The sequence below is a fragment of the Pseudomonas protegens genome, from assembly GCF_013407925.2.
GTDB lineage: Bacteria > Pseudomonadota > Gammaproteobacteria > Pseudomonadales > Pseudomonadaceae > Aquipseudomonas > Aquipseudomonas fluorescens_AP.
This window is the reverse complement of the sequence record NZ_CP060201.1, coordinates 5,090,760-5,147,097: the sequence shown is the minus strand read 5'-3', so window position 1 is coordinate 5,147,097 and position 56,338 is coordinate 5,090,760. Positions and strand designations below refer to the sequence as shown.

Sequence of the window (56,338 nt, the reverse complement as noted above, 5' to 3'; positions counted from 1 at the left end):
CGCTGAGCTTGCGCTCGGCCGGCAGCTTGCTGCCGGGGGCCAACAGACCGTGGGCGATCTGCTCCTGCAGGACCTGGCCGATGGCTGTCACCGCTTTGGTTGCATCAATACGCATCAACGTTACCTATCTGGACTAGACCAGCACTGTTTCAGGGCAGCGCAGTGGTCGGGGCAGCGCTCTGCAGCCGTGTCCAAAGCCTAGGCAATGCATATGACTGAGAGATGACAAAGCCGCCGAGCGGGCCCCCGGCGAACCTGCAAATTGCCCGCCAGAACCTTGCAGAACGGGTGTTTGGCCATGGTCTACGCTTATTTCGCAGCGCCAGACCTGCGCCCGAATCCATGCGCCGACCGTTGGCACCGACATCAAAGTGTCATCCAACACGCCTAAATTGGCTCAGGTATTGCTGACCTAGACCAACCCACCGCAAGACCGTCGATAACAACGCAGCGTTGAACACGCCCAAAGGAGCTTCGGATGAAACAGCTTTTCCTGGCATCACTGTTAGGCTCGACCATTGCCCTGTGCACCGCCGCCATGGCTGCTGACAACGATTTGAAAACCCTGGAAGCCGCTGCGAAAGCAGAAGGCGCAGTCAACAGCGTCGGCATGCCCGATGACTGGGCCAACTGGAAAGGCACCTGGGAGGACCTGGCGAAAACCTACGGCCTCAAGCACATCGACACCGACATGAGCTCGGCCCAGGAGATCGCCAAGTTCGCCGCCGAGAAAGACAACGCCAGCGCCGACATCGGCGACGTTGGCGCAGCCTTCGGCCCGATCGCGGTCAAGCAGGGCGTGGCCCAGCCTTACAAACCAAGCACCTGGGCCCAGGTCCCGGATTGGGCCAAGGACAAGGACGGCAACTGGGCGCTGGCCTACACCGGCACCATCGCCTTCATCATCAACAAGAAGCTGCTGCACGGTTCCGAAGCCCCCAAGAGCTGGGCCGATCTGGAAAAGGGCAAGTACAAGGTGTCCATCGGTGACGTGAGCACCGCAGCCCAAGCCGCCAACGGCGTACTGGCCGCCGCCATCGCCAAGGGTGGCGACGAGAAGAACATCCAGCCGGCGCTGCTGATGTTCGCCGAGATCGCCAAGCAGGGTCGCCTGTCCCTGGCCAACCCGACCATCGCCACCATGGAAAAGGGTGAAGTGGAAGTCGGCGTGGTCTGGGACTTCAACGGCCTGAGCTACCGCAACAAGATGGTCAACAAGGACGACTACGAAGTGCTGATCCCGTCCGATGGCTCGGTGATTTCCGGCTACACCACCATCATCAACAAGTACGCCAAGCACCCCAACGCCGCCAAGCTGACCCGCGAATACATCTTCAGCGATGCCGGCCAGACCAACCTGGCTCGCGGCAACGCGCGGCCGATCCGCGCCGAGCACCTGACCCTGCCGGCGGACGTGCAGGCCAACCTGCTGCCCAACGAGCAGTACAAGCACGTGACTCCGATCAAGGACGCCGACGCCTGGGAGAAAACCTCCAAGGCCCTGCCGCAGAAGTGGCAGGAAGAAGTGATCATCAACATGCCGTAACGCTGCATCAGTCATAGGAGCCGGCTTGCCGGCGCAGGCCTGTACCAAGGTGCAGACGCCTTCGCCGGCAAACGCAGTGCCGCCCGGCCGCTCCTGCAGGATCCATGCGCTACCTGATCCCGGAGTTTCCCCGTTCATGAAGCACAACGTCATCCTTGTGGTGCTCGACGGCCTCAACCACGAAGTAGCCCGCCACGCCATGGGGCACTTGCAGGCCTACGTCGGCGCAGGCCGCGCCGCCCTGTACAAGTTGCAATGCGAGTTGCCAGCCCTGTCCCGGCCCCTGTACGAATGCATCCTCACCGGTGTGGCACCGATCGACAGCGGCATCGTGCACAACCAGGTGTCGCGCCTGTCCACCCAGCGCAGCCTGTTCCACTACGCCCGCGATGCTGGCCTGATCACCGCTGCCGCGGCCTATCACTGGGTCAGCGAGCTGTACAACCGCTCGCCGTTCAACGCTCCGCGGGACCGCCATACCGCCAACCCGGACCTGCCGATCCAGTACGGCCACTTCTACTGGAACGACCACTACCCCGACTCCCACCTGTTCGCCGATGCGGAGCACCTGCGGCTGCGCTACCAACCGAACCTGCTCCTGGTGCACCCGATGAACATCGACGATGCCGGGCACAAGCACGGCCTGGACAGTTCGCAGTACCGCAACAGCGCGCGCTCGGCGGACATCATCCTCGCCGACTACCTGCAAGGCTGGCTCGACGCCGGCTATCAGGTGCTGGTGACGGCTGACCACGGCATGAACAACGACCGCTCGCACAACGGCCTGCTGGCCGAGGAGCGGGAAGTCCCGCTGTTCGTGCTCGGCGATGCCTTCAGTCTCGATCCGGGTGCCATGCCGAAACAGACCGATCTGTGCGGCACGGTCTGCCAACTGCTGGGCGTGGCCCATGACAAACCTTTCTGCCGGGAGCTGTTGCAGTGAATTCAGTCACCCGCGGCAAATGGCTGGCGGCCCTGTGCCTGGTGCCCTTTGCCCTGTTTTTCATCGTGTTCCAGATCGCCCCGCTGGTGTGGGTGCTGATCAACAGCCTGCAGTCGGAAGAGTTCGGCTGGGGCCTGGCCAACTTCAGCAAGATCTTCAGTTCGAAGTTCTACCTGCAGGCCATTCAATACAGCCTGGAGATCAGTTTCTGGTCCAGCGTGTTCGGCATCATCATTGCGGTGCTGGGCAGTTACTCCTTGCGCCGGGTGGACTCCAAGCTGCGCAACTTCGTCAACGCCTTCGCCAACATGACCAGCAACTTCGCCGGCGTACCCCTGGCCTTTGCCTTCATCATCCTCCTGGGCTTCAACGGCACCATCACCATCATGCTCAAGCAGTCGGGGATCATTCAGGACTTCAACCTGTACTCCAAGACCGGGCTGATCATTCTCTACACCTACTTCCAGATTCCCCTGGGGGTGCTGTTGCTGTACCCGGCCTTCGATGCCCTGCGCGAAGACTGGCGTGAATCCGCCGCGCTGCTGGGAGCCAACGGCTGGCAGTTCTGGCGCCATATCGGCCTGCCGGTGCTGACCCCGGCATTGCTCGGCACCTTCGTCATCCTGCTGGCCAATGCCCTGGGCGCCTATGCCACGGTCTACGCCTTGACCACCGGCAACTTCAACGTGTTGCCGATCCGCATTGCCGCCATGGTTTCCGGGGACATCTCCCTTGACCCGAACATGGCCAGCGCCCTGGCCGTGGTGCTGGTGGCCCTGATGACCCTGGTGACCATCGTCCATCAGCTGCTGCTGAAGAGGAGCTACCATGTCTCGCGCTGAACCCGGCTCAGCCGCGCTCTACCACCGGGTGGTGGTCTACCTGTTGTTCGCCATCCTGCTGCTGCCGCTGCTGGGGACCTTTGTCTATTCCATCGCCAGCAGTTGGTCGGCCACCATCCTGCCCAGCGGCTTGACCTTCAAGTGGTACCTGCAGCTGTGGAGCGACCCGCGCTTTCTCAATGCCTTCGGCCAGTCGCTGCTGGTCTGCGTCGGCGCGCTGGTGCTGTCGGTGGTGCTGATCCTGCCGTTGCTGTTCGTGGTGCACTACCACTTCCCCAGGCTCGATGCGCTGATGAACATCCTGATCCTGCTGCCCTTCGCGGTGCCGCCGGTGGTGTCTTCGGTGGGCCTGCTGCAACTCTATGGCTCGGGCCCCTTGGCCATGGTCGGCACGCCCTGGATCCTCATCGGCTGCTACTTCACCGTGGCGCTGCCGTTCATGTACCGGGCCATCACCAACAATTTGCAGGCGATCAACCTGCGCGACCTGATGGACGCCGCCCAACTGCTCGGCGCCAGCACCTGGCAGGCGGCCTTCCTGGTGGTCCTGCCGAACCTGCGCAAGGGCCTGATGGTGGCGCTGTTGCTGTCGTTTTCGTTCCTGTTCGGCGAGTTCGTGTTCGCCAACATCCTGGTGGGCACCCGCTATGAAACCCTGCAGGTCTACCTGAACAACATGCGCAACAGCAGCGGCCACTTCACCAGCGCCCTGGTGATTTCCTACTTCTTCTTTGTGCTGGTTCTGACCTGGGCCGCCAACATCTTGAACAAGGACAAAAGCCAATGAGCTTCGTCAGCGTCCAACACCTGCAAAAGCACTACGCCGGCACCACGGTGTTCAGCGACATCAATTGCGAGATCCAGAAAGGTGAGTTCGTCACCCTGCTGGGCCCGTCCGGCTGCGGCAAGTCCACCCTGCTGCGCTGCATCGCCGGGCTGACCTCGGTGGACGGCGGCAAGATCCTCCTCGATGGCCAGGACATCGTGCCCCTGAGCCCGCAGAAACGCGGGATCGGCATGGTGTTCCAGAGCTATGCGCTGTTTCCCAATATGACGGTGGAACAGAACGTCGCCTTCGGCCTGCGCATGCAGAAGGTCAACGCCGACGACAGCCGCAAGCGCGTGCAGGAGGCCCTGCAATTGGTGGAGCTCAACGACTACGCCAGCCGCTACCCGCACCAGCTATCCGGCGGCCAGTGCCAGCGCGTGGCCCTGGCACGCTCCCTGGTGACCCGGCCGCGCCTGCTGTTGCTGGACGAACCGCTGTCGGCCCTGGATGCGCGGATCCGCAAGCACCTGCGCGAACAGATCCGCAATATCCAGCGGGAACTGGGCTTGACGACCATCTTCGTCACCCATGACCAGGAAGAAGCGCTGACCATGTCCGACCGGATCTTCCTGATGAACCAGGGCAAGATCGTCCAGAGCGGCGACGCCGAAACCCTCTACACCGCACCGGTGGATGCCTTCGCTGCGGGCTTTATCGGCAACTACAACCTGCTGTCCGCCGAGAGCGCCAGCAAGCTGCTGCAACGGCCGGTCAGCGGGCGCATCGCCATTCGTCCGGAAGCCATCGAGCTGCGCAAGGAGGGGCAACTGGAGGCCCTGGTACGCAGCCACAGCCTGTTGGGCAATGTGATCCGTTATCGGATCGAAGCCCGTGGCGTGGAACTGGTGGTGGATGTACTCAATCGTTCGGCCGATGACCTTCATGCAGACGGCCAGCGTCTGGCATTGAGCATCGATCCGACAGCCCTGTGTGAGGTAGCCTGATGGCATTCACGCAATTGATCCTCAAGAGAGAGCGGCACTGATGGCCTTGGCAATTTTTGATCTGGACGAAACCCTGATTCACGGCGACTGCGCCACCCTCTGGAGCGAACAGATGGGCCGCCTGGGCTGGGTCGACAGCGAGTCGTTCATGCGTCGCAACCATGAACTGATGGACGCCTATAGCCACGGCAAGCTGGCCATGGAGGAGTTCATGGACTTCAGCCTGGAGCCCATGACCGGACGTACCCCGGAAGAAGTCGCGCACCTGGTCGAGCCCTGGGTCGAAGAGGTGATCGAGCCGATCATCTTCAGTGATGCCTGCAAGGCCATTGCCGCCCATCGCCAGGCCGGCGACCGGATCCTGGTGATCTCGGCCTCGGGCACCCATCTGGTGAAACCGATTGCGGCCCGCCTGGGCATCGACGAAGTGCTAGGCATCGAGCTGGAGGTGCAGCATGGGGTCTACAGCGGCCGCACCGTTGGCACCCTGACCTACCGTGAAGGCAAGATCACCCGTCTGCTGGAATGGCTGGATGCCGAGGAAGAAAACCTGGAGGGCGCGACCTTCTACTCCGACTCGCGCAACGACCTGCCGTTGCTGTTGCGAGTGGATCATCCGCGGGTGGTGAACCCCGACCAGGTATTGCGTGAGCACGCAGAAAAGGCCGGCTGGCTGATCCACCACTGGAAGTGACCCGCCCCCGAGAACCCCGGAGCTGGCTTGTGTAGAAGCTGGCTTGCCAGCGAACTGAATCCCCTTCGCCGGCAGGTCAGCTTCTACAGGGCTCAGTTCAGGCTGGGGTCGATCACCAGCACCAGCTTGCCCGACACCTGATTGGTCGCCAGCTCGGCAAAGGCGGCTTCTGCGTCCTGAATCGGGAAGGTCTTGGCCAACTGCGGGCTCAGACGTCCTTCAGTGAACAGCGGCCAGACATTCTGCCCGAGGTCGCTCAGCAGGTCGGCCTTGAACTGTTCATTGCGGCTGCGCAGGGTCGAGCCCAGCAACTGGATGCGTTTGGCCAGCACCTGGGCCAGGTCCAGCTGCGCTTCGCGCCCGCCCATCAAGCCAATCAATACCCAGCGCCCATCCACGGCCAGCAACTTGAGGTTGTTGGCCGCGTAATTGGCGCCTACCGGATCAAGGACGACGTCGAACGGGCCAAAGTCCCGCAGCGCTTCCAGGCCATCGGTACGCACCACGCCGCCCTGGGCGCCCAGGCTTTCGCAATAGGCCAGGCGATCGGCGGAACCGACACTGACCCAGCACGGATTGCCGAACGCCTTGCACAGTTGAATGGCGGCCGAGCCGACACCACTGGCCCCGGCGTGCAACAGCACCTTCTCCCCGGGCTTGAGCGCCGCCAGTTGGAACAGGTTGAGCCAGGCCGTGGCATAGACCTCGGGCAACGCCGCCGCCTCGACCAGGGACAGCCCTTCCGGCACCGGCAGCACATGGCGTGCATCCACCACCACTTCCTCAGCCATGCCGCCCCCGGCCAGCAGCGCGCAGACACGATCGCCGACCTGCCAGGACGAACCCGGGCCCACTTCGCTGATAATCCCGGAGCATTCCAAGCCCAAAATCGGGCTGGCCCCCGGAGGCGGCGGATAGAGTCCGGCTCGCTGCAGCAGATCGGCACGATTGAGCCCCGCGGCCGCCACCCGAATGCGAACTTGCCCTACATCACAGGCAGGACTTGGCTCTTCAACCCACTCCACATGACCTTCAACGCCTTGCAATGCTTTCACAGTGCCTCCATAGTGAGTCTGGACTGAGCCCGGAGCGGTAGCACCGGGCTTTTTGCATTATGCGACCGGCCTTTATGGAACCGGCGACTTCAAAGACGGCCTAATATGCGTTATCAATTGCCCCCGCGTCGAATCAGCATGAAGCATTTGTTCCCCAGCACCGCCCTCGCCCTTTTCATTGGTTTCGGCTTACTGCCGATGTCGACCAATACGTTCGCAGCCAATAGCTGGGACAACCTTCAGCCCGATCGCGATGAGGTAATTGCCAGCCTCAATGTTGTAGAACTGCTCAAACGCCACCATTACAGCAAACCGCCGCTGGACGATGCGCGCTCGGTGATCATCTATGACAGCTACCTGAAGCTGCTGGATCCCTCGCGCAGCTACTTTCTGGCCAGCGATATTGCGGAATTCGACAAATGGAAAACCCAGTTTGACGACTTCCTCAAGAGCGGCGACCTGAACGCCGGGTTCACCATCTACAAGCGTTATCTGGACCGGGTCAAAGCGCGTCTGGACTTCGCCCTGGCCGAACTCAACAAGGGCGTCGACAAGATCGACTTCACCACCAAGGAAACCTTGCTGATCGATCGCAAGGATGCTCCTTGGCTCAAGACCACCGCAGAACTCGACGACCTGTGGCGCAAACGCGTCAAGGACGAAGTGCTGCGGATGAAGATCGCCGGCAAGGATCCCAAGCAGATCCAGGAAACCCTGACCAAGCGCTACAAGAACCAACTGGCGCGCCTGGACCAGACCCGGGCCGAAGATATCTTCCAGGCCTACATCAACACCTTCGCCATGTCCTACGACCCGCACACCAATTATCTGTCGCCGGATAACGCGGAAAACTTCGACATCAACATGAGCCTGTCGCTGGAAGGCATCGGCGCCGTGTTGCAGAGCGACAACGACCAAGTCAAGGTCGTGCGCCTGGTGCCAGCAGGCCCGGCGGACAAGACCAAACAAGTAGCCCCCGCGGACAAGATCATCGGCGTTGCCCAGGGCGACAAGGAAATGGTCGACGTGGTGGGCTGGCGCCTGGACGAAGTGGTCAAGCTGATCCGCGGGCCGAAAGGCACCCTGGTGCGCCTGGAAGTGATTCCGGCGAGCAATGCGCCAAACGACCAGACCAGCAAGATCGTGCCCATCACCCGCGAAGCGGTGAAGCTCGAAGACCAGGCGGTGAAGAAGTCGATCCTCAACCTCAAGCAGGACGGCAAGGACTACAAGCTCGGGGTGATCGAGATCCCGGCCTTCTACCTGGACTTCAAGGCGTTCCGCGCCGGTGATCCAGACTACAAGAGCACCACCCGCGACGTGAAGAAACTGCTGACCGAGTTGCAGAAAGACAAGGTCGACGGTGTGGTCATCGACCTGCGCAACAACGGTGGCGGCTCTCTGCAGGAAGCCACCGAACTGACCAGCCTGTTCATCGACAAGGGCCCGACCGTACTGGTCCGCAACGCCGATGGCCGCGTCGATGTGCTGGAAGACGAAAACCCCGGCGCCTTCTACAAAGGCCCGATGGCGCTGTTGGTCAACCGCCTCTCGGCTTCGGCTTCGGAGATTTTCGCCGGCGCCATGCAGGACTATCACCGCGCGCTGATCATCGGTGGCCAGACCTTCGGCAAAGGCACGGTGCAGACCATTCAGCCACTGAACCACGGCGAGCTGAAGCTGACCCTGGCCAAGTTCTACCGGGTTTCCGGACAGAGCACCCAGCATCAGGGCGTACTGCCGGATATCGCCTATCCGTCAATCATCGACACCAAGGAAATCGGCGAGAGCGCCCTGCCTGAAGCCATGCCATGGGACACCATTCGCCCGGCCATCAAGCCCGCCGTCGACCCGTTCAAACCGTTCCTGGCCCAGCTCAAGGCCGAACACGAAAGCCGTTCGGCGAAAGATCCGGAGTTCGTGTTCATCCGCGACAAACTGGCCCTGGCACAGAAACTGATGGCGGAAAAGACCGTCAGCCTCAACGAAGCCGAGCGTCGCGCACAACATGCCGATATCGAAGCCAAGCAACTGGCCCTGGAAAACGCCCGTCGCAAGGCCAAGGGCGAAGAGCCGCTCAAAGAGCTGAAGAAAGAGGACGAAGACGCGCTGGCTGCTGCCGAGCCGGACAAGACCAAGCCGGAAGATGACGCCTACCTGAGTGAAACCGGGCGCATTCTGCTGGACTATCTGAAGCTCAACACCTCGGTGGCCAAACACTGAAGATGATGGCAATTTAATTCGATCGCTCCCCGGATCGTCATTAAACAGTCATCATTCTGTCGTGAAATAAAGGACCGGGCGCCGCTCTTGAACTGGAGCGGCGCCCGGTCCTTTTTTTATCGACAGAGACCGCCATGACCACGACCGAACAGCTCAGTGCATTGAGTTCAATCCTGGCTCAAAGCGGTTTGCACAGCCTGTTCCAACCGATCATCAGCCTTTCCGAGCGGCGCATCCTGGGTTACGAGGCCCTGAGTCGCGGCCCCTCCAACAGCCCCCTGCACTCCCCAGTCGCCCTGTTCGCGGTGGCGCGCCAGGCCGGCCGCCTGAGCGAACTGGAGATCGCCTGCCGCCACAGCGCCTGCAAACGCTTCAGCGAGCAGCAACTGCCCGGCAAACTGTTTCTCAACGTCTCCCCCGAATCCCTGCTGGAAGCGGCCCACCAGCCCGGACGCACCCTGCAGCTGCTGCAGGACTTCGGCATCCCGCCAAGCCAGGTGGTGATCGAACTCACCGAACAGACGCCCATCGACGACTTTCAGCTGCTGCAGAATGCTCTGCATCACTACCGCGACATGGGGTTTTCCATCGCCCTGGACGACCTTGGCGCCGGCTATTCAAGCCTGCGTCTGTGGTCCGAGTTGCGACCGGATTACGTGAAGATCGATCGACACTTCATCGATGGCATCCATCAGGACGCGCTCAAACGCGAGTTTGTCGGTTCGATCCTGCAGATCGCCAAGGCCTCCCGCGCCCAGGTCATCGCCGAAGGCATCGAGATGCTCGAAGAACTGGCGGTGCTCACCGAAATGGGGGTCGATCTGGTCCAGGGCTACTTGCTGTGCCGACCGCAGGAGCAGCCGCCCCGCGATGCGCGGACCATGATGCCCAAACACGACAACACCAGCGTGGCGCTCAACGATGAAGGCAGCGACCTCAGCGCCCTGCTCAACGAGCAACCGGCGGTCGCTCGCAATACCCCAACGGCCAACGTCCTGGAAGCCTTTCGCCGGCAAGCCAACCTCAATTCCCTGGCGGTTCTTGACGAGCAGGGCCAGCCCTGCGGGATCGTTCATCGCCACTCGCTCTCGGACGCCCTGCTTAAACCCTTCGCCACCGACCTGTTTGCCCGCAAGCCCATCAGTCGCCTGATGAACGACGATTTCCTCGCCGTCGAACTCAGCCAATCGCTGCAACAGGTCAGCCGCCTGATCACCAGTCGCGCGCGGCAACGCATCGAGGAAGACTTCATCATCACCCTCAACGGCCAGTACTTGGGACTGGGGCGGGTCATCGACGTACTCAAGCTGATCACCGAGCTGAAAATCCAGCAGGCGCGCTACGCCAACCCGCTGACCCTGCTGCCGGGCAACGTCCCCATCCAGCAGTGCCTGACGCGCTTGCTGCAGCAGGGGCGGGAATCGGTGATCTGCTACGTGGACATCGACAGCTTCAAGCCCTTCAACGATATCTACGGCTACGGCCGTGGCGATGAAGTGCTGCTGTGCCTGGCTCAGTGCCTGAATGATCGGGTCGATCCCAGCCGCGACTTTGTCGGGCATATCGGCGGCGATGATTTCTTGCTGGTGCTGGGCCCGGAGGACTGGCGCAGGCGTCTGAATCAGCTGCTGGACGACTTCCACAGTCAGTGCCGGCGCTTCTATCGCAGCGAACACCTGGAAGCCGGCTGTTTTGTAGCGCCCAACCGCCAGGGCGTGCGCCAGGAGTTTCCCCTGTTATCGCTGTCCATCGGCGTGGTGCATCTGTATTCAGAGGCCTGTGGACAACTGGACTCCAGTCAGCTGGCGGAACTGGCCTCCCAGGCCAAGCATCACGCCAAGAACGTCCAGGGCTACAGCATCCACGTGATCGACAGCCTGGAAGCCGCAGCCAGCCTGGGAGCCCATCCTCTCAAAGAGCCGCTGCGGGATCAGCCGATTGATCGAGCTGCATCAGTTTGAGCTCCGCGAGAGGATGACCGGCCTGCGCCGAGAGCCGCCACCAACGGGCAGCCTCGGCCGCATCGGGAGCCTTGCTGGGCGAGCCGGCAAGGCTGATCACACCGAGCTGATAGGCCGCTTTGCCATCACCCGCCAATGCCGCCAGACGCAACAGGCGCTGACCTTCCTCACGCGCGCCAAGCCCTTGCCCGCGAAAGGTCAGGATGTGCCCATAGAAACTCTGCGCACCGACATTACCCAGATTGGCCATGCGTGCGAATTGCCCTTCCATCCAACGCCAGATACGGGGTTGACGGATAAACCAGGGCCAATGGAACAAGCGGCGCGCCAGCCAATAACCGAGTCGCGCCTTGAGTGGCAGGAACATTCACGCCTCCGCTGATTCGGGGTACTCGTACTCGAACACGCGCACCACTTCCGAAGCGTGCCAGGAAGCGGCAGCCACTCCATCGGAAGGCCCGGAAAAACGCCCCAGGCGCTCAACACATTCGAAGAATCCGGTACGCGGCAAACGACTGGCTCCCTGGCTGATCACCAACGAGCTGCGCAGTGGCTGTTCGGCGCGGGCATCCAGGGCCGCCAGGTGCTCCAGGGCGGCCGTCAAGGTCTGCATCGCCGGGCTGGGCAGTTGCAATCGCTCCAGCAGCGCACGATAGGTTAAAAGGTGACGTTGACGACGGGCTTGATCCAGCTCACCCAACAGCCCATCCCAGTGCTGACGACTGATCCTTACACTCACGATTGCTCCCTCCACCCCGGCACCGTCAATTCCCAGGCCAGGCTGCGGCGAATCGCAGCGTCGGGTTGACGCTCGCCACTTTCAATCAGGGCCAGGTAAGACGGGCTGATACCTACTTTGCGGGCCAGCGCCTCGATGGCGATGCCCTTCCCTTCGCGCAGATTGCGTAGTTGATCCAGCCCCGGAAGACTCTGGGCCGGCGGCGCTGCCTGAGACGTAGCGCCAGCTTGCGATAGTGGTTCGGTGAGGCCTGCGGCTGTCAATAAAGCTTGATACTGAGCCCACGGCAGAACCGCGTATTCGGGCTCGCCATCGCGTTCAATAATCTGAATATCCATTACTACCCCGTAGGACAACGACACTTATCGAGTCGGACTTTTCCTTTGAAGTGTAATCCTAACAGCGGCTGCGGTCGCGGGGAGCATGATTGTTGTGGGAGCAGGTGAATGCCCTAGTTTTTCTGCGGCCCCTCTAGCAGCAATTGCTCAGGGGTAGCCGGCAGCCGCTCGACTAGCGCCAGTTTTTCCGGGCGCTGACGGCCACGCCAAGCGCGGAAGGCGCTGAGTTCGTCATCCAGGGTCTTCATCAGCCAGGCCAGCACGGCAATGTCGTCGAGCATGCCGAACACCGGAATGAAATCCGGAATCGCATCCACCGGACTGAGGAAATACATCAGCCCCGCCACCACCGACAGCAAGGACTTGGAGCTGATGGCTCGATATTCGCCTCGCCAGTAAGCCAGACACAACGCCTGGAGCAGGCGCAGGTCCTCCTTGACCTTGCCCAAGCGCCCTCCCTGAAGGGCCCCCTTGCTGGCGACAGCAAACAATAGCGTCGGCAACCGACCACGGCTCAGCAACCGACCCGCCAAAGGCAGGAAGCGAGCAAAGTTCCAGGGTGCTTTCATCATCACTCCCACTGAAATGTTATCCACACAAATTGTGGATAACCTTGTGAACAGAGCTATTTTTCACGGCTGAAAGCCCCGTTTCACAAGGGCTGAGCTCAGATCGGGCGTTTTTTACTCACATAAAAAAACCCATAATTTCATTGACTTGGCAGCCTTCAACGACTAGCCGCAACTGACACCCTGTTCTGACCGCAGACCATGCCGCTGGTTCGCATTGATTGCCAGATGCGCCTTGCAGAAACGACAACGCCCCGTAAAAACGGGGCGTCGCTTCAGGCGCAAAGACAGGTTACTTGGCGGCGTCCTGCTTGGCTGGATCCTTGATCCCCAGCAGTTCCAACTCGAATACCAGCACCGAGTTGGCCGGGATCGACGGGCTTGGGCTTTGTGCGCCGTAAGCCAGATCGCTAGGGATATACAACTTGTACTTCTCACCCACGTGCATCAGTTGCAGACCTTCAACCCAACCCGGGATCACGCCGCTGACCGGCAGGTCGATCGGGCTGCCACGCTCTACCGAGCTGTCGAACACGGTGCCGTTGGTCAAAGTACCGGTGTAGTGAACGGTCACCACGTCAGTCGGCTTTGGCTGAGCGCCGTCGGCCTTCTTCAACACTTCGTACTGCAGGCCGGAAGCGGTGGTGGTCACACCGGCTTTCTTGCCGTTCTCTTCGAGGAATTTTTTGCCGGCAGCCGCCGACTCTTCGCTCATCTTGGCCATGCGCTCTTCGGCACGCTTTTGCAGCGCGGCAAAGGCTTCGACCAGTTCTTCGTCCTTCAGCTTCTGTTCTTTCTTGCCGACGGCATCTTCGATGCCCTGGGCGACGGCTTTGGAATCCAGGTCATCCATGCCTTCCTGAGCCAGGCTCTTGCCCATGTTCAGGCCGATACCGTAGGAAGCTTTTTGCGCCGGGGTTTTCAGCTCTATGCTGGTCTGCGAATCACAACCCGCAAGTACCAGGCTAACCAGGGCCACCGCCGCCGCCAACCGATGCTGTTTCATGCTATTTCCTTGTTCATGCGCCTAAAGGGCAATCGAATAAAGCCGCGAGCTTATCAGGCGACCACGACCAATGGCTACCGGCGTAAGAGTAGTAAATGTCCGATAAGTTCACGTCTTTAAACACGTTTTTGTGCTGTGAGGAACGCCCCGCCCAGGCGGCTGAATGAGGCGCTGGAACGAGCGCGAATAACCATAGCGCAAGTAATGGCTACTTGCCGCGTCAGAGGAGCTCAGGCATAAGGAAACGAAATTCGACAAGGAAGTACATCTTGCGCCTCATCTACCGTGTTTTGCTGTTGATTGCCGTGCTGATCGGCATTGTCCTGGCTGTGGTCCTGTACTACATCGCCAACCCGAAACTTCCTGACTATGTACCCGTTGAACAGGTGCATTACCTGGATCAATGGGATGCCAGCGACCGCCAGACCTACTATTTCACGCCCCAGGGCACTCAGGTCAAAGGCCTGCGCTATGAATGGTTTGTTGCTCTGGAACTGCCCTTCTCCGAACAGCCCTTTGCCGCACCCGAGTACTTGGCCCGCTTCGGTTTCCTAGTGGAGCCAGGACAGAAAGCCACGGCGCAAAACCCTGGCAATCTGCCTGTCGGGTTCGCCCGTCATCAGAATCCGGGCAGCTCAGAGCAATACCTGGACATCACTTGCGCCGCCTGCCACACCGGCGAACTGCGCTTCAACCATCAAGCCCTGCGTATCGACGGTGGCTCGGCACAGCATGTTCTGCCATCCAGCGTACCAACCCTGCGCGGCGGCAGTTTCGGCCAGGCCCTGGTCGCCAGCCTGGCCTCCACTTATTACAACCCGTGGAAATTCGAGCGTTTTGCACGCAAGGTGCTGGGCGCGGATTACGACGCGAAACACGACCAGCTGCGCCACGACTTCAAGGTCTCGCTGGACAACTTCCTGCGGGTGGCCTGGAACGACACCCATCGCGGCCTCTACCCCACCGAAGAAGGTCCGGGCCGTACAGATGCCTTTGGCCGCATCGCCAACGCCAGCTTCGGCGATGCCATATCTGCGGATAACTACCGGATCGCCAACGCCCCGGTCGATTACCCGCAACTGTGGGATATCTGGACCTTCGACTGGGTCCAGTGGAACGGGTCGGCGCAGCAGCCCATGGCACGCAATATCGGCGAAGCCCTGGGAGTCGGCGCTACGCTGAACCTGTTCGATGCCGCCGGCCAGCCTCTCACTGGCGACGCTCGCTACCCCTCCAGCGTGCGCGTTCGCGATCTCAACCATATAGAAGAGACCTTGCAACGCCTGAAGCCGCCCATCTGGCCGGAGGCGCTGCTGGGTACTGTCGACAAGCCGCTGGCCGCCAAGGGCCGCGACTTGTTTGCCAACCACTGCGCGAGCTGCCATGTGCCCACGGTCAGCGAAAGCAATGGCCGTCCCGTACAACAGTTGAAAATGCTTCCGATAGCGGTGATCGGCACCGACCCGAACTCCGCCAGCAATATCGCCGACCTGCGCTATGACCTCAGCGCCCTGCAGTGGGATACCGCCGAGCTGGCAAAATCCAATGTCGAGCTGCACCCGACGCCCACCGAACCGCTGGACCTGCGTCAACTCTCGGCGGCCAAGGGCCTGGCCTACATCACCGCTTTCGTCGAAGAACGCGCTTACCGTGACGCCAAGGTCAGCCCTGAGGAGCGCCCACGACTGGACGGCTACGGCCTGCCAATCGGGGTACGCGAGCTGCGCGCCTACAAGGCCCGGCCACTGGCCGGGGTCTGGGCAACCCCGCCCTACCTGCACAACGGCTCGGTACCCAACCTGTATCAACTGCTGTCTCCGCAATCGGAGCGCTCGACGACCTTCTATCGCGGCACCTTCGAGTACGACCCCAAACACCTGGGCTACCGTCCGGAAGCCTTCAAGAACGGCTTTGAATTCGATACCCGCATCAGCGGCAACCACAACAGCGGTCACGAATTCCGCGCAGGCCAGCGCGGCAACGGGGTTATCGGCCCGCTGCTGCAGCCTGAGGAGCGCTGGGCATTGCTGGAATACCTGAAAGTGCTGGGCGGACCGCTGGAGTCACAACTGCCATGAAACTCGATCTCGCAAGAAAACGACCGTCGCTGCTGGCCAGGCTCTGGCTGCGCCTGGGCTCATTGCTGGGCAAGACGCTGGTACTGCTGCTGGTCATGGACCTTCTGGCCTGGGCGCTGTCCAGCGCCTGGTTCGCCTGGCAGCACCGCGGCCCGGTGGCGGCACAGGAGCAGATTCCCGCCGATGAGGCCGCACGCACCCAGGACATCATCCAGACCGCCGTGCGCATCGTCGACCAGCACCGGGAAGGCACCCGCTACCTGCGCGATGCCCATGCCAAGGCCCATGGCTGCGTGAAAGCCGAGGTCCAGGTACTCGAGGACTTGAGTCCGGAGCTGCGCCAGGGCGTGTTCGCCAGTCCCGGCCAGACCTGGCAAGCGACGGTGCGCTTGTCCAATGGCAATGCCTATCCGCAGTTCGACCGCATTCGCGACGCCCGCGGCATGGCAATCAAACTGCTGGATGTACCAGGGCAACAGCTGATACCCGCGGAATCGGCGCGACGCGAACAGGATTTCGTGATGTTCAACCATCCGAACTTCTTCGTCAGCGACGTGGCCGAGTACCAGCAGAACATCGCGGCCCAGGCGGACGGTAAGAAAGTCGGGGCCTTCTTTCCTGGCTGGGATCCTCGCCATTGGCAGATCCGCCATCTGTTCATTGCCCTGGCCACACTGTCACCGGCACCGGCCAGCCCGACCCAGAGCACTTACTTCTCGGTTTCGCCCTATAAGTTCGGCAATGCCAATGCCAAGTTCCGGGCCATGCCGGACCCTGGCAGCTGCCCGGCCTACAGCCTGCCGGCGCAGAATCAGGACCTGCCCAACTTCCTGCGCAGCGCCCTGACCCAACAACTGTCCACCGATCGGGTTCCGGCCTGCTTCGTCCTGCAGATCCAGCGTCAGAACCCGAGCCGGTTCATGCCGATCGAAGACACCAGCATCGAATGGAAGGAAAGCGACGCCCCCTTCGAAACCGTGGCCCGCCTGACCATTCCCGCCCAGGATTTCGACACCCCGGCGCAGAACCTGGCCTGCGACAACCAATCCTTCAACCCCTGGTTCGGCATCGAAGCCCATCGCCCCATCGGCGGCATCAACCGCTTGCGCAAGGCGGTGTACGAAGCTGTCAGCGACTATCGGCACAGTCGAAACGCCGAGCCGTAAGCCATAAACAAGAAAAGCGGCCCGTGGGCCGCTTTTTTTCGTAAAGGATCTGAGCCAAACCAAATCCCAGACAGCAAAAAGCCCGCGTTAGCGGGCTCTCTGTGGTGACCTGGCGTTCAGTGTTCCAGGTTACCGAATATGGCGCAGCGGACGGGACTCGAACCCGCGACCCCCGGCGTGACAGGCCGGTATTCTAACCGACTGAACTACCGCTGCGCGTAGCGTTGAAAGTAAGTGGTGGGTGATGACGGGATCGAACCGCCGACATTCTGCTTGTAAGGCAGACGCTCTCCCAGCTGAGCTAATCACCCTTTACCTTCGTTGCGGGGCGCATTATGCCACAGAAATTCTTAAAGTGTTGATTTAATTGATAAATTTATCAAAAAAAATCTGAATTTCCATTATTTGCCGCACGACCCGCTAACTCTTTACAGCAAAAAGCCCGCGTTAGCGGGCTTCCTGTGGTGACCTGGCGTTCAGTGTTCCAGGTTACCGAATATGGCGCAGCGGACGGGACTCGAACCCGCGACCCCCGGCGTGACAGGCCGGTATTCTAACCGACTGAACTACCGCTGCGCGTAACACTGAATGCGAATGGTGGGTGATGACGGGATCGAACCGCCGACATTCTGCTTGTAAGGCAGACGCTCTCCCAGCTGAGCTAATCACCCTTCACGTTCGGTGTGGCGCGCATTCTACGGAGCAGTCCGTACTCTGGCAAGCACTTTTTATAATAATTTTTTCAGGCCTTCCAAAGGCTTAGCGAAGGGTTGGCCTGAGCAGCAGCGAAGAGAATAATGCCCTCCTTTGTATAAAGGAGAGATTCACCCCATGTGGTTCAAAAACCTGCTGATCTATCGCCTGACCCAAGATCTGCCTTTTGATGCTGAGGCGCTGGAAACTGCACTGGCGACCAAACTGGCGCGCCCCTGTGCAAGCCAGGAGTTGACCACTTACGGTTTCGTCGCCCCTTTCGGCAAAGGTGAAGACGCCCCGCTGGTTCACGTCAGCCAGGACTTCATGCTGGTGGCCGCACGCAAGGAAGAACGCATCCTGCCCGGCAGCGTGGTGCGCGACGCGGTGAAGGAAAAGGTCGAAGAGATCGAAGCCGAACAGATGCGCAAGGTCTACAAGAAGGAGCGCGACCAGATCAAGGATGAAATCATCCAGGCCTTCCTGCCCCGTGCCTTTATCCGTCGCTCCTCGACGTTCGCCGCCATCGCCCCGAAACAGGGCCTGATCCTGGTCAACTCGGCCAGCCCGAAACGCGCCGAAGACCTGCTCTCCACCCTGCGCGAAGTCCTCGGCACCCTGCCAGTACGTCCGCTGACCGTGAAGATCGCCCCGAGCGCAATCATGACCGACTGGGTCAAGACCCAGAAAGCCGCCGACGACTTCTTCGTGCTCGACGAATGCGAGTTGCGCGACACCCACGAGGACGGTGGCATCGTGCGCTGCAAGCGCCAGGACCTGACCGGCGAGGAAATCCAGCTACACCTGAGCACCGGTAAAGTGGTCACTCAACTGTCCCTGGCCTGGCAGGACAAGCTGTCCTTCATGCTCGACGACAAGATGGTGGTCAAGCGCCTGAAGTTCGAAGACCTGCTGCAGGACCAGGCGGAACAGGACGGCGGCGATGAAGCCCTCGGCCAGCAGGACGCCAGCTTCACCCTGATGATGCTGACCTTCGGCGACTTCCTGCCGGCGCTGTTCGAAGCCCTGGGCGGCGAGGAGATTCCGCAAGGCATCTGACGCTTTGCCCGGAAAGCCGCACCGCACTAGACGCCACCGCCTTCGGTGGCGTTTTCACATAACAAGGAACAGGTCATGCGCGCACTGGCTGCACTGAGCCGCTTTGTCGGCAACACCTTCGCTTACTGGGTACTGATCTTCGCCGTCCTGGCATTCTTCCAGCCCGGCTGGTTCATCGGCCTCAAGGGCGCCATCGTGCCGCTGCTGGGCCTGGCGATGTTCGGCATGGGACTGACCCTGAAGCTTGAAGACTTCGCTGAAGTGGCGCGTCATCCCTGGCGTGTGGCCCTGGGGGTGGTGGCGCATTTCGTGATCATGCCGGGCGTGGCCTGGGTGCTCTGCCAGGTCTTTCACCTGCCACCGGAAATCGCCGTCGGGGTGATTCTCGTCGGCTGCTGCCCAAGCGGCACCTCGTCCAACGTCATGACCTGGTTAGCCCGCGGCGACCTGGCACTGTCAGTGGCGATTGCCGCGGTGACCACCCTGCTCGCCCCGCTGTTGACCCCTGCGCTGATCTGGCTGCTGGCCTCGGCCTGGCTGCCGGTGTCCTTCATGGAGCTGTTCTGGTCGATCCTGCAGGTGGTGCTGCTACCGATCGCGCTCGGCGTCCTGGCCCAACGCCTGCTGGGCCATCGGGTTCAACACGCGGTGGAGGTGCTGCCGCTGGTTTCGGTGGTGAGCATCGTCATCATCGTCACCGCCGTGGTGGCGGCCAGCCAAGGGAAAATCGCCGAATCCGGGCTGCTGATCATGGCGGTGGTGATGCTGCACAACAGCTTCGGCTACTTGCTGGGCTATTTCACCGGCCGGGTCTTCAAACTGCCCCTGGCACAGCGCAAATCCCTGGCACTGGAGGTCGGCATGCAGAATTCCGGCCTGGGGGCAGCCCTGGCCAGCGCCCATTTTTCGCCCCTGGCGGCGGTGCCCAGTGCCTTGTTCAGCGTCTGGCACAATATTTCCGGGGCGCTGCTTTCGACCTACTTGCGCCGCATGAACGACGAAAACGAGCAAAAACTGGAAACACAACAGCCGAGCGACCGAGCTTAAAAACTGATCACCCAAGCAGAGTTGGGCAGTATACTGCGCAGCGCGAGGACGACCTCGCCACTCGATCGGGTGATCAATTCTGGGGACGACCCCATCCACCGATGAGGTCAGCATGTCCTGGATCATTTTGTTGTTTGCCGGTTTGTTCGAAGTAGGCTGGGCCGTCGGCCTGAAGTACACCGACGGCTTCAGCCGTCCGCTGCCCACCGCCCTGACCATCCTCGCCATGGTCATCAGCCTGGGCCTGCTCGGCTTGGCCATGAAGGAACTGCCTCTGGGCACCGCCTACGCCATCTGGACCGGAGTCGGTGCCATCGGCACGGTGATTGCCGGGATCATCCTGTTCGGCGAATCCATGGCCCTGGTGCGCCTGGCCAGCGTGGCGCTGATCATCGCCGGCCTGGTGGGCTTGAAAGTCAGCGCCAGCTGACCGCCACCGCGCAGCAATGAAAACGCCCGCAGCAATGCGGGCGTTTTTGTATCCGGCCGAGGCTAGCGCCGTGGGCCGCGCAACTGCGCCACCAAGGTCTGCAAGTACGCCGGCTCCGCCGTTTCCACCGCCACTGCCGGCCCGGCCACCAGGGTCACTCGCGACCAGATGCGATGAAAGAAGCCCTTGCTCGGATCGCGGCTGAAGAAGCTGCCCCACAAGCCTTGCAGGGCCATGGGAATCACCGGCACCGGGGTTTCTTCGAGAATCCGTGTCAGCCCGCCCTTGAACTCATTGATCTCGCCATCGGCCGTCAGCTTGCCCTCGGGGAAAATGCACACCAACTCACCATCGCGCAGGTACTGGGCAATCCGTTTGAAGGCCTTTTCGTAGATGTCCAGGTCCTCATGCCGTGCAGCGATAGGAATGGTCCCGGCGGTGCGGAAGATAAAGTTCAGCACGGGCAGGTTGTAGATCTTGTAATACATCACGAAGCGAATCGGCCGACGCACCGCGCCGCCAATCAACAAGGCATCGACGAACGACACGTGGTTGCACACCAACAAGGCCGCCCCCTCATCGGGGATCTGCTCCAGATTGCGATGCTCGACGCGGTACATGGAATGGCTGAGCAGCCAGATCATGAAGCGCACGCTGAATTCCGGCACCACTTTGAAGATGTAGACGTTGACCGCGATATTGAGCAGCGACACCACCAGGAACAGATGAGGAATGGTCAGCTCGACCATGCTCAGCATGACGATGGAAACCAGCGCCGACACCACCATGAACAGCGCATTGAGAATGTTGTTGGCGGCGATCACCCGAGCCCGTTCGTTCTCCGGGGTGCGCGACTGGATCAGCGCGTACAGCGGCACTATATAGAAGCCACCGAACACCCCCAGACCCAGAACGTCGAACAGTACCCACCAGGCGTGGGCAAAGCCCAGGACTTCGAGCCAGCCATGTCCGCTGGCACTCTGCGCAATACCGCCGGAATGCCACCACAGCAACAGGCCGAACACGGTCAGGCCAAAGGAGCCGAACGGCACCAGACCGATCTCGACCTTGCGCCCCGAAAGCTTCTCGCACAGCATCGAACCCACCGCGATACCCACCGAAAACACGGTGAGAATCAGGGTCACCACCGTCTCGTCACCGTGCATCCACTCCTTGGCATAGGCCGGGATCTGGGTCAGGTAGATCGCCCCGACAAACCAGAACCAGGAATTGCCGACAATGGAGCGCGACACAGCCGGCGTCTGCCCCAGGCCCAGGCGCAGAGTGGCCCAGGACTGGCTGAAGATGTTCCAGTTCAAGCGCAGGTCCGGGGTCGCAGCGGCCGCCCGGGGAATGGCCCGGCTGGCCAGGTAGCCCAGCACCGCGACCCCGATCATGGCACTGGAGACAATCGGCGCGTAATGCGCCGAGGACATCATGATCCCGGCGCCGATGGTGCCTGCCAGGATCGCCAGAAAAGTGCCCATTTCCACCAGGCCGTTGCCGCCCACCAGTTCCTCCTCGTGCAGGGCCTGGGGCAGGATCGAGTACTTCACCGGACCGAACAGCGCCGAGTGAGTGCCCATGGCGAACAGCGCCACCAGCATCAGCGACAGGTGATCGAAGGCAAAGCCCACCGCCCCCACCACCATGATCGCGATCTCCCCCAGCTTGATCAGGCGGATCAACGCATCCTTGGCGAACTTTTCGCCAAACTGCCCGGCCAGGGCAGAAAACAGAAAGAACGGCAGGATGAACAGCAAGGCACAGAGGTTGACCCAGATCGAGCGATCCCCCTCGATGCTCAGCTTGTAGAGAATGGCCAGGATCAGCGACTGCTTGAAGATGTTGTCGTTGAACGCACCGAGGGATTGCGTGATGAAAAACGGCAGGAACCGCCGCTTGCGGAGCAAGGTGAACTGCGAAGGGTGACTCATCGTCCATGTCCCTGAGTGGCGTGGATACTGTTATTGGAATGTCGAATATCGATCCAGGCCACAACCTTACCTATCTTTAGCGATTATTTCCGTAACCCCGCTATGCACGGCGAGACAAACAACTCGCCTTTATAAGCCCCCTGCAGCGTGCGCTTGGCCACGATCAGCCACATCACCGCCAGCGCCACCACCAGCACCGCGCCAAACACGCTGAAAAAGCCCAGGTGCAAGGTGCTGCCCAGTTTCAGAGTGGCCAGCGAATACACCCCCAACGGGAAGGTGAAGCCCCACCAGCCGAGGTTGAAGGGAATGCCCTCGCGCAGGTAACGGCGGGTGATCAGCACGGCCATCAACATCCACCACAGGCCGAAACCCCATAAGGTCAGGCCCGCCACCAGCCCCAGGCCGGCGGCAATCTCGCCGACGCCGGGCAGGCCATTGGCAGCAAAGATCGCCGGCGCATCGCTTCCCAGTACCAGCATGCCCAAAGCGCCGGTGCCGATCGGGCCCAAGGCCAGCCAGCTGGAGGCGGCCATGCTTTCGTGGGGCAATTTGTGCAAGGCCATGCGCAGCAGCAGGATGGTCAGGATGCTGAAGGCCACCGGCAGCGAAAAGGCCCACAACACGTAGCTGGTACTGAGCATCACCAGCTGGGCATGGGCATCCGCCAGGTGCGGCGCCAGCAACCCACCGCTGGCCGCCGCCACTTCGGCCGCCACCACCGGCAGCAACCACACGGCGGTCATCTGATCGATGCTGTGCTCCTGCCGGGTGAACATCATGTAGGGGATCAACACCCCGCAAGCCAGGGACATGGCCACGTCCAGCCACCACAACCCTTGCGCCAGATGCACCGCCGCCTCACCCCAGCGCGGCATGCCGAACAGCAGCAAGCCATTGATGAGGGTCGCCAGCCCCATGGGGATGGTGCCGAAAAACATCGATACCGTTGAATGGGCAAAGATCCGCCGTGCCTCATCGAAGAACAGCACCCAGCGCGCGGTGTACATCGCGGTAAAGAGTAAAAACAGAATGATGGTCAACCACCAGAAGCCTTCGGCCACCTGATGCAGGCCCGGTACCGGGGCCGGCCATTGGGCCAGCGCCAGGGCCAGAACCCCGGTGCCCATGGTGGCCGCGAACCAGTTGGGCGTGAACTGACGAATGGCTTCGCGCGGGTGTTGCAGATGACTCAAGGGCCGGCGGCCGGTTTTGATGCTGTGGGTGCATGGCATGGCGTGTCTCCTGTCCTCTGATGAGGTGGAGTCCATGGTAGAACCGAATCGAATATCTATATAACGGGTAATTTCTCTATCTGTTATCTATTTAGTAGATATAAGGCTAGACGCTGCCCGCGGATTCGATCACTAGCACCCTGGCAACCCCCTGAGGATGAGCCACATGCTCGGTCCCCAGATCGGCATAAAAAATGTCGCCCACCTCCAGCAGTACCGAATGCTCGACCCCTTCAAGGCGATAGTGCATCTGCACCTGGCCACCCAGCACCACGAACACCTCCTGCCCGTCATTGACGTGCCATCGGTAAGGCTGGTCAGTCCAGTGCAGGCGCGTGGTGATGCCGTTCATGTTGGCGATGTCCAGGGCGGCCCAGGCCCGCTCGCCGGTAAAGTCAGCGCTGCGAATGACCTTCATGCCCGCCTCCCTGGCCCCAAGGAGGCTGAGCTCCTCGCGTGGCGGCCCGTTATCGGTGTGGGGGAATTGAAACACCACTGACGTGGCCGCCGATCGAACAAAAGATGATCAGACACAGGGAACATGAGGCACTCCATGGCAGCGAAACAGGCGCCCATAGTGAAGACGCGCGGCGCTTTCGCCAACCGGCAGGCATGCACTCAGTCGCCAGAGCAATCCGGCCCATGGACCACGACCCACCGCCGGGCAATCAAGCACCTGCTCAGGCTCCCGGCGCCGCACAGGACGGCAGGGGACGCCGCACCAGCACCAGAAGCGCGCCGAGGGACAACAGGATCAGCAGCGCACCGTAACCATCGGTAGTGGCAATCAGACCGAAGCGACGGGTCAGATTCCCCGCCAGCAAGGCCGGCAAGCAGAACGCCAGATAACTCAAGACATAAAACGCCGACATCAGGCCCGCACGCTCATGGGGTAGTGCCAACGGCACCACACTGCGCAACGCGCCAAGAAAACCCGCACCAAAGCCACTGCCCAGCACCAGGGTGCCGACGAAAAACACTGTCAGACTGGCGCTGTGCACGGCGCCGAGCAGCAGCATCACCCCCAGCGCCAGCAACCCGGCCCCCAAGCGCAGGACCTTGTCGGCCGGACGCTGGCGCAGGGAAAAGATCATCAGCGCGCCACTGAGGGTCAGTACCGCCACCAGGCCGCCACCGATCAGGTTCGAAGTGGAGCCGGTGGCGGCGCGAACCAGCGACGGCGCCAGCGACAGATAGAAGCCCCCCACCGCCCACACCGCCACATCCACCGGCAACGCCAGCCATAACGCCCGCCGTGCTTGCGGCGGCACATGCAGCGTGGGCTTCAGGGACGCCCAGGCACCGGGTTGCGGGCTGACACTTTCCGGCAAGCGCCAGACATACAGCGCCTGAACACCGAACACCCCCAACAGCAGCCAGTAACTGAGCTGCAGCGGCAGGGGGGCGAACTCCACCAGCAGGCTGGCCCCCATGGCGCCGCAAGCCATGCCCAGCAGAGGCGCGACACTGTTGACCAACGGGCCCTGCCGACGATCGACATCCAGCAGCGCGGCGCCGAGCACGCTGGTGGCCATGCCGGTGGCAAAGCCCTGCATCACGCGCGCGGCAAGCAACCATTGCACCCCGCTTTCATTGATGAACAGCAACATCGCCACGCAATTGAGCAGCAGGGCGACAAAAATCACCGGCCGACGCCCCAGGTAGTCCGACAGCGAGCCCACGGTCAGCAAGGCCGCCAGCAGGCTCAGGGCGTAGACCCCGAACACCAGGGTCAACACCGCCGGAGAAAAATGCAGGGACTCCTGATACAGGTGATACAGCGGTGTCGGCACGCTGGACGCCGCCAGGAAACTCAGCAGGGTAACGGCCAGAAACACCAGACTGCGACGGCTGGACCCACAAGCATTAATTGCACCGGACATGAGCACGCTCCACTAAAGCTAATATTTTGCTTTTGCGCAGTGTGCTGCCGGCATGGGCTTAAAGCAAATTCTTTGTGTTAAGGTTCGACCCCATGGCCATCAAAGAAGCTTTACGCCCCGGCGGCCGCAGCGCCCGGGTTCAGGAATCGATCCATACGGCAGTCCGCGAACTCCTTGAAGAACAGGAGCGCTCGACCCTGACCGTGCCGCAGATTGCCACCCGCGCCGGCGTCACGCCTTCGACCATCTATCGGCGCTGGGGCGACCTTTCGGCGTTGCTGGCCGATGTCGCCCTGGCGCGCATGCGCCCGGACAGCGAACCGGCGAACACCGGCAGCCTGCGGGGCGACCTGCGCGCCTGGGCCGAGCAGTACCTGGATGAAATGAGCTCGGAACCCGGGCGCAACATGATGCGCGACGTGCAGAGCAGCGCCACGCCAGGCTATTGCGTGACCATCCTCAGCGCTCAATTGCAGACGATCCTCGAGCGCTATCAGGACAGCGAGGCACGCCTGCCGGACATCGACCGCCTACTGAACCTGATGGTGGCTCCTACGGTGTTCCGCATCCTGTTCTCCGCCACCCCGCTATCGGTGCCGGAACTGCACGCCCTGATCGAGCTCGCCCTCCTGCCCTAGCCTGTTGCAAAGGCAGCTCGGCCCTGCGACATCAGACCGCGCTGATACCTTGGTCGACACTGACGCCAACGACACATCGTGCCAGACTGTCTGGCCGGGCTGAGGTGCCCGGTGTCTTTGCTCCGGAGTTTCCATGTCGTTGTCCAGCGGGCTGATTGCCGCCGTTGCCCTGGCCTATATGGCCATCATGTTCGCCATCGCTTTCTACGGCGATCGTCGCAGCACACCCCTGCCGCCACGGGTACGGGCCTGGGTATACAGCCTGTCGCTGGCCGTCTATTGCACCAGCTGGACCTTCTTCGGCGCCGTCGGCCAGGCCGCCGAGCAGCTCTGGGCCTTTTTGCCGATCTACCTGGGGCCCATTCTGCTGCTGGTATTCGCGCCCTGGGTGCTGCAGAAGATGGTGATGATCAGCAAGCAGGAGAACATCACCTCGATCGCCGACTTCATTGCCGCGCGCTACGGCAAATCCCAATCCCTGGCGGTGGTGGTGGCCTTGATCTGCCTGGTGGGCGTGCTGCCCTACATCGCCCTGCAGCTCAAGGGCATCGTCCTCGGAGTCAACCTGCTGATCGGCGCCGGGGCCGATGCCATGGGCACCCGGGCCCAGGACACGGCGCTGATCGTGTCGCTGATCCTGGCGCTGTTCACCATTGTCTTCGGCACCCGCAACCTGGATGCCACCGAGCACCACCGCGGCATGGTGCTGGCGATTGCCTTCGAGTCACTGGTCAAGCTGTTCGCCTTTCTCGCCGTGGGCGCCTTCGTCACCTTTGGCCTGTATGACGGTTTCGACGACCTGTTCAACCAGGCCATGCTGGCGCCGCGCCTGGAGCAGTACTGGAAGGAAACCATCAACTGGCCATCGATGGTGGTCCAGACCGGGGTGGCGATGATGGCAATCATCTGCCTGCCACGGCAGTTCCACGTCACCGTGGTGGAGAACATCGAACCCCAGGACCTGCGCCTGGCCAAATGGGTGTTCCCGGCCTACCTGGCCCTGGCGGCGCTGTTTGTGGTGCCCATTGCCCTGGCCGGACAGATGCTGCTGCCCAGCAGCGTATTGCCGGACTCGTTCGTCATCAGCCTGCCCCTGGCCCAGGCCCATCCGGCCCTGGCCCTGCTGGCGTTCATCGGCGGTGCTTCGGCCGCCACCGGCATGGTGATCGTGGCCAGCGTGGCGCTGTCGACCATGGTGTCCAACGACATGCTGCTGCCCTGGCTGCTGCGTCACAAGAATGCCGAGCGGCCCTTTGAAGTGTTCCGCCACTGGATGCTCTCGGTGCGCCGGGTCAGCATCGTGGTCATCCTGTTGCTGGCCTATGTCAGCTATCGCCTGCTAGGCTCCACCGCCAGCCTGGCGACCATTGGCCAGATCGCCTTTGCCGCCGTGACCCAACTGGCACCGGCCATGCTCGGCGCGCTGTACTGGAAACAGGCCAACCGCCGCGGGGTGTTCGCCGGACTCGCCGCCGGCACCTTCATCTGGTTCTACACCCTGGTCCTGCCCATCGCCGCCCACAGCCTGGGCTGGTCCCTGAGCAGTTTCCCCGGCCTGGCCTGGCTGCACGGCAACCCGCTGCACCTGCCGATCACGCCCCTGACCCAGGGCGTGGTGCTGTCCCTGGCCGGCAACTTCACCCTGTTCGCCTGGGTTTCGGTGCTGTCACGCACCCGGGTCTCCGAACACTGGCAGGCCGGACGCTTCATCGGCCAGGAAATCAGCGGCCGCCTCAGTTCGCGCTCCATGCTGGCGGTGCAGATCGACGACCTGCTGAAACTCGCCGCGCGCTTCGTCGGCGAGGAGCGCGCCCGCCAGAGCTTCATTCGCTTCGCCTATCGCCAGGGCAAAGGCTTCAACCCCAATCAAAACGCCGATGGCGAATGGATCGCCCACACCGAACGCCTGCTCGCCGGTGTCCTTGGCGCCTCCTCGACCCGCGCCGTGGTCAAGGCTGCCATCGAAGGCCGGGAGATGCAGCTTGAAGACGTGGTGCGCATCGCCGACGAAGCCTCGGAGGTGCTGCAGTTCAACCGCGCCCTGCTGCAAGGGGCCATCGAAAACATCACCCAGGGCATCAGCGTGGTGGACCAGTCGCTGAAACTGGTGGCCTGGAACCGTCGCTACCTGGAGCTGTTCGATTACCCCGACGGCCTGATCAGCGTCGGCCGGCCGATTGCCGACATCATTCGCCACAACGCCGAACGTGGCCTGTGTGGCCCGGGAGAAGCGGAAGTCCATGTCGCCCGGCGCCTGCACTGGATGCGCCAGGGGCGGGCCCATACCTCCGAGCGCCTGTTCCCCAATGGCCGGGTCATCGAGCTGATCGGCAATCCGATGCCCGGCGGCGGCTTCGTCATGAGCTTCACCGACATCACTCCCTTCCGTGAGGCCGAGCAGGCGCTCACCGAGGCCAACGAAGGCCTGGAGCAGCGGGTGGCGGAACGCACCCATGAACTGTCCCAGCTCAACGCCGCACTGACCGAGGCCAAGGGCACGGCGGAAGCCGCCAACCAGTCCAAGACCCGTTTCCTTGCCGCCGTCAGCCACGACCTGATGCAACCCCTGAACGCTGCAAGACTGTTTTCCGCCGCCCTCTCCCATCAGGACGACGGACTCTCGCCCGAAGCCCAGCAACTGGTGCAGCACCTGGACAGCTCGTTGCGCTCCGCGGAAGACCTGATCAGCGACCTGCTGGACATCTCGCGCCTGGAGAACGGCAAGATCACCCCTGAGCGCAAGCCCTTCGTGCTCAACGAACTGTTTGACACCCTGGGGGCGGAATTCAAGGCCCTGGCCCAGGAACAGAACCTGCAATTTCGCGTGCGCGGCAGTCGCTTGCGGGTCGACAGTGACAGCAAGCTCTTGCGCCGGGTCCTGCAGAACTTCCTCACCAACGCCTTCCGCTACGCCAAGGGGCCGGTGCTGCTGGGGGTACGCCGTCGCGGCGACTCATTGAGCCTGGAAGTCTGGGACCGTGGACCGGGCATCCCCCAGGACAAGCAGCAGGTGATCTTCGAGGAGTTCAAGCGCCTGGACAGCCACCAGACCCGCGCCGAAAAAGGCCTGGGCCTGGGCCTGGCGATTGCCGATGGCCTGTGCCGGGTGCTCGGCCACCCTCTGCAGGTACGCTCCTGGCCCGGCCAGGGCAGCGTGTTCAGCGTCAGCGTGCCCCTGGCCCGCAGCAGCGCAATTGCTCCGGGCAAGGCCGCCGAGGTCAACGGCCAGTCGCTCAATGGCGGGCAAGTGCTCTGCGTGGACAATGAAGACAGCATCCTGATCGGCATGAATAGCCTGTTGACGCGCTGGGGCTGCCAGGTCTGGACCGCGCGCAACCGCGAGGAGTGCGCGGCGCTGCTCAAGGAAGGCATTCGCCCGCAATTGGCGTTGGTGGATTACCACCTGGACGATGGCGAAACCGGCACCGACGTCATGGCCTGGCTCCGCACCCAACTGGGGGAACCGGTGCCTGGCGTGGTGATCAGTGCCGATGGGCGTCCGGAGATGATCGCCCAGGTGCACGCGGCGGGGCTGGATTACCTGGCCAAGCCGGTCAAACCGGCCGCCTTGCGCGCCCTGCTGAGCCGGCATCTGCCGCTGGGCTGAACCTGTGCCGGATTACTCCGGCCACTCCAGTTCGCGCCCTTCGGCATCGGTCATCGCCCGCTCCAGCAAATCGCTCGGCAGGCTCTTGCTGGCACGGGCGCCCAGCAACTTGAGCTGTTCACTGCGGCTGACCAGGTTGCCCCGGCCCTCGGTCAGCTTGTTACGCGCCGCCGAGTAAGCCTTGTCCAACTGCTGCAGGCGATTGCCGACTTCATCCAGGTCCTGGATAAACAGCACGAACTTGTCATACAACCAGCCTGCGCGCTCGGCGATTTCCCGGGCATTCTGACTCTGGCGCTCCTGTTTCCACAGGCTGTCGATCACCCGCAGCGTGGCCAGCAAGGTGGTCGGGCTGACAATCACGATGTGCCGGTCGAAGGCTTCCTGAAACAGATTGGGCTCGGCCTGCAGCGCAGCGGAAAACGCCGCCTCAATGGGCACGAACAGCAGCACGAAGTCGAGGCTGTGCAGCCCTTCAAGGCGCTTGTAGTCCTTGCCGGCCAGGCCTTTGACGTGGTTGCGCAGAGACAGCACATGCTGCTTCAGGGCCGCCTGGGCAACCTGTGGATCATCGCTGCCGACATACTGCTGATAGGCGGTGAGGCTGACTTTGGAGTCCACCACCACCTGCTTGTCACCCGGCAGCATGATCAGTACATCGGGCTGGAAACGCTCGCCATCCGGCCCCTTGAGGCTGACCTGGGTCTGGTATTCGCGCCCTTTTTCCAGGCCGGCGTGCTCCAGGACCCGCTCAAGTATCAGCTCGCCCCAGTTGCCCTGGGTCTTCTGGCCCTTGAGGGCGCGAGTCAGGTTGGTGGCCTCATCGCTCAGACGCAGATTCAGTTGCTGCAGGCGCTCCAGCTCCTTGGCCAGGGAAAACCGCTCACGAGCCTCGGCCTGATAGCTTTCCTCGACCCGCTTCTCGAACGACTGGATGCGCTCCTTGAGCGGGTCCAGCAATTGCCCCAGACGCTGCTGGCTGGTTTCGGCGAAACGCTGTTCGCGCTCGTCGAAAATCTTGCCCGCCAGCTCGGCAAACTGGGCTCGCAACTCGTCCCGCGAACCCTGCAAATCGCTCAGGCGCTGCTGGTGGCTTTCCTGCTGCTCGCGCAGTTCGGCGTGCAACGAGGCGGCCAGGGCATCCAGACGACGCAGTTCGTTCTCTTTGGCTGCCCGCTCCAGGTTCCAGGCGTGGGCCGCATCACGGGCGTTGTCACGCTCGATCTGCAGCAGTTCCACTTCACGACGCAAGGCGGCCAGGTCGGCCTGCTTGAGGGCGTTGGCCTGACTCAGATCACTGACTTCATCGCGGCTGGCATCCAACTGCGCGGCCAGGCCCTCCTGAGCCAGTTGGGCAGTGGCCAGACGCTCTTCCAGCACAGACAGCTCGCTCTGGCTGGAACTGGCACGCCGCTGCAGCTGCCAGGCCAGCATCAGTAACGGCAACGCCGCACCCGCCAGGCCGAGCAGCAGGCTGGTCAAGTCCATAGCCATAACGATTCCTGTCATCGAAATAAGGAACGAAGGTTAACCAAGCCACCGGAGGTTGGACAGCTCAGTCTTCGATCCGCCCCAGCTCAAGTTGCGCACGGCGGTCGCCGGCACGGGCAGCCTGGCGCAACAGATCGTGACCGATACGACGGTCCCGGGCATTGCCGCACTCGCGGCACATCAACTGCCCCAGGCGACTCTGTGCAGCCACCACGCCATCACGCGCAGGCTGCTTGAGCAAACGCCCGGCAAAGTACTTGACGTTGGTGTTGTGTCCCAAGCGTGGACTGTCCAGCAGCCACAGGGCAACCCGCAGGGAAAAGCGCTTGGGTTCGGTAACACTGGCAAGAGGGGCGGTAACAGAGGGTGATACTGAGCGAAACTTCATAAAACACTGTGGGGCAGATCGGAAGGCGCGCCACTCTACTCCTTTTTTCGCTCGGGTAAAGACCAAAAGAGCCAGCATGCCCGTGCTAGAGCAAGCGCTTGGGACAATCCACAGAAGCTGTGGATAACTCAGTGGACAACCCCTCCACAACCCTCCCAAAGCCCCATGAGACGGGCCTTCCAGTCAAACTGACGATTTTTTCACCAGCAAAAAAAGACGATATTTATCATTGACTTAAATTCTTGAGACAGGCTATAGGAAGCGCACTGGGGAAGGTGACAGCCGGGTGACATGTGGCACAACAAGTGTGCACAACCCTGCGCACATTAACGTCGGCAATGCACCACTTTCGTACACCCAGCCGCGTCGAAGGTGACACAATCGCCTCCCTGCGATGTCTCTGCCCAGGACATATTTTTCTTAGCACACTTGCATTCCTGCCTTCAACCCAATAGAATCCGCCCCGTTAGTACCAAGCTGAAAGTCAATTCTGGTCGAACAAGTCCCGCCGACACCTCTCCAAACGAGAACAACGTCGTATATCAAGGACCGACCACCTCGCTGGTTTCCAGGTAATTCTCAAACTGACACCGCCCTTGAAACGATCAAAGGCCGTGCCCAAGTTACTTACTCTGACCGAACCAACCTGCAAATTGATCAGGATCGCCACCCTGGGCACAGAACCTTTGCCCTTGTTGTGTTGCCTGCCCTCCTAAGTACCTACCTGCCAGCCCCTAGCGCAACCTTATTAAAGCGCTGCAACTGGCTGCTTTGTTCCAGTCGGGTTCTTCGTCTGACCAATGGTGGTCGACGTTACTGGAACGTTTTAACGCTGCACGGCTCTTAACCGTGTCATTTGTAGGAACACCTAATAATTATGTCCACTCAACTCCAGACTCAGGATGCCATTCGCACCCTAACCCACGCTTTTGCTCCGTTGAACTGCCTGATCATGGCCACTCGCAAAGGCTGCTTCAGCTTCACCCTGGTGAATGAACACGGCATCGCCCGTCACAGCGAACGCCTGTATCCCGATCAATACTCCAGCGCCGAACCGCTGCAGGCCGTGATCGAGCGTACACGCCAGGCCCTGGTGGCCTGATACGCCGCAACGCTGAAAACCCAAGAGCCTCGCCTGATCGCGGGGCTTTTTATTGCCTGTGATTTGCCAATCCACTCCTCCAGCCAAAGCACCAATAGGTATAAGGCTTATAACAAGAGCTTGGAAATGTTTTAAAAACAGGCCTTTACAACGTAGATATGACACTACACTTCAAGTCAGGCGGCACGTGCCGCTTCCGGCAAACCTGATCCTTTCATCGCTGCCAAGCACCTTCGGGTTTCGCCGGCCACCTTCCCCCCTCGAGGGCATTATGGGTATCGCCGCCAGCGAGTTGTGCCGCTATGTCATTCGCCCGACGCTGATGTACCTGGGCAGTCATAGCAAAACCGCTGAAGCCTTGTTGCTGGGCATTGCCGCCAGTCAATCGGCGCTGGGCTCGGCACTGCACGATCGCCGCGGCCACGGTCTGTATCGCATCACCGAAGTGCGCCACCAGGCCCTATGGGATCACTACCTGGCGCTGGACCCGGAACGGGCCAGCCTGGTGAGAGGACTGGCCAGCCAGCACGCGTTCCTCGCCGGACCGCACCTGGAACTGACCGTCAATCTGCGTTACGCCACCGCCATCGCCTGGCTGCTGGTGGAACAACAACACACCCCGCTCCCCGCAGCCGACGATCTGCTCGGCATGGCCCGCATCTGGAGGAAGACCTTTCAACCACAAGGACGTTTGAGAGATTTCGCCTGCGCCTGGCAAAACTGCGTTTCGCCGCTGAGCCAAGTCGCCTGCTGACACCGGCTTTTACAAAATCGGAGAAAAAAGCCGATTCTGGTCGGATTGTCCTACAAAAACCCGGAAAATCTACTGATTTAGCCTATAGCGCCGTAGCCGAAATGTTGGTAATTTTCGCCTCGGTGATCACCAGGAGTTCTAATAATGAAAAAAGTAATGCTCAAATCCACCATAAGTCTCGCGGTTGCACTTGCCTCTACCCAGCTATTTGCCAGCGGCTTTGCTCTTAACGAACAAAGCATTAGCGGCATGGGTACTGGTTTCGCGGGGCGCTCCTCTTCTGCCGAAGATGCCAGCACCGTTTACGGGAACCCTGCGGGTATGTCCCTGCTGAAGCGCGACCAAGTAACCGTCGGCGTAGCAGCAATCGATGCCAAGACCAATCTGAAAAACGTCAAAGGTGGCCCTCCCGGCGGCACCAGCGATGGCGACATGGTTCCGTTCACCAGCGTTCCTATGGGGTTCTTCGTCAAACAACTGGGCAACGGCTGGGCATTGGGTCTGGGCGCCTACGCCCCCTTCGGCCTGGTTACCAACTATGAACCTTCCTCTGCCAGCCGTTATTACGGCGACAAGAGCGTAGTCAAGGTCATTACCCTGCAACCCACCGTCAGCTATGCCTTCAACGATATGGTGTCGATCGGCTTTGGCCCGACCATCAACCGTCTGAGCGGTGAACTGACTTCCGCGACCCCGTTTCCAAACCCTGCGCTCTTCGGCCGCAATGACGGCAGCGTGAAGATCAAGGGTGACGACACCGCCATCGGCTACAACGTCGGCATCATCGTCCAGCCTACCGAGACCACTCGCCTGGGCCTGACCTACCACTCGAAGGTCAAGTACAAGCTGGACGGCCACACCGACATCGCAGGCCCGGGCTTCGGTCCTTTCAACGGCGGCCGTTACGATGCTTCGTTGGACATCACCACCCCGGAAGTCGTCGACTTCTCGGTCACCCAGAAACTGGATGACCAATGGACCGTCTACGCAGGTAGCACCTGGACTCGCTGGAGCCGCCTGAAAGACATCACCGTAAACAACCAGGGCGTTCCAGCCCTGCTCGGCGGCTCCGCCGGCCCGATCGGCACCATTTCCGAACCACAGAACTGGCACGACACCTGGGCCTCGGCGATTGGTGTTTCCTACAAAGTCAACAAAGAGTGGGTTCTGCGCAGCGGCCTCTCGGTTGACCAGGCACCAACCAACAACACCGATCGTTCGGTTCGTATCCCTACCGGTGACCGTAAGGCCATCAGCTTTGGTGCCGGCTACAGCCCGACTGATGACCTGACTCTGGACCTGGCGGTTTCCTACCTCAAGGAAGAAGACGTCAACGTCAACAGAACCGGCAAGGGCAACGCTTACAGCGCTACCTACCAGAACAGCGCATGGGGCTATGGCCTGGGCGCTACCTACAAGTTCTAACGAACGGTAGACCGCTCAGCTTCAAGCCAATAAAAAACCCGCAATTGCGGGTTTTTTATTGGTCAATGGATGCTTGCTCAAGACTTCGACGCCAACGCCTTCTCCACCGCCTCTATGAATTCCGGATTATCCGGCTTGGTCAGGCTGGAAAAGCTGGCAATCACATTGCCCTGCCGATCCACCACGTACTTGTAGAAATTCCACTTCGGCGCGCTGCTCTGCTGCGCCAATACCTTGAACAGATGCACCGCATCCGCCCCCAGCACCTTCTGCGGCTCGGTCATGGTGAAGGTCACGCCATAGTTGACGTAGCAGACCTTGGCCGTCTCGGCCCCGTCCTTGGACTCCTGCTTGAAGTCATTGGACGGTACGCCTACCACCTCCAGCCCCTGCTCCTTGTAACGCTGATACAGCGCTTCAAGGCCTTTGAATTGCGGAGCAAAGCCACAGAAGCTCGCGGTATTGACCACCACCAGCGGCTTGCCGGCAAAGCGCTGGCACAGATCGATGGACTCCTTGGCGTGCAACTTGGGTACAGATCCCTGCAGTAACGCCGGACAATCCGCCGCCCAGGCCGAACCTGCAAACAATGTGAGTAATGCCGGAACCACAAACCAGCGCTTAGCCATGTTCAACGTCCTTCAATAGTCGTCGGATATCGACGTTACTCGCCCCTCTGCCCACCTAGCAAGCACCCATGCCCAACTGCATCAGCGCCAGCCCGCCGCGATGCCATCCCCACCAGGCCAGCCACAGCAGCCCAATGCCGACGCCCAGGCCGGCACTCCAACCCAGCCATGACTTCACGCTGCACTCGCCTGCAAGCGCGCCACCGGCCGCTCGCGCACCGGCCAATTGAGAGCCGCGGCCAACAGACTGAGAAGAATCGCCACCTGCCAGATCAAGTCATAACTCCCGGTACGGTCATACACCACGCCCCCCAGCCAACCACCAAGGAACGAGCCCAACTGATGGAACAGAAACACGATGCCGCCAAGCATGGACAGGTTCCTGACCCCGAACAAGGTGGCGACCGTGCCGTTGGTCAAGGGCACGGTGGACAGCCAGAGAAAGCCCATGGCCATGCCGAACAGGTAGGCACTGGTCTGGGTCACCGGCAGCCACAGGAACAGGCCGATCACCACCGCCCGCAACAGGTACAGACCGGTCAACAGCCGTGGCTTGGACATCCGTCCGCCCAACCAGCCCGCCGTGTAAGTGCCAAAGATGTTGAATAAGCCGATCAGCGCCAGCACCGTGGTTCCGACTGTCGCCGGTAGATGCTGATCCACCAGATAGGCCGGCAGATGCACGCCAATGAACACCACCTGGAAACCACAGACAAAGAAGCCGAACGCCAGCAACCAGAACCCCGAATGAGAGCAGGCTTCACGCAGGGCCTCGCCCAGGCTCTGTTCATGCCCCAGCACCGGCAGCGGCTTGTCCTTGAGCATGCTGACCAGCGGCACGATCAGCGCCACCAGCAGCCCCAGCACCAGCAATGCCGTCGACCAGCCCAGCCAGCCGATCAGCCCCAGGGTTCCCGGGAGCATGGCGAATTGGCCAAAGGAGCCTGCGGCACTGGCGATCCCCATGCCCATGCTGCGCTTTTCCGGCGGCAAGGCACGACCGACCACCCCGAGAATCACCGAGAAGGAAGTGCCGGACAAACCGATGCCAATCAGCAACCCGGCACTCAGGGACAAGCTCAGCGCCGAATCCGAAAGCCCCATGAACACCAGCCCGACCGCGTACAGCACGCCGCCGATCAACACCACCCTGGCAGCCCCAAAACGATCGGCCAGGGCTCCGGTAAAGGGCTGGGCCAGCCCCCAGATCAGGTTCTGCAGGGCAATGGCAAAGGCGAACACTTCACGCCCCCAACCGAACTGCGCGCTCATGGGCGGCAGAAACAGGCCAAAACCGTGCCGCACGCCCAGGGACAGCGCCAGGATCAATGCACTGCCGAGGAGGACCCAACCGCTGGTGCGCCACATCGATGACATTTTTATTCTCCAGTTACGGGTATATACCCGCTTGTAATCGAACGAATCGGCGTCAGGCCAGTTCGTTCAGCAAGGCCAACAAGGTTTCACGCTTCTGCGCGCCCAAACGATCGATCAGTCGCTGCTGAGCGGCCTCCCAGGCCGGCAAGGCCGCCGCCAGGCGCTCGTGCCCCGCCTCGGTCAGTTGCACCAGGCGATTGCGCTGATCGTCACCTTCCAGCAAGCGGACCAGACCGGCCGCCTCCAGCACCCGCACATTACGTCCCAGGGTACTGCGATCCAGGCCCATGGCCTCCGCCAGGCTGGAAATGCTCGGCTGATCGAGACGCAGCAGATTGTTCAGCAAGGAATACTGGGCGACGTTGATGCCGAAGCCATCGAGGGCGCCGTCGTAATACCTGCTGACGCCACGCGCGGCACGACGCAGATTGGTGCACAAACACTGAGAGGGAAGCATGGTGCGTGTATATACCCGCGATTAATTCAAGGCAAGAATTTTCAACTCAATCGGCAGATCCGGATCTGCCTCAAAATGCCACCACCGCCAGCAGCACGGTTACTTCCAGCAACTCCAGCAGCGCCCCGGCGGTGTCGCCAGTGGTGCCGCCCAAACGCCGCATCATCAAGTGTCGCAGCCAGACAAACAGCACCAGCGCCAGCAGCAGCGCCCAGAGTCCGCGGTAGCCGCCCAGCAGCAAACAACCGAGCACGCTCACTCCCAACACCTGCCGCCCCGCTAGCCGCGGCAGGTGATCGGCCAGAGCCTGTCCCAGACCGCCGGCGCGAACATAGGGCGTACTGAGGAACAACCCGAGCAGCGCCGCACGCCCGATCAACGGCGCCAGCAACAAGGCGAAAGCCTGCTGCTGCTCGATCAGCGCCACCAACGCGGTGAACTTGAGCAACAGCACCAGCACCAGGGTCACCACCGCGATCGGTCCGCTGCGCGGGTCCTTCATGATGCTCAAGGTACGCTCGCGATCGCCAAAGCCCCCCAGCCAGGCATCGGCGCTGTCAGCCAAACCATCCAGATGCAAACCTCCGCTGAGCAGGACCCAGGCAGCCAACAGCAGCGCCGCGTGCACCAACAACGGCGTACCACCGAGCAGAGCGTTCACCCCCCACAGCAACACACCAAACAACAGCCCTACCAGCGGATAGAACAACAGGGAGCGCCCCAACTCCTGGGGTTCCGGCATGCCCGGCAAGCGCACCGGTAAGCTGCTGAGAAACTGCAAGGCAATCCAGAATGGCAGCATCTCAGCCCTCCTCGCTCAGCCGACCCGGGGAGACATTCAGGCTGAACAACGCGCCGTGACTGACTTCGACACTCAACAACTGCTCCCGGGGCAGCCCCCGCGCCCGAGCCAGCAGCAGGCGCATGACCCCGCCATGACTGATCAACAGCACCCGCTGCCCGGCCCACGACTGGTACAGGCCATCAATGGCCGCCAGCACCCGCCGGGAAAAGTCCGCCACCGGCTCGCCCTCAGGCGGTGTGAAGCTGTAGGGATCGGCCCAGAAACGCCCCAGATCCTCAGCCTCGGTGTCCATCAGCGCCGCCGCGCTGCGTCCTTCCCAGGCGCCAAAATGCAGCTCCCGCAGATCAGGCGCCAGACTCAGGGGCAGGTGCAGTTGTGCGGCCAATTGCTCGGCAAACCGCGAACAGCGCTGCAACGGCGAACTGACGATCCGATCCCAAGGCCCGCGCCCCTGGACCCCGTCAAGCATCTGTTGCCAACCACGCTCCGTCAGGGCGTCATCCAGGCTGCCGCGCAAGCCGCCGCCCAGTTCGGTTTCCCCGTGGCGCAACAGGTCCAGGTGCAAGGTCATGCCGGGCGATCCGCCACCGCCGCCTCGGCGAAGGTCGCCATCTGCCCGTGCAGATCGCAGGCCAGACGCAGCAATGGCACCGCCAGCGCCGCACCGCTGCCCTCACCCAGACGCAAGCCCAGGTCCAGCAGCGGCTCGGCCTCCAGGGTCTGCAACACATGCAGGTGCCCCGGCTCAGCCCCCTGGTGGGCAAACAGCAGCCAGGGGCGACAGGCCGGATTCAGGCGCACCGCCACCAGCGCCGCGACGCTGCAGATAAAGCCATCCACCAGCACCGCGATGCCTTCCTGGGCACAGGCCAGATAGGCGCCCACCAGCGCCGCCACTTCAAAGCCGCCCAGGTTGAACAGGGTTTGCAGGGCATCGCCACGGGAGGCGGCATGCAGCGCCAGGGCCCGCTCGATCACTTGAGCCTTGTGGTTGACTCCAGCGGCATTCAGGCCGGTGCCCGGACCGGCCAACTGCGCCACCGGAATATCCAGCAAGGCACAGGCAATGGCGCTGGCAGCCGTGGTGTTGCCAATGCCCATTTCACCGCCGATAAACAGCTGGGCACCCTCGGCCCGGGCCCGCAGCACGCTGTCGCGCCCGGCCTGCAGGGCTTGCTCGCCCTGATCCGGAGTCATGGCCGGTCCCTGGACAAAATTCTGCGTACCCGCTCCCAGGTTCAGGTGGCGCACCCCCGGCAGGTTCAAGCCGGACGCCACCGTTCCCAGGTCCACCACTTCCAGTTGCGCCCCCAGTTGCCGCGCCAGCACGCTGATCGCTGCTCCGCCACTGACAAAGTTCAGCAGCATCTGCCCGGTGACCTCTTGCGGATAGGCGGACACCCCTTCGGCGACCACCCCGTGATCACCGGCGAAGATCGCGATCCACAGCCGCTCCAGGCCAGGCTTGAGCCGCCCCTGCAAACCGGCCAGGCGCACCGCTAAAGGCTCCAGTTGGCCGAGCGAGCCGGCCGGCTTGGTCAGTTGCTGCTGTCGCGCCAATGCTTGCTCGACCCTCTGCGCATCGATCGCCTTGCATGGATTCAGCCACCAGGAGTTACTCATAACGCAGTTCCTTTCAAAGTCAGGGGCAGGCCGGCCACCGTCAGCACCACACGCTGACAGCGCTCGGCCAGAGCTTGATGCAGCCAACCGGCTTCATCCACGTAACGGCGAGTCAATTCGCCCAGCGGCACGACACCCATTCCGGTTTCGTTGCTGACAAAAATGATCGTTCCCGGCAGCCCGGGCAGGCACTGCAACAAGGCGTCGCGCTCGGCCTGCAGACGCTCCTGGTCGTCCAGCATCAGCAGGTTGGTCAACCACAGGGTCAGGCAATCCACCAGCAGGCAATGCCCGGGGGCGGCGGCTTGCTGCAACACCCGGGCCAGTTCTAGCGGCTCTTCGATCAGGCCCCAATGACTTGGTCGGCGTTCGCGATGATGGACGATACGCTGGTTCATCTCGCCATCCAGGGGCTGGCTGGTGGCGATGTAGGTGACCTGCAGGGCGCTGTCGCTGGCGAGTTGTTCGGCCAGGCGACTCTTGCCGGAACGGGCACCGCCGAGAATCAGTTGCAGCATGCTTGAGCACCTTTGAAATGAATGTTCACCGCGGTTCTAGCGACCACAGAGGGTGAGCAGCGCGGCGGTGTCCAGATGCCGCTCCACCAGGTCCGCCAGACGCTCGATATCGCGCTCGCGCAAGGCGTGGTAGTCCACCTCCTGGACCGCCTCAAGGCCCGCCCAGCGCAACAGCGCACTGCAGGCCGCCGGGCTTTCGAACAGACCATGCAGGTAGGTGGCGAGAATCTGCCCATCGGCGCTGCAAGCGCCGTCGCGACGTCCATCGTCCAACAGCACCGCCGGCTGCTCCAGGGCCGGGCCGCGGGTGACCCCGGCGTGAATCTCGTACCCGCTGATCGCGGCCTGCTCCAGGCTCAGGTGGCCACGAACATTGCGCAGCTGCTTCTCTTCCTCAAGCACGGTGACAAAGTCCAGCAGGCCCAGGCCCGGGCTGGAACCGGCGGCGCCTTCCAGGCCCAGGGGATCGTGCAACTGCTTGCCAAGCATCTGCAGGCCGCCACAGATCCCCAGCAGCTTGCCGCCATAGCGCAAGTGCCGGGCGATGGCCCGTTCCCAGCCGTTGGCTCGCAGAAAGGCCAGATCGCCGCGCACGCTTTTCGAGCCGGGAAGAATGATCAGATCGGCGGCCGGGATTGCCTGCCCGGGACCGATGAACTGCAAATCCACCTGCGGATGCAGGCGCAGGGGATCGAAGTCGGTGTGGTTGCTGATCCGCGGCAACACCGGCACCACCACCTTGAGCACTTGCTCGACCTTGCCGGTCTGACGCTGATCGATGCCGTCCTCGGCTTCCAGGTGCAGGTCCAGCACGTAGGGCAGCACCCCGAGCACCGGCTTGCCGGTGCGGGCCTCCAGCCAGTCCAGTCCCGGTTGCAGCAGGGCCAGGTCGCCTCGGAAGCGGTTGATGATGAAGCCCTTGACCCGCGCCTGCTCACTGGGCGACAGCAGTTCCAGGGTGCCCACCAGATGCGCGAACACCCCGCCGCGGTTGATATCGGCGATCAGCAGCACTGGGCAGTCCACCGCCTCGGCAAAGCCCATGTTGGCGATGTCGCCGGCACGCAGGTTGATCTCCGCCGGCGAGCCGGCGCCTTCCACCATCACCACCTCATAGGCACCCCGCAGGCGCTCATGGGAAGCCAGCACCGCCTGCATGGCGATGGCCTTGTAGTCGTGATAGGCCACGGCATTCATGGTGGTCACGGCGCGACCGTGAATGATCACCTGGGAGCCGGTGTCGCTGTTGGGCTTGAGCAACACCGGGTTCATGTCGGTGTGGGGCGCCAGGTTGGCCGCCTGGGCCTGGACCGCCTGGGCCCGACCGATTTCACCGCCGTCGGCGGTCACCGCACTGTTGAGCGCCATGTTCTGCGGCTTGAACGGCACCACGCTGACGCCCTGGCGCAACAGCCAGCGACACAGCGCGGTCACCAGCGTGCTCTTGCCGGCATCCGAGGTGGTGCCCTGCACCATCAGGGTGGTCATGGGTGATCCTTGCGATAGGCCTGCAGCGCCTGCTCCAGGCGTGCCCAGTCGACATCGTCGGCGGGCAGGCCGAAGCGCAGGCTGCTGTTGTGGACGAACAGCCGCAGCAGAATGCCGCGCCGTGCCATGAATTGATAAAGCTGCTCGGCCTCGGCGGTGATCAGCCACTGGAACAGGGCGCAGCCACCCTGGGGCTTGAAGCCGAAGCGTTCCAGAACCTCACTCAGGCGCTGGCTGGCCGCCTCGCTGCGCAGGCGCTGCCGCACATGCCCGTCGATATCCCGCAGGCACACCTGCCCCAGCACCCGGGTCGGCCCGCTGACCGCCCAGGGCCCCACCTGCTCCGCCAGCAGCTTGAGCAACCGGCGCTCGGCCAGGACAAACCCCAGGCGCACGCCAGCCAGGCCAAAGAACTTGCCGAACGAGCGCAGGACAATCAGCCCCACCTGATGGGCATGGCGGGCCAGGCTCAGGTCCGGGGTGTTGTCCATGAAGGCCTCATCCACCACCAGCCAACCACCGCGCTGGGCCAAGCGCGCGTGCCAGTCCAGCAGGCGCTCCGGGGTCAGGCTCAGGCCGGTGGGGTTGTTGGGGTTGACCACCACCAGCACATCGAGGCTGTCGAGAAAGAAATCCACTTCCTGCTCCAGCACCTCTCGCACCCGGTAGCCACTGCGGCGCCAGGCTTCGGCGTGCTCGGCATAACAGGGCGACAACACCCCGACCTTGCCCGCCCGCCGCAGTCGCGGCAGCAATTGGATCGCGGCCTGGGAACCGGCCACCGGCAATACCTCGCTGGCACCGTAGTAGGCACAGGCCGCCTGCTCCAGGCCGTCATCGGTTTCCGGCAAGCGCGCCCAGGCCCGCAAGGGAATGTCCGGAACAGGAAACGGCCAGGGCGCCAATCCGCTGGACAGGTCCAGCCAGGCCTCTTCGGCGATCCCGTATTCCTGGGCCGCCTTGCGCAACCTTCCACCGTGCTCAAGCATAGAATTCAGCCCCCAGGCACAGAATCAACAACCACAGCCAGATACCCCGCTGCACCAACTGCCAGCCACGATCGATGGAATCGGCACTGGCCGGCTCGCCTTCGCCCAGTTGCGGACGCTGATGCAACTCACCGTGATAAATCGCTGCGCCGCCCAGTTCCACACCCAGGGCACCCGCTCCGGCCGCCATGACCGGGCCGGCATTGGGACTGTCCCAGGTCGGCCCCTGGCGCCACCAGCATTTGAGCGCCAGACGAGTCTTGCCCAGCACGGCATAGGTCAGGGCCACCAGGCGCGCAGGAATATAGTTGAGCAGGTCGTCGATCCGCGCCGCCGCCCAGCCGAAACGCTCGAAGCGCTCGTTGCGATAACCCCACATGGCATCCAGGGTGTTGCTCAGGCGATAGAGCACCACCCCCGGCGCACCGGCCACGGCAAACCAGAACAAGGCGGCGAACACCGCATCGCTGCCGTTTTCCAACACCGACTCAGTGGCAGCCCGCGCCACTTCGGTGGCATCCAGCTCACTGGTCTGACGGCTCACCAGAAAACCGACCCGACGCCGGGCCTCATCCAGGTCGTCGCTGCGCAGAGCCTGAGCCACCGGCTCGACGTGCTCGCCGAGGCTGCGCAGGCCCAGGGCGCAATACAGAGCAACGATCTCCACCAGCCAACCGATGTAGGGCAGCCAGGACAGAGCCGTGGCCACCAGGGTCAGGGGCAGCACCGCCAGTACCCAGGCGCTGACCCCATGACTGCGCCAGCCCCGGCCGGCGGCGTTGAAACGCTGCTCGATACGATCCGCCATGCGGCCGAAGGCCACCAGCGGATGCCAGCGCTTGGGCTCGCCCAGCAACGCATCCAGCGCCACCCCGGCGACACTCAGCAACGCCACGCTCATTGACTCACTCCCCAGTAATTCTCATACAGCAACTCACTCAATGGCCGGGGCTGCGCCCAGCCCTGCAGCGCCAGCATCGGCGCCGGATAGAACTCGGTCACCGGGCCCAGGCACAACACGGCCAAGGGCTTGGCTCCGGCGGGCAATCCCAGCAGGTCGGCCAGGGCCTGGGGCTCGAACAGCGACACCCAGCCCAGGCCCAGGCCTTCGCTGCGGGCCGCCAGCCAGAGGTTCTGAATGGCGCAGGACAGCGAGGCCAGGTCCATTTCCGGCAGGGTGCGCCGACCAAAGACATGCCGCTCACGGCCATCCATCAATGCCGCCACCAGCACCTCGGCACAGTCGTGGATGCCTTCGACCTTGAGCTGCATGAACTCGTCGGAACGCTCGCCCAGCGCCTCGGCAGTGCGCACCCGCTCCTCCTCCACCAACTGCTGGATGCGCCCACGCAACGGGCGATCGCTGATGCGGATAAAACGCCAGGGCTGCATCAGCCCCACACTGGGCGCCTGATGCGCCGCCTCCAGCAAGCGCCGCAGCAACTCGGGCTCGACACTGCCACCGGCAAAATGCCGCATGTCCCGACGTTCGGCGATGGCGCGATACACGGCCGCACGCTCCGCCGCAGAAAATGCCTGCTCACTCACCGCTCACCCCCCCTGCAGGAGCCGGAGCGAACAACGCCGCCACCGCCGCCGAATTGGACGGAAAGTAGAAATGCACATAGGAAGCGGTCATCCGCCCGTCGCGGTACACCGCCTCAGCCCCCCGCCCACCGTTGGGACTGATGCCCCGGGCAATCGGCTCAAGGGCTGTGGTGGTCAGGGAGTGATGGTAGGTATGGCCACGCAAGCTGCCTTCCGGCAACTCCACGGCCTGCAAGGCCAGGGCCGCCAGGCGCTTCTGCATCACCGCCGCGCCGGGCAGCAAGCCCAGCAGCTCGGCACACTGGCCGTCGACGTCGGTCAGGGAGTCGAGCAGGTACAGCATGCCGCCACACTCGGCGAGCAATGGCTTGCCCGCAGCATGGTGGGCACGAATGGCGTCGAGCATGGCGCCGTTCTGCGCCAGGGCCTGGTGATGCAATTCCGGGTAGCCACCGGGCAGGTACAGGCTGTCTGCCTGCGGCAGTGTCGTGTCGTGGATAGGGGAGAAGAAATGCAATTGCGCGCCCATGGCCCGCAACAGATCGAGGCTGGCGCCGTAGGTAAAGGCAAACGCCTCGTCCCGCGCCACAGCAATGCGCACGCCCTCCAGCAAGGGCTCGCAAACCACTGGCGTTGGCGCGGCAAAACTCACGGCGGGCGGCAACTCCACCTGACAGCTGCTGGCCAGCGCCTCGGCGGCGGCATCCAGGCGCAAGTCGAGATCATTCAGTTCACGGGCCTGCACCAGCCCCAGGTGCCGGCTGGGCAGTTCGATATCGGTTTCCCGGGACAGGGCGCCGTACCAGCGCAAACCCTCGGTAAGGCTGCCTTCGAGCAACTGCGCGTGACGCAAGGTGCCGACCCGGTTGGCCAGCACCCCGGCGAACGGCAGGTCCGGCTGATAGCGGGCCAAGCCCAGGGCCAGCGCGCCGAAGGTCTGGGCCATGGCGGTGCCATCGATCACCCCCAGCACCGGCACCCCGAAATGCCGCGCCAGATCGGCACTGGAGGGGGTGCCGTCGAACAGCCCCATGACCCCTTCGATCAGGATCAGGTCGGCGTCAGCCGCCGCTTCCCAGAGCAGGCGCCGGCTTTCCTGTTCGCCCACCATCCACATGTCCAGCTGATACACCGGAGCGCCGCTGGCACGTTCGAGAATCATCGGGTCGAGAAAGTCCGGGCCGCATTTGAACACCCGTACCTTGCGCCCCTGGTTGCGGTGCAGACGAGCCAGGGCAGCGGTCACGGTGGTCTTGCCCTGGCCGGAAGCCGGCGCGGCGATCAATACCGCCGGGCAATGACGAACATCGGTCATGAAATCACGCTCACAGCTCAACACCTTTCTGCGCCTTGATGCCGGCCTGGAAGGCATGCTTGACCATGCCCATTTCGGTGACGGTATCGGCCAGTTCGATCAGTTCCGGCTTGGCCCCACGGCCGGTCACCACCACATGCTGCATGGGCGGCCGGGCTTGCAGGTCGCTGAGCACCTGGTCCAGATCCAGGTAGCCGTGCTTGAGGGCGATGTTCAGTTCGTCGAGCACCACCAGACCGATGCCCGGGTCGCTCAGCAACGCCCTGGACACTGCCCAGGCGGCTTCGGCCGCGGCGATATCGCGCTGGCGATCCTGGGTTTCCCAGGTAAAGCCCTCGCCCATCACATGAAAGCGCACCTGCTCCGGAAAACGCCGGAAGAACAGTTCTTCGCCGGTGCTGTTACGGCCCTTGATGAACTGCACCACGCCGCACTGCATGCCGTGGCCCATGGACCGCGCCAACATGCCGAAAGCCGAACTGCTCTTGCCCTTGCCATTGCCGGTCAGCACCAGCAACAGGCCACATTCGTTGGGCGAGTTGGCGATGCGCTCATCGATCACGGCTTTCTTGCGCAACATGCGCGCCACGTGGCGCTCGTCACGATCGGGGGATTCACTCATGGGGCAGCTCTCCGTTGGGGCTGGGGAACGGCGGGCAGGAAAAGGAATAGACGGCGCAAGCCTGGCATCGCCCACCGTGATGCCGTTGGATGGATCAGGCCGGTCTCCGGGCTCATGAGGGGCATTGCTGCCGGACTGCGCGCCTTCCCATGTCGTGGACACAGTGGCATCTGGCGCAGCCTTGACTCATCTACCGTTGCGGGGGCAGCGCCGGAATCGTAGCCATGTCCATTGCTGGCACAGGCCCTGACCGGCTTCCCTGTTTCACTCTGTCGACCCGCGGCCACAGAGCACCTGAAACAAGTCGCGAAGGTTAGAGGGTTGGGGGTGGAGCGTCAATTAAAGCCAGCCGGCGCGCGACACACAAAACTGCACCGCATCAACAAACTGACGCCAATCTTGTGCCACACTGAGCACATTGATATCAAATAGCCATATTTCAGCCCACCCACCACCAGACAACAACAAGGACGGATCCCGATGCAAGGCATGATCATCAGCAATCCCAAGCTGGAATTCCTGCGCCCGATGCTGGAACGCTGGTTTGATTGCATTGACCGCTACAACGCTGTTCGTGGCGATGGCGAAACCCCTTACTGGTTCGACGAACAAGCCAACCTGGGTTTGCTTTCCGCCGCCGCCTGGATGGCGGAAATGGTCAGCCTCGAACACAGCCCCAGCAAAAAACAGCAGGAGGCAGGCGCCCGCAACGCGCGCACCGATCTGTACCTGGCCACCCGGGAAGAGCGCGCCTACATTCAGGCCACCCAGCGCTGGCCCCAGGTCAACGGCCTGCGCCTGACCCAGGCCCTGCTCGACATTGCCAGTGACGCGAGAACAATCAGCTACCCCAGCGACCTGCGGCTCGGCTGCCTGTTCGTCAGCCCGCAAAAGGCCCAGCACAGCGCCACCCCGGAAGAACTCCAGGACATGCTCGACGAGCTGCAAAAGGAACACTGCTGCGCGGTGGCCTGGTACTTTCCCTACGCCTATCGCAAGTTGCACAACGAAGCCGGCCACTACCATCCCGGGGTCGCGGTACTGTTCAAGGAAGCCCGCTGATCAGGCGGAACCATACGCCGGCTATGCTCCTCTATGACTAGGACGTCCGTGCACTCATAGGGAAATCAGCATGCTCAAGTCTCGACTCGCTTTGCTTATCGCCATCGCCGCCGGCCTTACGGCCTGCGGCGAAACCTCCAGCCTGCAAGTTTCCGACGGCACCGGCCCCAGCCCCAAGCTGCCGGAGCCCAATCCGACGCTGATCCCCACGGTGAACATCGCCCCAGCGATTGGCTGGCCCAAGGGCACCCAGCCATTGGCGGCAGCCGGCACCCAGGTCAATGCCTTCGCCGAAGACCTCGATCATCCACGCTGGCTCTATGTCCTGCCCAACGGCGACGTACTGGTGGCGGAAACCAACGCACCGCCCAAACCCGACGACAATCAGGGCATTCGCGGCTGGATCGCCGGAAAGATCATGGGCCGCGCCGGCGCTGCCGTGCCCAGCGCCAACCGCATTACCCTGCTAAGGGATCAGGATCACGATGGCGTGGCCGAAACCCGCAGCGTGTTTCTGGACAACCTGAACTCGCCGTTCGGCATGACCCTGGTCGGCAATGACCTGTATGTGGCGGACACCGACAAGCTGCTGCGCTTTCCTTACCAGAACGGCGACACGCGGATCAGCGCGACCGGCACCAAGGTCGTCGATCTGCCCGGCGGCACGCTCAATCATCACTGGACCAAGAACGTCATCGCCAGCCCGGACGGGAGCAAGCTCTACGTCACCGTCGGCTCCAACAGCAACGTCGGGGAAAATGGCCTGGACCAGGAACAAGGCCGCGCCGCGATCTGGGAGGTGGATCGGAGCAGCGGGCAGCATCGCCTGTTCGCCACCGGCTTGCGCAATCCCAACGGCCTGGCCTGGGAGCCGGTCAGCGGGGCGCTGTGGACCGCGGTGAACGAGCGCGACGAGATCGGCAGCGACCTGGTGCCGGACTACATCACCTCGGTCAAGGACGGCGCCTTCTACGGCTGGCCCTTCAGCTACTACGGGCAGCATGTGGATGTGCGGGTCAAACCGCAGAACCTCGATCTGGTGAGCAAGGCCATCGCCCCGGACTACGCGGTTGGCCCGCACACCGCCTCTTTGGGACTGACCTTCGCCCAGGGCAGCAAGCTCCCGGCACCGTTCACCGAGGGCGCGTTCATCGGCCAGCATGGCTCGTGGAACCGCAAGCCCCATAGCGGCTACAAAGTCATCTTCGTCCCCTTCAGTGCCGGCAAGCCCCAGGGTCCGCCCGTGGACGTGCTCAGCGGCTTTCTCAGCGCCGATGAAAAGGCCTATGGACGCCCGGTTGGCGTAGTGATCGACCAGCAAGGCGACTTGCTGGTGGCCGATGACGTCGGCAACAAGGTCTGGCGGGTATCGGCCGCCAAAGCGCCCTGATTCAGCGCTTGCGGCACAGGGTCAAACCGTCCCCCAGGGGCAGCAGCGACAGGTCGATGCGCGAGTCATCCCTCAAGGCCCGGTTGAGCGCCTGGATGGCTCGGGTATCTGCGCTGGCAGGATTCACCTCCAGCACACGCCCGCTCCACAAGGTGTTGTCGAATACCGCCAGGCCTCCGACTCGCAACAGACGCAACGCGGACTCCAGATAGGCCGGGTAGTTGGCTTTATCGGCATCGATGAAGATCAGGTCGAAAGATTCGAGCCGGCCAGCCCGCTCCAGGTCAGCCAGGGTTTGCAGCGCTGGAGCCAGGCGCAGGTCAATGCGCCGCTCAACACCTGCCTCCTGCCAGTAACGGCGGGCCGTAGCGTTGTAGTCGCCGGGCAGGTCGCAACAGATCAACGAGCCGTCTGCAGGAAGGGCCTGAGCCATGCACAAGGCGCTGTAACCGGTGAAGGTTCCCACTTCCAGCACCTGGCGAGCAGCGGTCAACTGGATCAGTAGCGCAAGAAACTGCCCCTGTTCCGGCGCCACCTGCCAACGGGCAGTGGGCAGGGCCTGGGTTTCATCCCGCAGACGTCGCAACAGCGGCGTTTCACGCAGGGATACATCCAGCAGGTAGTGATACAGGGCATCGTCGAGGTTGAGCGAACGCGCAGTCACAAGCACCTCGAGCAGCGTTGAATTATGGATTGTGCGCCAGATGTTCCGGCTGCAGCACGCGCTTGGCGCTCAGATAGGCTTTCTGCCAATAGGCCTTGGACAGGCTGTCGAGCTTCACCGTACCGCCGGTGGCCGGGGCATGGACAAAACGCCCCTCACCGACATAGATCCCGGCGTGACTGACCTGTGAGCCGCCATTGGTGGCGAAGAAGATCAGATCACCGGTTTGCAAGGCATTCTTGCCCACGTCCGGCGCCTGCATGCCGATCATTTCCCGGGTCGACCGTGGCAGGGAGATACCCGCGGCGTCACGGTAGACGTAGCCGATCAGGCCGCTGCAATCGAACCCGGAGTCTGGAGTATTGCCGCCCCAACGATAAGGCGTGCCGACCAGACCCAAGGCGCGGAACAGCACATCTTCAGCGACGGGAGAAAAAGCCTGGGAGGCGTTGAAAACCGGTGCACGTACCACAGGCGCAGGTGGCGGGGTACGGCTGGCGCAAGCACTGAGCAGCGCGGCGAGGGCAATTAGGGCAAATCGGGCCGAGGTCGACATAAGCTGAACAATCCTGATCGGGATGCGGCTTTCTCTGCCGTTGGTACTGAAAACAAAACCGCGTAAGCAGGGCTTACGCGGTTAGTTTCAACAATAGATCAGGATTCTAGCGTCTACGCGCCAAACTTCAAGTAAGACTTTAACTTCGCCCTACAAACTATCCGCTTATTTGCGTGCAGTGACCACGGTTGGCGCCATGGCGAGCGCGCGCTTGGCTTCGATGAAGGTCTTGCTCCAGTAGCTGTCACCCAGGCTGTCGACCCGCACACCGCCGCTGCGGCGGCTGCTGGAGTGGATGAACTGATCATCACCCAGGTAGATGCCGGCATGGCTGACGCGACCGCGACCGTTGGTGCTGAAGAACAGCAGATCACCCGGCTTGAGGTTGTTGCGCGCCACCAGAGGGGCCTTGACGTTGATCATTTCGCGAGTGGAGCGCGGCAGATTCATGCCCGCCTCTTCGCGAAACAGATAGCCGATGAAACCACTGCAATCGAAGCCAGCTTCCGAGGTACCACCGAAACGGTAGCGGGTACCGATCAGGGACATGCCGCGCTCGAGGATGCTGTCAGCCAGAACTGGCAACTGGTAAGGCTTGCTGTCAGAGAACTCTGCCAGTTCCTTTTCAGTTGCCAGCTCTTCCTGGTAAACAGCGGAAGACTGACTTTTGACGGAGACTTGAGCCTGCTGGGCAGTTTGCTGCTGCGACACCGGAGTGTGGGAAGCGCAACCAAACAACAGGGTAACGAGTGCGAGAGGCACGAGGGGTGCGAAGCGATTTAGCATGGGCACGACCGTGGCTTGAAATAAATGAAGACGCGACTATGCCTTCTATCGCCCTCATTTGCAAATTCAATCGATCAGAATGTGACTTATGAGTTTCTTCCGTACATCTAAGGCTTTAAGCCCAATTTAAGTCCGACGGTCTTTGGAAACCCTTCCAAAGGCGCGATTTCTGACGCCTGAAATATGCCGAAGGCCGGCAAAAAAACGGCTGCAGGCCTTGGTTTTACCAGCCCAGCGTCTCTTTCAGAAAGGGAATGGTCAGCTTGCGCTGAGCTTGCAATGAGGCCTGATCAAGACGTTCGAGCAGCTCGAACAGAGCACTCATGCTGCGGGTCCCGCGGGTGAGGATAAAATGTCCGACTTCGTCGGTCAGGTGCAGCCCGCGACGCGAGGCGCGCAGTTGCAAGGCACGCAATTTGTCTTCATCGGAGAGCGGGCGCATCTGAAAAATCAGCGCCAGGGTCAGTCGAGACTTCAAATCCGCCAGCTTCACTGGCAACTCACGGGGCGAGGTTGAAGCGGCAATCAGCAAACGCCGGCCACTGTCACGCAAGCGATTGAACAGATGGAACAGCGCCTCTTCCCAATCAGCCTTGCCCGCTACCGCCTGCAAGTCATCCAGACACACCAGCTCGTACTGTTCCAGGTTGTCGAGAATCTCGATACCGCGATCCAGCAGCTCCGCCAGCGGCAGATAAACCGCAGGCTCCCCCAACTGCTCGAAACGCAAACAGGCCGCCTGCAGCAAATGCGTGCGGCCCACGCCGTCCTTGCCCCAGAGATAGATCAGGCTTTCGGTCCAGCCAGCGTCGGCTTCGCAAAGGCGCTCGACGTAGCCGAGTGCAGCAGCATTGGCGCCTGGGTAGTAGTTGATGAAGGTGGCGTCGTCACGCAGACGCACACCTAGGGGCAGCTGAATCGGTTTCATGCTGACTGAACAGTTCCAAAGGAACCGTTAGTGGCCTCTGTGTAAAGTTTGCAAAGTTTATACCCGTGACGCCGAGCGCACAATGCAGCAGACCACAAGCAAAATCAAAGGTTTGCGTTAGCAAAACAGTATTCAGGGGCGAATTTTGACAGCCCCGGCAACAGCCAATGAACGCCAGCCAGCGCACGCCCGCAAGGCGCTCATTGCCGCCACTCGTTGCCCACCGACCTACAGATCATGGTCTTCGGCACCGCTGTAGAGGTCTGAATCCTTGTACAGATCGTGCATGTGACGCACCAGCACCATGATCACCGCGGCCACTGGCAAGGCCAACAGCACCCCGGTAAAACCGAACAGCTCACCACCAGCGAGAATGGCGAAGATCACCGCCACCGGATGCAGACCAATACGGTCGCCCACCAACAGCGGCGTCAGCACCATCCCCTCCAGCGCCTGCCCCACCATGAACACTGCAACGATGCCGATCATGGGGTACAGGTCGCCGCCGAACTGGAACAGGCCGGCGATCAGCGCCGCGCCAATCCCTATGACAAAGCCCATGTACGGCACTATCGCTGCCAAGCCGGCAATCAGGCCGATCAACAGCCCCAACTCAAGCCCCACCAGCATCAGCCCCGCCGCGTAGATCATTCCCAGGGCCAGCATCACCAGCAACTGCCCACGGACAAACGCCCCCAGCACCTCATGGCATTCTCCCGCCAGGGACACCACCCGCTCTTCGCGATTACGCGGCAACAGGCTGCGGATCTTGGCCATCATCAGGTCCCAGTCCCGCAACAGATAGAAGCTGACCACCGGAATCAGCACCAGGTTGGCCAGCCAACCGATCAGCGCCAGCCCAGACGCCGTGGCCTGGCTCAGCACCACGCCAACAATGTCAGTGGTCTGGCCCATGTGCTCGCTGATCGCAGCCTTGACCTTGTCGAATTTCCAGAAGCCATCCGCCAACCCCAAGCGGGCCTGCACCCAAGGCATGGCGGTGTGCTGCACCCAATCGAGCATCTGCGGCGCCAGCTCGTAGAGGCGCAGCAACTGCTTGGCCAGCATCGGCACCAGGACCAGCAACAGGGTCATGATGATCAGCGTGAACAAGGCAAACACCGCCACCACGCCCCAGGTGCGCGACAGCCCCCACGTCTCCAGGCGATCCACCAGCGGGTCGAACAGATACGCCAGCAACAGCGCCACCAGGAACGGACTGAGGATCGGATGCAGCAGATAGACGAACCCACAGACCAGGAGCACGCCCCCCAACCAGACCCAACGACGCGTATCAGCCATAAACCACTCCAGCTTCTATATAGAAGGAAACCCATCTGCTACCAGCGAAAACGCAATTGCGCGGCCTGCGGCGCAGCCACCGCCGGCGCCGCACCTTCAGCCCCCGGCACAGGGGCCGGCGCCTCGCCCGCAGGAATTTCCTGCAGCCTGGCCAGGGATAGCTGCGCCCGCAGTTGCTCCGCACTGCCGTTGACCCGATAGATGACGCGATCACCGTCGATGCTCTGAATCTGCGCACCGAAAGGCTCCAACAGATGCCCCAGCGCCGCGTAGTGCTCCAGGGTCATGCCCTGCACTTCGAGCAATTGCTCGCTGGAGGCTCCAGGGCGCGTGACGAAACGCGGCGCCAGACGCTGACTCACCGCCAGCAGCACGCCATCGGCCAGGGCCGCCGTATCCGCGCCCTGAACAGTGCCCTGCTCTTTCTGATCGCCCAGCCACAAACGCCACTTGGCCTGCCATTGCCCGCCCTCTTCACGGGCATGCACCGCCAACAGCGCATCGGCGCCGTAACGCTCCGACGCCTGGCGCAAAGGAGCCGGGTCGGCGCCTTCAAGGTTGGGCGCCGTGGCAACGATCTGCTCATCCAGATCGCCCAGAGGCAGGCGCAGCGGCAGACCTCGATGCTGCGCCGCACGCCGCAGAGGCGCGGCACTGGCCTGACCGTCACCGACCAGGCTCGAGCCCTCAGTGGAGTCGCTCAACCACCAGCCCAGGATCGATGGCCGGTTGCTGCCCCACAACGGCAGGCCCGCCTGGCGCAACGCGCGATCGGTGCTGACCGGATCAAAGTCCACTTGCAGGCTTTCCGGCGGACCGGCGTCATAGCCGTACTGGCTGATGATCTGCTGCGGATCCTTGCGGATTGCCGCCAGCCCCGCGCCCTGAGCCGCCTTGGCATCGCCGGTCAGGCGCAGCACCAGGGTCTCCAGGGCACGCTGCGTGGCCTGGTCGCGCTCCTCGGGCGACTGGCTGCTCACCGGCTCGCGCACTTGATACAGGCCATTGAGGGTTTCGGCATGACTCGCCAGGCTGACCAATGACAAACAGCCCACAAACAGAAATTGACCCAGACGCATGGAAGATTCCCGACGACAAAAAAACGATTGAAACAGCGCGCAAGAACCACTGCGAGCAAGGCTGTGACCACAAGCCCCGGTAAAACATTCACCCGTCGCCCGACTGTTTTCACGCTGTCATAACGATAGCCACTTGAGCGCTATACCTTATACAGGCATGGGCAGGACCACCAACACGGCCAATCGCGGTTTTTTTAGGCGGATATGCCTCTACCCGTCGGCCCGAGGATGGCCGCTGCCCCACAAGCCTGATAAAATCGCGCGCCTTCGCAGACCGGCACCAGCTGGGCACCCTGAAACACTTTCCCAGTGCTCGGGCAGGCTCTCTGGTTCGGTCGATACCCCTGAATCCCCCCTAAAGGCCTGGATCATGAGCAAGCAACCCTCCCTGAGCTACAAAGACGCCGGTGTAGACATCGACGCCGGTGAAGCATTGGTCGAACGCATCAAGAGCGTCGCCAAGCGCACTGCGCGCCCGGAAGTCATGGGCGGCCTGGGCGGTTTCGGCGCCCTCTGCGAAATCCCGGCCGGCTACAAGCAACCTGTACTGGTTTCCGGCACCGACGGCGTCGGCACCAAGCTGCGCCTGGCCCTGAACCTGAACAAGCACGACAGCATCGGCATCGACCTGGTAGCCATGTGCGTCAACGACCTGGTGGTCTGCGGCGCCGAGCCGCTGTTCTTCCTCGACTACTACGCCACCGGCAAGCTCAACGTCGATACCGCAGCCCAGGTGGTCACCGGCATCGGTGCCGGCTGCGAACTGTCCGGCTGCTCCCTGGTCGGCGGCGAAACCGCTGAAATGCCCGGCATGTACGAAGGCGAAGACTACGACCTGGCCGGCTTCTGCGTCGGCGTCGTGGAAAAGGCCGAAATCATCGACGGCTCGAAAGTCGCCACCGGTGACGCACTGATCGCCCTGCCATCGTCCGGCCCGCACTCCAACGGCTACTCGCTGATCCGCAAGATCATCGAAGTCGCCGGTGCCGACATCGAAAACATCCAGCTGGACGGCAAGCCGCTGACCGAGCTGCTGATGGCCCCGACCCGCATCTACGTCAAGCCGCTGCTGAAGCTGATCAAGGACACCGGCGCCGTCAAGGCCATGGCCCACATCACTGGCGGCGGCCTGCTGGACAACATCCCGCGCGTGCTGCCAAAAGGCGCCCAGGCCGTGGTCGACGTGGCAAGCTGGAAGCGCCCGGCGGTCTTCGACTGGCTGCAAGAGCAAGGCAATGTCGACGAGCACGAAATGCACCGCGTCCTGAACTGCGGCGTGGGCATGGTCATCTGCGTGGCCCAGGATCAGGTTGAAAATGCCCTGAACGTCCTGCGTGCAGCGGGCGAGCAGCCTTGGGTCATCGGCCAGATCGCCACCGCAGCCGAAGGCGCGGCCCAGGTCGAGCTGAAGAACCTCAAGGCTCACTGATGCAAGAGCGGATGTCGCCGACCTGTGATGTTGTGGTGCTGCTGTCCGGCACCGGCAGTAACCTGCAAGCCCTGATCGACAACGCGCGCACCGACGACAGTCCGGTGCGCATCGCTGCCGTGATCTCCAACCGCGCCGACGCCTACGGGCTGCAGCGTGCCCAGGAAGCGGGCATCCCGACCCGCTTCCTCGATCACACCGCTTTCGAAGGCCGCGAGGCCTTCGATCAGGGGTTGATCGAGCTGATCGACACCTTCCAACCGAAACTGGTGGTACTGGCCGGATTCATGCGCATCCTCAGCGCCGGATTCGTTCGTCACTACCAGGGCCGACTGCTGAATATCCATCCCTCGCTGCTGCCCAAATACAAAGGGTTACATACTCACCAGCGGGCGCTGGAGGCCGGGGATACTGAGCACGGCTGCAGTGTGCACTTCGTCACCGAGGAACTCGATGGCGGGCCACTGGTCGTACAGGCTGTGATCCCGGTAGAGTTGCACGACTCGCCGCAAAGCCTGGCGCAGCGAGTGCACATCCAGGAACACCGGATTTACCCCATGGCTGTACGCTGGTTTGCCGAAGGTCGGCTGATGCTCAGCGATCAGGGTGCTTTACTGGATGGTCAATTACTGGCCGCCAGCGGCTATTTGATTCGAACCTAGGAGATTTTATGCGTCGCGCCCTGCTCTTCGCTTGCGCTCTGTTCGCCCTGCCGGTTGTGCAGGCAGCAGACCTTCACCCGTTCTCCGCCAGCTACACCGCCGACTGGAAGCAACTGCCCATGAGCGGCACGGCTGAACGCAGCCTGGAAAAAACCGCCAATGGCGCCTGGAAACTCAGCTTCAAGGCGTCGATGATGATCGCCAGCCTGAGCGAGGAAAGCACCCTGACCCTGGACAAGGACACCCTGGTGCCCCAGTCCTATCACTTCGAGCGCGGCGGTCTGGGCAAGGCCAAGAAAGCCGATCTGGATTTCGACTGGAACGCCAAGATGGTCACCGGCACCGACCGTGGCGATGCGGTCAAGCTGCCGCTGAACACCGGCATGGTGGACAAATCCACCTACCAGCTGGCCCTGCAGCACGACGTGGCCGCCGGCAAGAAGACCATGAGCTATCAAGTGGTCGACGGCGGTGAAGTCGACACCTA

At 62.2% G+C, this 56,338-nt stretch carries 56 protein-coding genes, 4 tRNA genes and 1 riboswitch (2 of these 61 only partly in view); of the genes, 23 read left to right on the top strand and 37 right to left on the bottom strand.

What is annotated here, in order from left to right:
• A protein-coding gene (locus tag GGI48_RS24025) for a UTRA domain-containing protein (protein ID WP_060844334.1) crosses the window boundary here: on the bottom strand, positions 1-115 show its beginning. It extends 599 nt beyond the left edge of the window; the window shows 115 of its 714 coding nt (coding positions 1-115); it begins with the start codon at positions 113-115; its stop codon lies off the left edge, out of view.
• A 363-nt stretch (positions 116-478) separates the two neighbouring features.
• Between GGI48_RS24025 and GGI48_RS24020 the strand changes: the two genes are divergently transcribed.
• The 6 genes from GGI48_RS24020 to GGI48_RS23995 all read left to right on the top strand — a co-directional run bounded on the left by GGI48_RS24020 (position 479) and on the right by GGI48_RS23995 (position 5,798).
• Positions 479-1,546, top strand: coding sequence for an ABC transporter substrate-binding protein (locus tag GGI48_RS24020; RefSeq protein ID WP_016963880.1), 1,068 nt, complete (start codon positions 479-481; stop codon positions 1,544-1,546).
• 136 nt (positions 1,547-1,682) lie between these two features.
• Positions 1,683-2,489: an alkaline phosphatase family protein gene (locus tag GGI48_RS24015; protein ID WP_179600346.1), complete on the top strand. Its 807-nt coding sequence runs from the start codon at positions 1,683-1,685 to the stop codon at positions 2,487-2,489.
• On the top strand, positions 2,486-3,331 hold the full coding sequence (locus GGI48_RS24010; RefSeq protein WP_047305597.1) for an ABC transporter permease: 846 nt from the start codon (positions 2,486-2,488) through the stop codon (positions 3,329-3,331). Before GGI48_RS24015 ends, GGI48_RS24010 begins: the two co-directional genes overlap by 4 nt.
• Positions 3,318-4,118: an ABC transporter permease gene (locus tag GGI48_RS24005; protein WP_016963883.1), complete on the top strand. Its 801-nt coding sequence runs from the start codon at positions 3,318-3,320 to the stop codon at positions 4,116-4,118. The genes GGI48_RS24010 and GGI48_RS24005 overlap by 14 nt, the downstream gene beginning before the upstream one ends.
• Complete coding sequence (locus GGI48_RS24000; protein ID WP_179600344.1) at positions 4,115-5,104, top strand: ABC transporter ATP-binding protein; 990 nt, start codon at positions 4,115-4,117, stop codon at positions 5,102-5,104. Before GGI48_RS24005 ends, GGI48_RS24000 begins: the two co-directional genes overlap by 4 nt.
• Before the next feature lie 40 nt (positions 5,105-5,144).
• On the top strand, positions 5,145-5,798 hold the full coding sequence (locus GGI48_RS23995) for an HAD family phosphatase (protein WP_179600342.1): 654 nt from the start codon (positions 5,145-5,147) through the stop codon (positions 5,796-5,798).
• Between the two features lie 92 nt (positions 5,799-5,890).
• On the opposite strand, the gene GGI48_RS23990 is transcribed toward GGI48_RS23995, so the two are convergent.
• A complete protein-coding gene (locus tag GGI48_RS23990; protein ID WP_016963886.1) occupies positions 5,891-6,853 on the bottom strand; it encodes an NAD(P)H-quinone oxidoreductase in 963 nt (320 codons plus the stop codon).
• Between the two features lie 138 nt (positions 6,854-6,991).
• On the opposite strand from GGI48_RS23990, the gene GGI48_RS23985 reads away from it, so the two are divergent.
• Positions 6,992-9,076: a carboxy terminal-processing peptidase gene (locus GGI48_RS23985; RefSeq protein WP_179600340.1), complete on the top strand. Its 2,085-nt coding sequence runs from the start codon at positions 6,992-6,994 to the stop codon at positions 9,074-9,076.
• A 134-nt stretch (positions 9,077-9,210) separates the two neighbouring features.
• The gene (locus tag GGI48_RS23980; RefSeq protein ID WP_016963887.1) at positions 9,211-11,037 is read left to right on the top strand and encodes a bifunctional diguanylate cyclase/phosphodiesterase; all 1,827 of its coding nucleotides are present in this window, start codon (positions 9,211-9,213) and stop codon (positions 11,035-11,037) included.
• Here GGI48_RS23980 and GGI48_RS23975 read toward each other — a convergent pair.
• From GGI48_RS23975 to GGI48_RS23955, 5 genes are all read right to left on the bottom strand, one after another.
• Positions 10,988-11,404 carry a hypothetical protein gene (locus GGI48_RS23975; RefSeq protein WP_080963127.1) on the bottom strand — a complete coding sequence of 139 codons (417 nt, stop codon included), beginning with the start codon at positions 11,402-11,404 and terminating at the stop codon, positions 10,988-10,990. The genes GGI48_RS23980 and GGI48_RS23975 overlap by 50 nt on opposite strands.
• Entirely contained in the window at positions 11,405-11,776 is a 372-nt protein-coding gene (locus GGI48_RS23970) for a hypothetical protein (protein ID WP_003179080.1), read from the bottom strand. It lies immediately after the preceding gene.
• Positions 11,773-12,114, bottom strand: coding sequence for a multiprotein-bridging factor 1 family protein (locus tag GGI48_RS23965; protein WP_179600338.1), 342 nt, complete (start codon positions 12,112-12,114; stop codon positions 11,773-11,775). The genes GGI48_RS23970 and GGI48_RS23965 overlap by 4 nt, the downstream gene beginning before the upstream one ends.
• A 113-nt stretch (positions 12,115-12,227) precedes the next feature.
• The gene (locus GGI48_RS23960) at positions 12,228-12,683 is read right to left on the bottom strand and encodes a YkvA family protein (protein ID WP_179600336.1); all 456 of its coding nucleotides are present in this window, start codon (positions 12,681-12,683) and stop codon (positions 12,228-12,230) included.
• 292 nt (positions 12,684-12,975) lie between these two features.
• Positions 12,976-13,689 carry an FKBP-type peptidyl-prolyl cis-trans isomerase gene (locus tag GGI48_RS23955; RefSeq protein WP_179600334.1) on the bottom strand — a complete coding sequence of 238 codons (714 nt, stop codon included), beginning with the start codon at positions 13,687-13,689 and terminating at the stop codon, positions 12,976-12,978.
• Positions 13,690-13,958: 269 nt separating this feature from the next.
• On the opposite strand from GGI48_RS23955, the gene GGI48_RS23950 reads away from it, so the two are divergent.
• Both GGI48_RS23950 and GGI48_RS23945 read left to right on the top strand, forming a co-directional pair.
• The gene (locus tag GGI48_RS23950; protein ID WP_179600332.1) at positions 13,959-15,767 is read left to right on the top strand and encodes a di-heme-cytochrome C peroxidase; all 1,809 of its coding nucleotides are present in this window, start codon (positions 13,959-13,961) and stop codon (positions 15,765-15,767) included.
• A complete protein-coding gene (locus tag GGI48_RS23945) occupies positions 15,764-16,933 on the top strand; it encodes a catalase family protein (protein WP_179600330.1) in 1,170 nt (389 codons plus the stop codon). Before GGI48_RS23950 ends, GGI48_RS23945 begins: the two co-directional genes overlap by 4 nt.
• Positions 16,934-17,072: 139 nt before the next feature.
• On the opposite strand, the gene GGI48_RS23940 is transcribed toward GGI48_RS23945, so the two are convergent.
• From GGI48_RS23940 to GGI48_RS23925, 4 genes are all read right to left on the bottom strand, one after another.
• Positions 17,073-17,149 (bottom strand) — tRNA-Asp (locus GGI48_RS23940).
• Positions 17,150-17,168: 19 nt separating this feature from the next.
• Positions 17,169-17,244 (bottom strand) — tRNA-Val (locus GGI48_RS23935).
• 188 nt (positions 17,245-17,432) lie between these two features.
• A tRNA-Asp gene (locus GGI48_RS23930) sits at positions 17,433-17,509 on the bottom strand.
• Between the two features lie 19 nt (positions 17,510-17,528).
• Positions 17,529-17,604, bottom strand: a tRNA-Val gene (locus GGI48_RS23925).
• 160 nt (positions 17,605-17,764) lie between these two features.
• Here GGI48_RS23925 and rdgC point away from each other — a divergent pair.
• The 3 genes from rdgC (at position 17,765) to sugE (ending at position 20,162) form a co-directional block, all read left to right on the top strand.
• Complete coding sequence (gene rdgC, locus GGI48_RS23920) at positions 17,765-18,685, top strand: recombination-associated protein RdgC (protein WP_016967448.1); 921 nt, start codon at positions 17,765-17,767, stop codon at positions 18,683-18,685.
• A 75-nt stretch (positions 18,686-18,760) separates the two neighbouring features.
• Complete coding sequence (locus GGI48_RS23915) at positions 18,761-19,732, top strand: bile acid:sodium symporter family protein (RefSeq protein WP_179600328.1); 972 nt, start codon at positions 18,761-18,763, stop codon at positions 19,730-19,732.
• Between the two features lie 112 nt (positions 19,733-19,844).
• Positions 19,845-20,162 carry a quaternary ammonium compound efflux SMR transporter SugE gene (sugE, locus tag GGI48_RS23910; protein WP_047305603.1) on the top strand — a complete coding sequence of 106 codons (318 nt, stop codon included), beginning with the start codon at positions 19,845-19,847 and terminating at the stop codon, positions 20,160-20,162.
• 62 nt (positions 20,163-20,224) lie between these two features.
• Here sugE and GGI48_RS23905 read toward each other — a convergent pair whose 3' ends face one another.
• From GGI48_RS23905 to GGI48_RS23890, 4 genes are all read right to left on the bottom strand, one after another.
• The gene (locus GGI48_RS23905; RefSeq protein ID WP_179600326.1) at positions 20,225-22,099 is read right to left on the bottom strand and encodes an MFS transporter; all 1,875 of its coding nucleotides are present in this window, start codon (positions 22,097-22,099) and stop codon (positions 20,225-20,227) included.
• A gap of 83 nt (positions 22,100-22,182) precedes the next feature.
• Positions 22,183-23,334, bottom strand: a complete 1,152-nt coding sequence (locus GGI48_RS23900) for a TDT family transporter (RefSeq protein WP_179600324.1) — start codon at positions 23,332-23,334, stop codon at positions 22,183-22,185.
• Between the two features lie 106 nt (positions 23,335-23,440).
• A complete protein-coding gene (locus GGI48_RS23895; RefSeq protein WP_103741781.1) occupies positions 23,441-23,752 on the bottom strand; it encodes a cupin domain-containing protein in 312 nt (103 codons plus the stop codon).
• 262 nt (positions 23,753-24,014) lie between these two features.
• The gene (locus GGI48_RS23890; RefSeq protein ID WP_179600322.1) at positions 24,015-25,217 is read right to left on the bottom strand and encodes an MFS transporter; all 1,203 of its coding nucleotides are present in this window, start codon (positions 25,215-25,217) and stop codon (positions 24,015-24,017) included.
• Positions 25,218-25,309: 92 nt separating this feature from the next.
• Between GGI48_RS23890 and GGI48_RS23885 the strand changes: the two genes are divergently transcribed.
• Positions 25,310-25,855: a TetR/AcrR family transcriptional regulator gene (locus GGI48_RS23885; RefSeq protein ID WP_103741779.1), complete on the top strand. Its 546-nt coding sequence runs from the start codon at positions 25,310-25,312 to the stop codon at positions 25,853-25,855.
• Positions 25,856-25,988: 133 nt separating this feature from the next.
• Positions 25,989-29,462 (top strand): PAS domain-containing hybrid sensor histidine kinase/response regulator, encoded by a 3,474-nt coding sequence (locus GGI48_RS23880; protein WP_179600320.1) that lies wholly within the window; start codon positions 25,989-25,991, stop codon positions 29,460-29,462.
• A gap of 12 nt (positions 29,463-29,474) precedes the next feature.
• On the opposite strand, the gene rmuC is transcribed toward GGI48_RS23880, so the two are convergent.
• Together rmuC and GGI48_RS23870 are read right to left on the bottom strand one after the other, a co-directional pair.
• Positions 29,475-30,842: a DNA recombination protein RmuC gene (gene rmuC, locus GGI48_RS23875; RefSeq protein ID WP_179602105.1), complete on the bottom strand. Its 1,368-nt coding sequence runs from the start codon at positions 30,840-30,842 to the stop codon at positions 29,475-29,477.
• A gap of 175 nt (positions 30,843-31,017) precedes the next feature.
• Positions 31,018-31,341, bottom strand: a complete 324-nt coding sequence (locus GGI48_RS23870) for a hypothetical protein (protein ID WP_080963128.1) — start codon at positions 31,339-31,341, stop codon at positions 31,018-31,020.
• 877 nt (positions 31,342-32,218) lie between these two features.
• On the opposite strand from GGI48_RS23870, the gene GGI48_RS23865 reads away from it, so the two are divergent.
• From GGI48_RS23865 to GGI48_RS23855, 3 genes are all read left to right on the top strand, one after another.
• Positions 32,219-32,443: a hypothetical protein gene (locus GGI48_RS23865; protein WP_016967457.1), complete on the top strand. Its 225-nt coding sequence runs from the start codon at positions 32,219-32,221 to the stop codon at positions 32,441-32,443.
• A 271-nt stretch (positions 32,444-32,714) separates the two neighbouring features.
• Positions 32,715-33,197: a hypothetical protein gene (locus GGI48_RS23860; protein WP_179600318.1), complete on the top strand. Its 483-nt coding sequence runs from the start codon at positions 32,715-32,717 to the stop codon at positions 33,195-33,197.
• Between the two features lie 144 nt (positions 33,198-33,341).
• Positions 33,342-34,622 (top strand): OmpP1/FadL family transporter, encoded by a 1,281-nt coding sequence (locus GGI48_RS23855; protein ID WP_103741906.1) that lies wholly within the window; start codon positions 33,342-33,344, stop codon positions 34,620-34,622.
• Positions 34,623-34,699: 77 nt separating this feature from the next.
• Here the strand turns inward: GGI48_RS23855 and GGI48_RS23850 are convergent, their stop codons facing one another.
• The 14 genes from GGI48_RS23850 to cobO all read right to left on the bottom strand — a co-directional run bounded on the left by GGI48_RS23850 (position 34,700) and on the right by cobO (position 45,993).
• Complete coding sequence (locus tag GGI48_RS23850) at positions 34,700-35,251, bottom strand: glutathione peroxidase (RefSeq protein ID WP_103741907.1); 552 nt, start codon at positions 35,249-35,251, stop codon at positions 34,700-34,702.
• A 55-nt stretch (positions 35,252-35,306) separates the two neighbouring features.
• Complete coding sequence (locus GGI48_RS31225; RefSeq protein ID WP_256596705.1) at positions 35,307-35,429, bottom strand: hypothetical protein; 123 nt, start codon at positions 35,427-35,429, stop codon at positions 35,307-35,309.
• On the bottom strand, positions 35,426-36,628 hold the full coding sequence (locus GGI48_RS23845) for an MFS transporter (RefSeq protein ID WP_047305611.1): 1,203 nt from the start codon (positions 36,626-36,628) through the stop codon (positions 35,426-35,428). The genes GGI48_RS31225 and GGI48_RS23845 overlap by 4 nt, the downstream gene beginning before the upstream one ends.
• 52 nt (positions 36,629-36,680) lie before the next feature.
• Positions 36,681-37,085, bottom strand: coding sequence for a MarR family winged helix-turn-helix transcriptional regulator (locus GGI48_RS23840; RefSeq protein ID WP_016965798.1), 405 nt, complete (start codon positions 37,083-37,085; stop codon positions 36,681-36,683).
• A gap of 70 nt (positions 37,086-37,155) precedes the next feature.
• Positions 37,156-37,887 (bottom strand): adenosylcobinamide-GDP ribazoletransferase, encoded by a 732-nt coding sequence (locus GGI48_RS23835; RefSeq protein ID WP_179600316.1) that lies wholly within the window; start codon positions 37,885-37,887, stop codon positions 37,156-37,158.
• Position 37,888: 1 nt separating this feature from the next.
• Positions 37,889-38,461, bottom strand: a complete 573-nt coding sequence (gene cobC, locus GGI48_RS23830; protein ID WP_179600314.1) for an alpha-ribazole phosphatase family protein — start codon at positions 38,459-38,461, stop codon at positions 37,889-37,891.
• Positions 38,458-39,513, bottom strand: a complete 1,056-nt coding sequence (gene cobT / locus GGI48_RS23825; RefSeq protein ID WP_179600312.1) for a nicotinate-nucleotide--dimethylbenzimidazole phosphoribosyltransferase — start codon at positions 39,511-39,513, stop codon at positions 38,458-38,460. The genes cobC and cobT overlap by 4 nt, the downstream gene beginning before the upstream one ends.
• The gene (gene cobU, locus GGI48_RS23820) at positions 39,510-40,031 is read right to left on the bottom strand and encodes a bifunctional adenosylcobinamide kinase/adenosylcobinamide-phosphate guanylyltransferase (protein ID WP_179600310.1); all 522 of its coding nucleotides are present in this window, start codon (positions 40,029-40,031) and stop codon (positions 39,510-39,512) included. The genes cobT and cobU overlap by 4 nt, the downstream gene beginning before the upstream one ends.
• A 36-nt stretch (positions 40,032-40,067) precedes the next feature.
• Positions 40,068-41,519, bottom strand: a complete 1,452-nt coding sequence (locus GGI48_RS23815) for a cobyric acid synthase (RefSeq protein WP_179600308.1) — start codon at positions 41,517-41,519, stop codon at positions 40,068-40,070.
• Positions 41,516-42,508, bottom strand: coding sequence for a threonine-phosphate decarboxylase CobD (gene cobD / locus GGI48_RS23810; protein ID WP_179600306.1), 993 nt, complete (start codon positions 42,506-42,508; stop codon positions 41,516-41,518). The genes GGI48_RS23815 and cobD overlap by 4 nt, the downstream gene beginning before the upstream one ends.
• Positions 42,501-43,409 (bottom strand): adenosylcobinamide-phosphate synthase CbiB, encoded by a 909-nt coding sequence (cbiB, locus tag GGI48_RS23805; protein ID WP_179600304.1) that lies wholly within the window; start codon positions 43,407-43,409, stop codon positions 42,501-42,503. Before cbiB ends, cobD begins: the two co-directional genes overlap by 8 nt.
• Positions 43,406-44,056, bottom strand: a complete 651-nt coding sequence (bluB, locus tag GGI48_RS23800; RefSeq protein ID WP_016966229.1) for a 5,6-dimethylbenzimidazole synthase — start codon at positions 44,054-44,056, stop codon at positions 43,406-43,408. The genes cbiB and bluB overlap by 4 nt, the downstream gene beginning before the upstream one ends.
• A complete protein-coding gene (locus GGI48_RS23795; RefSeq protein WP_179600302.1) occupies positions 44,049-45,371 on the bottom strand; it encodes a cobyrinate a,c-diamide synthase in 1,323 nt (440 codons plus the stop codon). Before GGI48_RS23795 ends, bluB begins: the two co-directional genes overlap by 8 nt.
• 10 nt (positions 45,372-45,381) lie before the next feature.
• Positions 45,382-45,993, bottom strand: coding sequence for a cob(I)yrinic acid a,c-diamide adenosyltransferase (gene cobO, locus GGI48_RS23790; RefSeq protein ID WP_016966227.1), 612 nt, complete (start codon positions 45,991-45,993; stop codon positions 45,382-45,384).
• Between the two features lie 79 nt (positions 45,994-46,072).
• Positions 46,073-46,306, bottom strand: a riboswitch (cobalamin riboswitch).
• A 167-nt stretch (positions 46,307-46,473) separates the two neighbouring features.
• On the opposite strand from cobO, the gene GGI48_RS23785 reads away from it, so the two are divergent.
• Positions 46,474-47,055, top strand: a complete 582-nt coding sequence (locus GGI48_RS23785) for a hypothetical protein (protein ID WP_179600300.1) — start codon at positions 46,474-46,476, stop codon at positions 47,053-47,055.
• A gap of 70 nt (positions 47,056-47,125) precedes the next feature.
• Positions 47,126-48,445 (top strand): PQQ-dependent sugar dehydrogenase, encoded by a 1,320-nt coding sequence (locus GGI48_RS23780; RefSeq protein WP_179600298.1) that lies wholly within the window; start codon positions 47,126-47,128, stop codon positions 48,443-48,445.
• A 1-nt stretch (position 48,446) separates the two neighbouring features.
• Here the strand turns inward: GGI48_RS23780 and GGI48_RS23775 are convergent, their stop codons facing one another.
• The 6 genes from GGI48_RS23775 to GGI48_RS23750 all read right to left on the bottom strand — a co-directional run bounded on the left by GGI48_RS23775 (position 48,447) and on the right by GGI48_RS23750 (position 53,760).
• Positions 48,447-49,109, bottom strand: coding sequence for a class I SAM-dependent methyltransferase (locus tag GGI48_RS23775; RefSeq protein WP_179600296.1), 663 nt, complete (start codon positions 49,107-49,109; stop codon positions 48,447-48,449).
• 22 nt (positions 49,110-49,131) lie between these two features.
• Positions 49,132-49,665, bottom strand: coding sequence for a C40 family peptidase (locus GGI48_RS23770; protein WP_016966223.1), 534 nt, complete (start codon positions 49,663-49,665; stop codon positions 49,132-49,134).
• A gap of 165 nt (positions 49,666-49,830) precedes the next feature.
• Positions 49,831-50,451 (bottom strand): C40 family peptidase, encoded by a 621-nt coding sequence (locus tag GGI48_RS23765; protein ID WP_179600294.1) that lies wholly within the window; start codon positions 50,449-50,451, stop codon positions 49,831-49,833.
• Positions 50,452-50,674: 223 nt separating this feature from the next.
• Positions 50,675-51,379, bottom strand: coding sequence for a DnaA regulatory inactivator Hda (hda, locus tag GGI48_RS23760; protein ID WP_007898944.1), 705 nt, complete (start codon positions 51,377-51,379; stop codon positions 50,675-50,677).
• A gap of 228 nt (positions 51,380-51,607) precedes the next feature.
• Positions 51,608-52,681 carry an AI-2E family transporter gene (locus GGI48_RS23755; protein WP_179600292.1) on the bottom strand — a complete coding sequence of 358 codons (1,074 nt, stop codon included), beginning with the start codon at positions 52,679-52,681 and terminating at the stop codon, positions 51,608-51,610.
• Between the two features lie 38 nt (positions 52,682-52,719).
• Positions 52,720-53,760, bottom strand: coding sequence for a DUF2066 domain-containing protein (locus GGI48_RS23750; protein ID WP_179600290.1), 1,041 nt, complete (start codon positions 53,758-53,760; stop codon positions 52,720-52,722).
• Between the two features lie 370 nt (positions 53,761-54,130).
• On the opposite strand from GGI48_RS23750, the gene purM reads away from it, so the two are divergent.
• The 3 genes in view from purM to GGI48_RS23735 are tightly spaced (at most 11 nt apart) and all read left to right on the top strand, a layout consistent with a single transcriptional unit that may run on beyond the window.
• Positions 54,131-55,189 (top strand): phosphoribosylformylglycinamidine cyclo-ligase, encoded by a 1,059-nt coding sequence (gene purM, locus GGI48_RS23745; protein ID WP_016966219.1) that lies wholly within the window; start codon positions 54,131-54,133, stop codon positions 55,187-55,189.
• 11 nt (positions 55,190-55,200) lie between these two features.
• The gene (purN, locus tag GGI48_RS23740; protein WP_179602103.1) at positions 55,201-55,851 is read left to right on the top strand and encodes a phosphoribosylglycinamide formyltransferase; all 651 of its coding nucleotides are present in this window, start codon (positions 55,201-55,203) and stop codon (positions 55,849-55,851) included.
• 8 nt (positions 55,852-55,859) lie between these two features.
• On the top strand, positions 55,860-56,338 hold the 5' portion of the coding sequence (locus GGI48_RS23735; protein ID WP_047305628.1) for a DUF3108 domain-containing protein. Its footprint extends 235 nt past the window's final position; 479 of the gene's 714 nt are visible here — the first part of the coding sequence; the start codon lies at positions 55,860-55,862; its stop codon lies off the right edge, out of view.

Coding starts and splice junctions, on each gene's coding strand:
- GGI48_RS24020 (WP_016963880.1), top strand. CDS start 479: ATGAAACAGCTTTTCCTGGCATCACTGTTAGGCTCGACCATTGCCCTG.
- GGI48_RS24015 (WP_179600346.1), top strand. CDS start 1,683: ATGAAGCACAACGTCATCCTTGTGGTGCTCGACGGCCTCAACCACGAA.
- GGI48_RS24005 (WP_016963883.1), top strand. CDS start 3,318: ATGTCTCGCGCTGAACCCGGCTCAGCCGCGCTCTACCACCGGGTGGTG.
- GGI48_RS24000 (WP_179600344.1), top strand. CDS start 4,115: ATGAGCTTCGTCAGCGTCCAACACCTGCAAAAGCACTACGCCGGCACC.
- GGI48_RS23995 (WP_179600342.1), top strand. CDS start 5,145: ATGGCCTTGGCAATTTTTGATCTGGACGAAACCCTGATTCACGGCGAC.
- GGI48_RS23985 (WP_179600340.1), top strand. CDS start 6,992: ATGAAGCATTTGTTCCCCAGCACCGCCCTCGCCCTTTTCATTGGTTTC.
- GGI48_RS23980 (WP_016963887.1), top strand. CDS start 9,211: ATGACCACGACCGAACAGCTCAGTGCATTGAGTTCAATCCTGGCTCAA.
- GGI48_RS23975 (WP_080963127.1), bottom strand. CDS start 11,404: ATGTTCCTGCCACTCAAGGCGCGACTCGGTTATTGGCTGGCGCGCCGC.
- GGI48_RS23965 (WP_179600338.1), bottom strand. CDS start 12,114: ATGGATATTCAGATTATTGAACGCGATGGCGAGCCCGAATACGCGGTT.
- GGI48_RS23960 (WP_179600336.1), bottom strand. CDS start 12,683: ATGAAAGCACCCTGGAACTTTGCTCGCTTCCTGCCTTTGGCGGGTCGG.
- GGI48_RS23955 (WP_179600334.1), bottom strand. CDS start 13,689: ATGAAACAGCATCGGTTGGCGGCGGCGGTGGCCCTGGTTAGCCTGGTA.
- GGI48_RS23945 (WP_179600330.1), top strand. CDS start 15,764: ATGAAACTCGATCTCGCAAGAAAACGACCGTCGCTGCTGGCCAGGCTC.
- rdgC (WP_016967448.1), top strand. CDS start 17,765: ATGTGGTTCAAAAACCTGCTGATCTATCGCCTGACCCAAGATCTGCCT.
- GGI48_RS23915 (WP_179600328.1), top strand. CDS start 18,761: ATGCGCGCACTGGCTGCACTGAGCCGCTTTGTCGGCAACACCTTCGCT.
- sugE (WP_047305603.1), top strand. CDS start 19,845: ATGTCCTGGATCATTTTGTTGTTTGCCGGTTTGTTCGAAGTAGGCTGG.
- GGI48_RS23905 (WP_179600326.1), bottom strand. CDS start 22,099: ATGAGTCACCCTTCGCAGTTCACCTTGCTCCGCAAGCGGCGGTTCCTG.
- GGI48_RS23900 (WP_179600324.1), bottom strand. CDS start 23,334: ATGCCATGCACCCACAGCATCAAAACCGGCCGCCGGCCCTTGAGTCAT.
- GGI48_RS23895 (WP_103741781.1), bottom strand. CDS start 23,752: ATGAAGGTCATTCGCAGCGCTGACTTTACCGGCGAGCGGGCCTGGGCC.
- GGI48_RS23890 (WP_179600322.1), bottom strand. CDS start 25,217: ATGTCCGGTGCAATTAATGCTTGTGGGTCCAGCCGTCGCAGTCTGGTG.
- GGI48_RS23885 (WP_103741779.1), top strand. CDS start 25,310: ATGGCCATCAAAGAAGCTTTACGCCCCGGCGGCCGCAGCGCCCGGGTT.
- GGI48_RS23880 (WP_179600320.1), top strand. CDS start 25,989: ATGTCGTTGTCCAGCGGGCTGATTGCCGCCGTTGCCCTGGCCTATATG.
- GGI48_RS23870 (WP_080963128.1), bottom strand. CDS start 31,341: ATGAAGTTTCGCTCAGTATCACCCTCTGTTACCGCCCCTCTTGCCAGT.
- GGI48_RS23865 (WP_016967457.1), top strand. CDS start 32,219: ATGTCCACTCAACTCCAGACTCAGGATGCCATTCGCACCCTAACCCAC.
- GGI48_RS23860 (WP_179600318.1), top strand. CDS start 32,715: ATGGGTATCGCCGCCAGCGAGTTGTGCCGCTATGTCATTCGCCCGACG.
- GGI48_RS23855 (WP_103741906.1), top strand. CDS start 33,342: ATGAAAAAAGTAATGCTCAAATCCACCATAAGTCTCGCGGTTGCACTT.
- GGI48_RS23850 (WP_103741907.1), bottom strand. CDS start 35,251: ATGGCTAAGCGCTGGTTTGTGGTTCCGGCATTACTCACATTGTTTGCA.
- GGI48_RS23845 (WP_047305611.1), bottom strand. CDS start 36,628: ATGTCATCGATGTGGCGCACCAGCGGTTGGGTCCTCCTCGGCAGTGCA.
- GGI48_RS23840 (WP_016965798.1), bottom strand. CDS start 37,085: ATGCTTCCCTCTCAGTGTTTGTGCACCAATCTGCGTCGTGCCGCGCGT.
- GGI48_RS23835 (WP_179600316.1), bottom strand. CDS start 37,887: ATGCTGCCATTCTGGATTGCCTTGCAGTTTCTCAGCAGCTTACCGGTG.
- cobC (WP_179600314.1), bottom strand. CDS start 38,461: ATGACCTTGCACCTGGACCTGTTGCGCCACGGGGAAACCGAACTGGGC.
- cobT (WP_179600312.1), bottom strand. CDS start 39,513: ATGAGTAACTCCTGGTGGCTGAATCCATGCAAGGCGATCGATGCGCAG.
- cobU (WP_179600310.1), bottom strand. CDS start 40,031: ATGCTGCAACTGATTCTCGGCGGTGCCCGTTCCGGCAAGAGTCGCCTG.
- GGI48_RS23815 (WP_179600308.1), bottom strand. CDS start 41,519: ATGACCACCCTGATGGTGCAGGGCACCACCTCGGATGCCGGCAAGAGC.
- cobD (WP_179600306.1), bottom strand. CDS start 42,508: ATGCTTGAGCACGGTGGAAGGTTGCGCAAGGCGGCCCAGGAATACGGG.
- cbiB (WP_179600304.1), bottom strand. CDS start 43,409: ATGAGCGTGGCGTTGCTGAGTGTCGCCGGGGTGGCGCTGGATGCGTTG.
- GGI48_RS23795 (WP_179600302.1), bottom strand. CDS start 45,371: ATGACCGATGTTCGTCATTGCCCGGCGGTATTGATCGCCGCGCCGGCT.
- cobO (WP_016966227.1), bottom strand. CDS start 45,993: ATGAGTGAATCCCCCGATCGTGACGAGCGCCACGTGGCGCGCATGTTG.
- GGI48_RS23785 (WP_179600300.1), top strand. CDS start 46,474: ATGCAAGGCATGATCATCAGCAATCCCAAGCTGGAATTCCTGCGCCCG.
- GGI48_RS23780 (WP_179600298.1), top strand. CDS start 47,126: ATGCTCAAGTCTCGACTCGCTTTGCTTATCGCCATCGCCGCCGGCCTT.
- GGI48_RS23770 (WP_016966223.1), bottom strand. CDS start 49,665: ATGTCGACCTCGGCCCGATTTGCCCTAATTGCCCTCGCCGCGCTGCTC.
- GGI48_RS23765 (WP_179600294.1), bottom strand. CDS start 50,451: ATGCTAAATCGCTTCGCACCCCTCGTGCCTCTCGCACTCGTTACCCTG.
- hda (WP_007898944.1), bottom strand. CDS start 51,379: ATGAAACCGATTCAGCTGCCCCTAGGTGTGCGTCTGCGTGACGACGCC.
- GGI48_RS23755 (WP_179600292.1), bottom strand. CDS start 52,681: ATGGCTGATACGCGTCGTTGGGTCTGGTTGGGGGGCGTGCTCCTGGTC.
- GGI48_RS23750 (WP_179600290.1), bottom strand. CDS start 53,760: ATGCGTCTGGGTCAATTTCTGTTTGTGGGCTGTTTGTCATTGGTCAGC.
- purM (WP_016966219.1), top strand. CDS start 54,131: ATGAGCAAGCAACCCTCCCTGAGCTACAAAGACGCCGGTGTAGACATC.
- purN (WP_179602103.1), top strand. CDS start 55,201: ATGTCGCCGACCTGTGATGTTGTGGTGCTGCTGTCCGGCACCGGCAGT.